Source organism: Maricaulis parjimensis (assembly GCF_016817355.1).
Classification (GTDB): domain Bacteria; phylum Pseudomonadota; class Alphaproteobacteria; order Caulobacterales; family Maricaulaceae; genus Maricaulis; species Maricaulis parjimensis.
Genome location: NZ_JADOTT010000001.1, coordinates 410893 through 467125 on the forward strand (window position 1 = coordinate 410893; position 56233 = coordinate 467125).

Annotated in this window: 58 protein-coding genes (2 of these 58 running past the window's edge); 26 read left to right on the forward strand and 32 right to left on the reverse strand. The window is 63.0% G+C overall.

What is annotated here, in order from left to right; translation table 11 throughout:
• The 8 genes from sucC to I0K07_RS01765 all read right to left on the reverse strand — a co-directional run.
• Positions 1–651, reverse strand: the 5' portion of a protein-coding gene (gene sucC, locus I0K07_RS01730; RefSeq protein WP_203290936.1) for an ADP-forming succinate--CoA ligase subunit beta. It extends 549 nt beyond the left edge of the window; only the first 651 of its 1200 coding nucleotides appear in the window; it begins with the start codon at positions 649–651; its stop codon lies beyond the left edge, outside the window.
• A 106-nt stretch (positions 652–757) separates the two neighbouring features.
• A complete protein-coding gene (locus I0K07_RS01735) occupies positions 758–2107 on the reverse strand; it encodes a hypothetical protein (RefSeq protein ID WP_203290937.1) in 1350 nt (449 codons plus the stop codon).
• A gap of 79 nt (positions 2108–2186) precedes the next feature.
• The gene (locus tag I0K07_RS01740; protein ID WP_203290938.1) at positions 2187–2615 is read right to left on the reverse strand and encodes a TQO small subunit DoxD; all 429 of its coding nucleotides are present in this window, start codon (positions 2613–2615) and stop codon (positions 2187–2189) included.
• A gap of 92 nt (positions 2616–2707) precedes the next feature.
• A complete protein-coding gene (locus I0K07_RS01745) occupies positions 2708–3571 on the reverse strand; it encodes a hypothetical protein (protein ID WP_203290939.1) in 864 nt (287 codons plus the stop codon).
• A 59-nt stretch (positions 3572–3630) separates the two neighbouring features.
• Positions 3631–4371, reverse strand: coding sequence for a DUF3108 domain-containing protein (locus tag I0K07_RS01750; protein WP_203290940.1), 741 nt, complete (start codon positions 4369–4371; stop codon positions 3631–3633).
• A 77-nt stretch (positions 4372–4448) separates the two neighbouring features.
• On the reverse strand, positions 4449–4847 hold the full coding sequence (locus tag I0K07_RS01755) for a DUF2306 domain-containing protein (protein WP_203290941.1): 399 nt from the start codon (positions 4845–4847) through the stop codon (positions 4449–4451).
• A gap of 9 nt (positions 4848–4856) precedes the next feature.
• The gene (locus I0K07_RS01760; protein ID WP_203290942.1) at positions 4857–6371 is read right to left on the reverse strand and encodes a carotenoid oxygenase family protein; all 1515 of its coding nucleotides are present in this window, start codon (positions 6369–6371) and stop codon (positions 4857–4859) included.
• 10 nt (positions 6372–6381) lie between these two features.
• Positions 6382–6804 carry a DUF2141 domain-containing protein gene (locus I0K07_RS01765; protein WP_203290943.1) on the reverse strand — a complete coding sequence of 141 codons (423 nt, stop codon included), beginning with the start codon at positions 6802–6804 and terminating at the stop codon, positions 6382–6384.
• 156 nt (positions 6805–6960) lie between these two features.
• Between I0K07_RS01765 and I0K07_RS01770 the strand changes: the two genes are divergently transcribed.
• A complete protein-coding gene (locus I0K07_RS01770; RefSeq protein WP_203290944.1) occupies positions 6961–7698 on the forward strand; it encodes a LytTR family DNA-binding domain-containing protein in 738 nt (245 codons plus the stop codon).
• A gap of 1 nt (position 7699) precedes the next feature.
• On the opposite strand, the gene I0K07_RS01775 is transcribed toward I0K07_RS01770, so the two are convergent.
• Both I0K07_RS01775 and I0K07_RS01780 read right to left on the reverse strand, forming a co-directional pair.
• On the reverse strand, positions 7700–8545 hold the full coding sequence (locus I0K07_RS01775; protein ID WP_203290945.1) for a universal stress protein: 846 nt from the start codon (positions 8543–8545) through the stop codon (positions 7700–7702).
• Between the two features lie 90 nt (positions 8546–8635).
• Positions 8636–9178 (reverse strand): GNAT family N-acetyltransferase, encoded by a 543-nt coding sequence (locus I0K07_RS01780; RefSeq protein ID WP_203290946.1) that lies wholly within the window; start codon positions 9176–9178, stop codon positions 8636–8638.
• Positions 9179–9362: 184 nt separating this feature from the next.
• On the opposite strand from I0K07_RS01780, the gene I0K07_RS01785 reads away from it, so the two are divergent.
• Positions 9363–9890, forward strand: coding sequence for a TspO/MBR family protein (locus tag I0K07_RS01785; RefSeq protein WP_203290947.1), 528 nt, complete (start codon positions 9363–9365; stop codon positions 9888–9890).
• Between the two features lie 72 nt (positions 9891–9962).
• On the opposite strand, the gene mdh is transcribed toward I0K07_RS01785, so the two are convergent.
• Entirely contained in the window at positions 9963–10925 is a 963-nt protein-coding gene (gene mdh, locus I0K07_RS01790; protein ID WP_203290948.1) for a malate dehydrogenase, read from the reverse strand.
• Positions 10926–11093: 168 nt separating this feature from the next.
• Here mdh and I0K07_RS01795 point away from each other — a divergent pair, with 168 nt between their 5' ends.
• Both I0K07_RS01795 and I0K07_RS01800 read left to right on the forward strand, forming a co-directional pair.
• Positions 11094–11591: a DUF3291 domain-containing protein gene (locus I0K07_RS01795; RefSeq protein ID WP_203290949.1), complete on the forward strand. Its 498-nt coding sequence runs from the start codon at positions 11094–11096 to the stop codon at positions 11589–11591.
• Positions 11592–11603: 12 nt separating this feature from the next.
• A complete protein-coding gene (locus I0K07_RS01800) occupies positions 11604–12050 on the forward strand; it encodes a DUF6265 family protein (protein WP_203290950.1) in 447 nt (148 codons plus the stop codon).
• Here the strand turns inward: I0K07_RS01800 and zapE are convergent.
• The 4 genes from zapE to I0K07_RS01820 form a co-directional block, all read right to left on the reverse strand.
• Positions 12047–13186 (reverse strand): cell division protein ZapE, encoded by a 1140-nt coding sequence (gene zapE, locus I0K07_RS01805; protein ID WP_203290951.1) that lies wholly within the window; start codon positions 13184–13186, stop codon positions 12047–12049. The genes I0K07_RS01800 and zapE overlap by 4 nt on opposite strands.
• 107 nt (positions 13187–13293) lie before the next feature.
• Positions 13294–14727 (reverse strand): S41 family peptidase, encoded by a 1434-nt coding sequence (locus I0K07_RS01810; protein WP_203290952.1) that lies wholly within the window; start codon positions 14725–14727, stop codon positions 13294–13296.
• Positions 14728–14938: 211 nt separating this feature from the next.
• Entirely contained in the window at positions 14939–15367 is a 429-nt protein-coding gene (locus I0K07_RS01815) for a thioesterase family protein (protein ID WP_203290953.1), read from the reverse strand.
• A complete protein-coding gene (locus I0K07_RS01820) occupies positions 15364–16506 on the reverse strand; it encodes an iron-containing alcohol dehydrogenase (protein ID WP_203290954.1) in 1143 nt (380 codons plus the stop codon). The genes I0K07_RS01815 and I0K07_RS01820 overlap by 4 nt, the downstream gene beginning before the upstream one ends.
• 260 nt (positions 16507–16766) lie before the next feature.
• On the opposite strand from I0K07_RS01820, the gene I0K07_RS01825 reads away from it, so the two are divergent.
• Positions 16767–17153 carry a hypothetical protein gene (locus tag I0K07_RS01825; protein WP_203290955.1) on the forward strand — a complete coding sequence of 129 codons (387 nt, stop codon included), beginning with the start codon at positions 16767–16769 and terminating at the stop codon, positions 17151–17153.
• 65 nt (positions 17154–17218) lie between these two features.
• Here the strand turns inward: I0K07_RS01825 and I0K07_RS01830 are convergent, their stop codons facing one another.
• Positions 17219–18718, reverse strand: coding sequence for a CoA-acylating methylmalonate-semialdehyde dehydrogenase (locus I0K07_RS01830; RefSeq protein WP_203290956.1), 1500 nt, complete (start codon positions 18716–18718; stop codon positions 17219–17221).
• Between the two features lie 297 nt (positions 18719–19015).
• Between I0K07_RS01830 and I0K07_RS01835 the strand changes: the two genes are divergently transcribed.
• A complete protein-coding gene (locus I0K07_RS01835) occupies positions 19016–19681 on the forward strand; it encodes a hypothetical protein (RefSeq protein WP_203290957.1) in 666 nt (221 codons plus the stop codon).
• Here the strand turns inward: I0K07_RS01835 and I0K07_RS01840 are convergent.
• The gene (locus I0K07_RS01840; RefSeq protein WP_203290958.1) at positions 19678–20028 is read right to left on the reverse strand and encodes an ArsR/SmtB family transcription factor; all 351 of its coding nucleotides are present in this window, start codon (positions 20026–20028) and stop codon (positions 19678–19680) included. The genes I0K07_RS01835 and I0K07_RS01840 overlap by 4 nt on opposite strands.
• Before the next feature lie 98 nt (positions 20029–20126).
• On the reverse strand, positions 20127–20792 hold the full coding sequence (locus I0K07_RS01845) for a hypothetical protein (protein ID WP_203290959.1): 666 nt from the start codon (positions 20790–20792) through the stop codon (positions 20127–20129).
• A gap of 146 nt (positions 20793–20938) precedes the next feature.
• On the opposite strand from I0K07_RS01845, the gene I0K07_RS01850 reads away from it, so the two are divergent.
• The 3 genes from I0K07_RS01850 to I0K07_RS01860 all read left to right on the forward strand — a co-directional run bounded on the left by I0K07_RS01850 (position 20939) and on the right by I0K07_RS01860 (position 23042).
• Positions 20939–21784 (forward strand): 1-acyl-sn-glycerol-3-phosphate acyltransferase, encoded by an 846-nt coding sequence (locus tag I0K07_RS01850; protein WP_203290960.1) that lies wholly within the window; start codon positions 20939–20941, stop codon positions 21782–21784.
• 93 nt (positions 21785–21877) lie between these two features.
• On the forward strand, positions 21878–22774 hold the full coding sequence (locus tag I0K07_RS01855; protein ID WP_203290961.1) for a DUF7946 domain-containing protein: 897 nt from the start codon (positions 21878–21880) through the stop codon (positions 22772–22774).
• Positions 22752–23042: a DUF885 family protein gene (locus I0K07_RS01860; RefSeq protein WP_203290962.1), complete on the forward strand. Its 291-nt coding sequence runs from the start codon at positions 22752–22754 to the stop codon at positions 23040–23042. The genes I0K07_RS01855 and I0K07_RS01860 overlap by 23 nt, the downstream gene beginning before the upstream one ends.
• Before the next feature lie 24 nt (positions 23043–23066).
• Here the strand turns inward: I0K07_RS01860 and I0K07_RS01865 are convergent, their stop codons facing one another.
• From I0K07_RS01865 to sdhC, 7 genes are all read right to left on the reverse strand, one after another.
• Positions 23067–24305 (reverse strand): amidohydrolase family protein, encoded by a 1239-nt coding sequence (locus tag I0K07_RS01865; RefSeq protein ID WP_203290963.1) that lies wholly within the window; start codon positions 24303–24305, stop codon positions 23067–23069.
• 100 nt (positions 24306–24405) lie between these two features.
• Positions 24406–25521: an FG-GAP repeat domain-containing protein gene (locus I0K07_RS01870; RefSeq protein ID WP_203290964.1), complete on the reverse strand. Its 1116-nt coding sequence runs from the start codon at positions 25519–25521 to the stop codon at positions 24406–24408.
• A gap of 113 nt (positions 25522–25634) precedes the next feature.
• Positions 25635–26414, reverse strand: a complete 780-nt coding sequence (locus I0K07_RS01875; protein ID WP_203290965.1) for a succinate dehydrogenase iron-sulfur subunit — start codon at positions 26412–26414, stop codon at positions 25635–25637.
• Positions 26415–26428: 14 nt separating this feature from the next.
• Positions 26429–26854, reverse strand: coding sequence for a DUF3052 domain-containing protein (locus I0K07_RS01880; RefSeq protein WP_203290966.1), 426 nt, complete (start codon positions 26852–26854; stop codon positions 26429–26431).
• Between the two features lie 2 nt (positions 26855–26856).
• Entirely contained in the window at positions 26857–28644 is a 1788-nt protein-coding gene (gene sdhA, locus I0K07_RS01885; RefSeq protein ID WP_203290967.1) for a succinate dehydrogenase flavoprotein subunit, read from the reverse strand.
• A 15-nt stretch (positions 28645–28659) separates the two neighbouring features.
• Entirely contained in the window at positions 28660–29037 is a 378-nt protein-coding gene (gene sdhD, locus I0K07_RS01890; protein WP_203290968.1) for a succinate dehydrogenase, hydrophobic membrane anchor protein, read from the reverse strand.
• Positions 29038–29039: 2 nt separating this feature from the next.
• On the reverse strand, positions 29040–29432 hold the full coding sequence (gene sdhC / locus I0K07_RS01895) for a succinate dehydrogenase, cytochrome b556 subunit (RefSeq protein WP_203290969.1): 393 nt from the start codon (positions 29430–29432) through the stop codon (positions 29040–29042).
• 267 nt (positions 29433–29699) lie between these two features.
• On the opposite strand from sdhC, the gene I0K07_RS01900 reads away from it, so the two are divergent.
• The 10 genes from I0K07_RS01900 to I0K07_RS01945 all read left to right on the forward strand — a co-directional run bounded on the left by I0K07_RS01900 (position 29700) and on the right by I0K07_RS01945 (position 40748).
• The gene (locus tag I0K07_RS01900; protein WP_203290970.1) at positions 29700–30569 is read left to right on the forward strand and encodes an SDR family oxidoreductase; all 870 of its coding nucleotides are present in this window, start codon (positions 29700–29702) and stop codon (positions 30567–30569) included.
• Positions 30570–30659: 90 nt separating this feature from the next.
• Positions 30660–32354: a M61 family metallopeptidase gene (locus I0K07_RS01905; protein WP_203290971.1), complete on the forward strand. Its 1695-nt coding sequence runs from the start codon at positions 30660–30662 to the stop codon at positions 32352–32354.
• Between the two features lie 97 nt (positions 32355–32451).
• Positions 32452–34323, forward strand: coding sequence for a DUF885 domain-containing protein (locus I0K07_RS01910; protein WP_203290972.1), 1872 nt, complete (start codon positions 32452–32454; stop codon positions 34321–34323).
• Between the two features lie 39 nt (positions 34324–34362).
• Positions 34363–35586, forward strand: a complete 1224-nt coding sequence (locus I0K07_RS01915; RefSeq protein WP_203290973.1) for a beta-propeller fold lactonase family protein — start codon at positions 34363–34365, stop codon at positions 35584–35586.
• Between the two features lie 3 nt (positions 35587–35589).
• Positions 35590–36222, forward strand: a complete 633-nt coding sequence (locus I0K07_RS01920; RefSeq protein WP_203290974.1) for a hypothetical protein — start codon at positions 35590–35592, stop codon at positions 36220–36222.
• 48 nt (positions 36223–36270) lie between these two features.
• On the forward strand, positions 36271–37605 hold the full coding sequence (gene mtaB, locus I0K07_RS01925) for a tRNA (N(6)-L-threonylcarbamoyladenosine(37)-C(2))-methylthiotransferase MtaB (RefSeq protein ID WP_203290975.1): 1335 nt from the start codon (positions 36271–36273) through the stop codon (positions 37603–37605).
• Positions 37602–38531, forward strand: coding sequence for a signal recognition particle-docking protein FtsY (gene ftsY, locus I0K07_RS01930; RefSeq protein ID WP_203290976.1), 930 nt, complete (start codon positions 37602–37604; stop codon positions 38529–38531). Before mtaB ends, ftsY begins: the two co-directional genes overlap by 4 nt.
• Before the next feature lie 3 nt (positions 38532–38534).
• Positions 38535–39383, forward strand: coding sequence for a DMT family transporter (locus I0K07_RS01935; RefSeq protein WP_203290977.1), 849 nt, complete (start codon positions 38535–38537; stop codon positions 39381–39383).
• A gap of 18 nt (positions 39384–39401) precedes the next feature.
• Positions 39402–40049: an inner membrane-spanning protein YciB gene (locus tag I0K07_RS01940; RefSeq protein WP_203290978.1), complete on the forward strand. Its 648-nt coding sequence runs from the start codon at positions 39402–39404 to the stop codon at positions 40047–40049.
• An 84-nt stretch (positions 40050–40133) separates the two neighbouring features.
• Positions 40134–40748, forward strand: a complete 615-nt coding sequence (locus I0K07_RS01945; RefSeq protein WP_203290979.1) for a MarR family winged helix-turn-helix transcriptional regulator — start codon at positions 40134–40136, stop codon at positions 40746–40748.
• An 18-nt stretch (positions 40749–40766) separates the two neighbouring features.
• Here I0K07_RS01945 and I0K07_RS01950 read toward each other — a convergent pair whose 3' ends face one another.
• Genes I0K07_RS01950 through ccmC form a run of 3 tightly spaced genes read right to left on the reverse strand, consistent with a single transcriptional unit; the run spans position 40767 to position 42186 of the window.
• Entirely contained in the window at positions 40767–41279 is a 513-nt protein-coding gene (locus tag I0K07_RS01950; protein ID WP_203290980.1) for a redoxin family protein, read from the reverse strand.
• Positions 41276–41431 carry a heme exporter protein CcmD gene (gene ccmD / locus I0K07_RS01955; RefSeq protein ID WP_203290981.1) on the reverse strand — a complete coding sequence of 52 codons (156 nt, stop codon included), beginning with the start codon at positions 41429–41431 and terminating at the stop codon, positions 41276–41278. The genes I0K07_RS01950 and ccmD overlap by 4 nt, the downstream gene beginning before the upstream one ends.
• A complete protein-coding gene (ccmC, locus tag I0K07_RS01960; RefSeq protein ID WP_203290982.1) occupies positions 41428–42186 on the reverse strand; it encodes a heme ABC transporter permease CcmC in 759 nt (252 codons plus the stop codon). The genes ccmD and ccmC overlap by 4 nt, the downstream gene beginning before the upstream one ends.
• Positions 42187–42291: 105 nt before the next feature.
• Between ccmC and I0K07_RS01965 the strand changes: the two genes are divergently transcribed.
• Complete coding sequence (locus I0K07_RS01965) at positions 42292–43365, forward strand: DUF5694 domain-containing protein (protein WP_203290983.1); 1074 nt, start codon at positions 42292–42294, stop codon at positions 43363–43365.
• Here the strand turns inward: I0K07_RS01965 and I0K07_RS01970 are convergent, their stop codons facing one another.
• Positions 43366–44037, reverse strand: coding sequence for a heme exporter protein CcmB (locus I0K07_RS01970; protein WP_238934380.1), 672 nt, complete (start codon positions 44035–44037; stop codon positions 43366–43368). It lies immediately after the preceding gene.
• On the reverse strand, positions 44034–44672 hold the full coding sequence (ccmA, locus tag I0K07_RS01975; RefSeq protein ID WP_203290984.1) for a heme ABC exporter ATP-binding protein CcmA: 639 nt from the start codon (positions 44670–44672) through the stop codon (positions 44034–44036). The genes I0K07_RS01970 and ccmA overlap by 4 nt, the downstream gene beginning before the upstream one ends.
• 167 nt (positions 44673–44839) lie before the next feature.
• Between ccmA and acnA the strand changes: the two genes are divergently transcribed.
• Positions 44840–47515, forward strand: a complete 2676-nt coding sequence (acnA, locus tag I0K07_RS01980; RefSeq protein ID WP_203290985.1) for an aconitate hydratase AcnA — start codon at positions 44840–44842, stop codon at positions 47513–47515.
• Between the two features lie 115 nt (positions 47516–47630).
• Positions 47631–48404, forward strand: a complete 774-nt coding sequence (locus I0K07_RS01985; protein ID WP_203290986.1) for a DUF1223 domain-containing protein — start codon at positions 47631–47633, stop codon at positions 48402–48404.
• 19 nt (positions 48405–48423) lie between these two features.
• Here I0K07_RS01985 and I0K07_RS01990 read toward each other — a convergent pair whose 3' ends face one another.
• Positions 48424–48993: an ActR/PrrA/RegA family redox response regulator transcription factor gene (locus I0K07_RS01990; RefSeq protein WP_203290987.1), complete on the reverse strand. Its 570-nt coding sequence runs from the start codon at positions 48991–48993 to the stop codon at positions 48424–48426.
• A 23-nt stretch (positions 48994–49016) separates the two neighbouring features.
• Complete coding sequence (locus I0K07_RS01995; RefSeq protein ID WP_203290988.1) at positions 49017–50339, reverse strand: ActS/PrrB/RegB family redox-sensitive histidine kinase; 1323 nt, start codon at positions 50337–50339, stop codon at positions 49017–49019.
• Between the two features lie 153 nt (positions 50340–50492).
• Here I0K07_RS01995 and I0K07_RS02000 point away from each other — a divergent pair, with 153 nt between their 5' ends.
• From I0K07_RS02000 to I0K07_RS02015, 4 genes are all read left to right on the forward strand, one after another.
• Positions 50493–51134, forward strand: a complete 642-nt coding sequence (locus tag I0K07_RS02000; RefSeq protein WP_203290989.1) for an SCO family protein — start codon at positions 50493–50495, stop codon at positions 51132–51134.
• A 50-nt stretch (positions 51135–51184) separates the two neighbouring features.
• Positions 51185–52450, forward strand: coding sequence for a polyhydroxyalkanoate depolymerase (locus I0K07_RS02005; RefSeq protein WP_203290990.1), 1266 nt, complete (start codon positions 51185–51187; stop codon positions 52448–52450).
• Between the two features lie 158 nt (positions 52451–52608).
• Positions 52609–55632: a TonB-dependent receptor plug domain-containing protein gene (locus I0K07_RS02010; RefSeq protein WP_203290991.1), complete on the forward strand. Its 3024-nt coding sequence runs from the start codon at positions 52609–52611 to the stop codon at positions 55630–55632.
• A 79-nt stretch (positions 55633–55711) separates the two neighbouring features.
• Positions 55712–56233, forward strand: the 5' portion of a protein-coding gene (locus tag I0K07_RS02015) for a hypothetical protein (RefSeq protein ID WP_203290992.1). It continues 273 nt past the right edge of the window; only the first 522 of its 795 coding nucleotides appear in the window; the start codon lies at positions 55712–55714; its stop codon lies off the right edge, out of view.

Below are 56233 nucleotides of genomic sequence, written 5' to 3' on the forward strand. Positions count from 1 at the left end.
GCCGTTTTCCATGACGATCAGCGGGTTGATCTCCAGAAGGGACATGTCCTTCTCGGTGAAGGCCCGGTAGAGGATGCCGGCGAGGCTCATCATGTCCTCGCGGGCCGTGCCCGTCAGTTCCAGCGCGTCGCAGATCTTGGCTGCGTCATCGGCGGTCACGCCCGTTTCCGGGTTGATGTCGATCGTCTGGATCTTTTCCGGCGTGTCTTCGGCGACCTGTTCGATATCCATGCCGCCTTCGGTGGAGACCACGAAGGCCACCTGACCGGTTTCACGGTTCACCAGAAGCGAGCAATAGAGCTCGGTCGCGATGTCGGCCCCGTCCTCGATATAGAGACGGTTGACCTGCTTGCCCTCAGGGCCGGTCTGGTGCGTGACGAGCGTATTGCCCAGCATTTCCTGGGCGTTCTTGACCACGTCTTCCTTGGAGAAGGCGAGGCGAACGCCGCCCTTGGCGTCGGCAGGCAGTTCCTTGAACTTGCCCTTGCCGCGACCGCCGGCATGGATTTGCGACTTCACCACCCAGAGCGGTCCGGGCAGTTTGTCGGCCGCAGCAGCAGCCTCGTCAGCGGAGAAAATGGCGACGCCTTCAGCGACAGGGGCGCCAAAGGTCTTCAGAACGGCTTTCGCCTGATGTTCATGGATATTCATAAAGGGGCCTCGCGGGAGGAAATGAAGCGAATGTATGGCCAGATGGGACTTGCCTTATAACACCCGGCAAGCCGAGCGCAACGCATTCGCCACCGTTGTCACTGAGCTAGAGGTGCAATGCATGATCACGGTGCCAGCTGTCGCGGATTTCGGACAGGGTCAGCGGCCGCGCCGGTTCGGGGAGCGGGGTTTCGGGAAGGATGACCTCGCCGGAGAAATAGCGCACGCCGACGGACAGGCCGGCTTCCAGCACGTCCAGGGTGGACGTCTGGGTGAGATAGGTCTCCGCCTTGTGGCTTTGGGCTGAGGCCACCCATTCGGACAGAGCGATGACCTGACTGTCCGCCGGACCATCCTCATTCATGCGCGCGGGGACTTCGGCGCTGAAAATGCCGACACCACAGCCCTCGAACCGTTTCAGGTCAGCGGCCCCGAAATCCAGATGCGCCAGGACATAAGCCCCGAAAGGCTTCATGGAGCGGAAGATTTCCTGCATCTGCCCCAGCGGAGCCCCCTTCGGCACACCATCCACGCGCAGGAAGAAATAGCGTCGCATGGCTTCCGGCACGGATTGCAGAATGTTGAAGTATTTCATCCGCTGGGAAAGCGTGGCGATCGTGTCGTAATGCACCGGCACAATGATCGCGCAGGCCCAGCCCTGCGAATAGGCTTTCTGGAATCCGCGCTGGGCGGCGCGCGCCACGCTCTCATCCAGCTTGCGGTGGAGCACGCGGTCATCCGACCCCATCAGCGTATCCCGGCCGTAATAGGCAAAGCCTTTCACCACCCGGCGAGCCACGCAGATATTGTGCAGGAGCGCCGAACGCCGGCTGTCCCAACAGGGTTTGAAGACGATATCGTCCCAGACCGCATTGCTTTCCTTGTAGACCGCTTCGGGACGATGCGCGTATTCCGGCTTGGGATCCGGTCTGGGCGCATCCTTCCAGTCGGTTATGGCCTTGTCGTCGCTGGCTGCCCGCTTTTCCCGCTTCCAGGGCGGCGCGGGTTCGGTATCGGCAGACGGTTTGACCGTTTTGGGCTTTTTCGCTGCGGCCGGCACTTCTGCCTGGGTGCGGGCGACGATTTCCAGCAATTCCTCAGTCGGTACGCTGCGCGCTTCGCCAAGAACTTTGAGCAGGCTGAGCTCGCGATCGCCCAGGAAGAAATGCTCCAGCTCCTCGGCAATCTCCGACACGGCGAGCGCGGCCGCTTCAGCGTCCATGGTCTCGAAAATGATCAGATAGCCGCCCTGGCAGCGGATCACGACATCGCCGGCATCCAGGCGCTTCTCGATGAAATGGTTGGAGACGTCATAGACCTTCTCGCGAAGGCGTTCCCAATCCCCACCGGCCCCCTCGCGGACCTTGTCCAGATTGAGGAACTGGAACTGGCCCATATCGACGGAAGACCGCCCGGCGAGCACTTGTTTCAGCTTTTGTTTCAACTCGGGCGGCATGGCGGGGAATTCTCGAAAACCGATCCTTTCCCGCAGTTTGCCGACCGAGGTCTTGCGATCCGGTTACGCGCGCCTGCCGCTAGCGCGTCGTTGCGACCACGGCCCCGTCAATGGAGAATCCGCCGCCGCCACGGGCGAAGAGATAGAAGCTGGATGCTGCGAACATCACCGTCAACGGCCAGGCTTCCGGCGCCACCCAGACCCCATAAATCCAGGCGGCCATCAACAGGATGAAACCGACCAGCCGGGTCAAAACACCCAGGACCAGCAGCGCTGCCGCGATCTGGCTGCCCCAGACAGCGATCTGCGCCAGGTGGGCCGGTGCAATGAAAGGGAGATTCCAGACGGAGGCGGCGTGGATGATGTCCGGCATGACATCCGGCCAGGTGCCGGCATGGGCCCGTCCCCACATCCACAGCATGGGGGCCAGGGCCAGACGGATCACACCGCCGACCAGCCAGTCGGGCAGAAACCGGGCCATTTGAGCCGGCCGATCCGTCGTTTCCATCTCTCCCCCCGGAAGATGTTGTGCACTGATACCAGTGTGCGTGTCACAGCGCCCGGCTTCAACCGGCTGCACCTGAGGCGCGAATTCCGGACCTAGCGGCCAACATAGGCGGTGTAGCGGGCCGTCCGTTCGCCAAATCCATGCATGCGGAAGCCAACAGGCGCTTCACCCTCGGCACAGGCCTCAACCTGCATGCGCCCTTCGCGGGGCTGGGCAATCGGCAGACAGAACTGGCCTTCCTGGCGTTCATGAAACCGGCCGACTTCAGCGACCATCAGCGAACGCTCCCGTGGAAAGCCGCGATAGAGATCACCGCAGGCATCCCCCTCAACCCAGTGCACGCCTTCCAGTGTGAAATTGCCGGTCCCGTCCGGTTCCAGAATGGCGACTTCCATTCCTGTTGAGGTGAGATTGCAGACTTCCAGCGTCCGGACCGGTTCGGCCATGCCCTGACTGTCAGTCGGCGCCTCCAGGCACAAATGCGCATCGGCCTCATCAAGATCACTGCACCGGATGCGCCAGCTGACACGTCCGACCGCAATGCCGCCGGCACCGCGCTGACCGGTCAGTTCGATCGGTGTGGTCCGGAAGTTCCGGGCCTGGCCCCCGGCCGTGCACGGCGGCGGCGCGGCGAGGGATGTCGAGCCGGAGGCACCGACACACCAAATCTGATCCACCGACCGGGCTGGCCAGCGCCATTCGCCGGACATCACATGAATGTCCACCGCATCCCCTGCGACCCCGTTGAGCGCGCCTTCGAGACAGGCCCCCGGTTCGATCATGAACCAGGTCCGCAAGGTCGGCTCAGCCCCGGGCCGGGTCTGATAGGCGGCAGCCGTCGCCACACGGAAGCCGGTGTCATTGCACACGTCGAGCATGACGGTGCGTTGGGCCGAAGCCGGCGCCATACAGGCCAGCCAGGCCGCACTCAAAAGTCCGAGACAAAGAAAACGCATGAACACCCCCATGCCCGCCAAGGTCGCAAAAGCCTGACCTGCGGGCAAGTGGGTCTGCGTCAGTCAGCCGGTGGCGTTTCTTCCGGCCGTGCGAGGAAGGTCATGTCCTGACCGCCAATATCGATCCGCACGACTTCCCGCGTCTCAGGGACGACAAAGATATCATTGGGTGGTTGGCCGCCGCGCTGTTCCAGGCGAATGGTCTCGACCGGGCCGGACGGCGTGTCGATCATGACCCGCTCGACCGCGCTGAGCGTGATGGGCGTCACCGAATTGGTCATCGGCGCAAACCAGTCCAGCGCAATGCTTTCGCCGACCTCAAGGGGCAGAATGGCGGCCAGCATGAAGACACTGGCGCGCAAGACAGTGCCGTCCGGTAGATCCGACTCCAGTGCCTGGCCGGATTCCGGCTGACCGGGCCGGACGATCTCGACGCGCCCCTCGGCCCTGCCGGGCTCAAAGCCATAGTCGAAACGGTAGTAATTCGGTCCCTGGTGGAAGCGGATATGGACGTCATGCGGGTCAAGCTCAGCGCCACCGATCCGCGCCTCGAAGCTTTCATAGATCTCGCGCGAGGCCCACATGGTGCGATCCCAGATGACGATCTCGTCGCCCTCGGCATACCAGCCGAAACGCATGAAACCGTCGACTTCGCCCGCATGGTGCAGATCCAGCTCAATCCCGCCGGATTCAAAAGCGGTGCTATCGATCCGGTCCATCCAGTTCTCAACCGTCTGTGCCTGTACGGCAGCGGTCAGTCCGAACCCGATGGCGGCGGCAAGGCCGAGTGTCCTGATCATGTCATGTCCCCCTTCGACAGGCCCACAGCCTCACCGGGGGGACATGACCACATCATGACACGCGGATTACGTCGCCCTCACCCGCCGAACACAACAATATGCATCAAGCGCCCGGGAACGAAGGCAAGCAGACCCGGAATGACCAATGCCGCGAAGTAAAGGCTCTGGACCCGCTTCCTGTGTGCGCCTTTGGGGGCGCCCCGCCGGACCGAGAAGACCAGGCCGACAAGCCCCGCCAGGGTCAGGGGCACGAAGATATGGATCAGCGAGAAGCCCCCGTCATTGATCTGGCGGATGAAGAAGGCTGACACGGCAGCGGCCAGCATGAGCAATGCCCAGACTATGCCCATCGCCCGGTGCGGCAGTGTGCCCTTGGGGCCGAGCAGCAGGATGGCGCCCACAACCAGAGCAGCCAGCGCCGCCAAGGCATGGATCTGGATCACCGGCGAGACACTGAAGAATATGTTCCAGTTCATCGTGCCCTCCTAAACGCCGCGCCAGCAGCCATGGAAACCCAGCGGGCAGGCATAGGGCAGGCGCCAGCTGGTCACCGGCCCGTCCTCGATATGGCGGGCATTGAAGACATGCAGTTCCGTGGCCCGTTCGCGCTTGTTCAGGGCGGTGTGGACCAGCCAGCCCTCACCTTCCTCGGCGCGATCACCATTCGGGATAAAGAGCGGTTCCTCGACCACGATATCCGTGCCGAAATCGAAACGCTGGGTGGCACCGCTGACCAGGTCGCGCTGGACCAGCTGGGTCGCTCCGCGCATATGGCCATCCGGCCATCCCACATGCCAGGTGAAGCGCCGGGCGAGGCCCGTATAGCGTGGATCCACCTGCGGGAATTCGGCACACACATCGGAGAAGACCGACTGTTCCGCCCGGCCATCGGGATGCAGGGTGATCAAACGCATCCGGCTGATGCTCTGATGCTCCAGCTGCGGTGTTCCCAGCATGACATCGCGGGCATGGCCCGTGGCAATCTCGGCATCATCCGACAGGGCGGCATCGACATGGATCGTGCCGTCGGCATCTTCCCAGGCTCCGCCAACATGGAAGAGGAAGCCGGGCGGCATGTCCCAGGTGCGGCGGCGCGACCAATCGGCCTTGTCGATGGCGACAACACGCATGCCACGACTATCATCCCAACCGAAACTGTCCAGGAAAGGCATTTGCATGCGCTGGAAGGCGAGATTGCCAATCAGGAAGACCAGCGACCGGTCGGTGACGGCAAAATCGTGGATCATGCCGCCGGGAATGTCATCGACCATCTCGGCCCGGCGCAGGGCGCCATCGGCACCGATCTGGTAGAGAACCAGAAGGTCATGCGAGGCGGCCTGACCGAAATTCCACACCGTGCCGTCCGGATCGATTTTGGGGTGGGCCGAGAAGGGCACGCCGCGCAGGCTTTCATGGAAGTCGCGCGATCCGCGGCTTTCCAGGGTTTCCGGATCCAGCCGCCAGGCCGAGCCGCCCTCCCAGAGCGCCATAAGCTCGCCATTCAGCATCATCACCGACGTGTTGGCGGCATTCATGTCGTCCGGTCCGCGCAGACCGATACTGCCAGGCGGGTTGGAGCCGAAGGTGGGCACGAGGAAACGGCCCGCGGCTTCTTCATTCTGCCATTTGCGAGTCCCGACAAAGCGGGCGGTGTGAGACACGTCACGTCCCGGCGTCAGGCGCCAGGCATGGACCATGCCGTCTCCGTCGAACCAGTGCCGGTAGCGCCATTCATTGCGGCTGAACCGGGCCGGCCCGTTGCGATGAAGCACGCCGGCCAGGCCACGGGGCAATCGACCATGCAGCCGGCGTGCAACACCGTCGAAACCTTCCGACGGTGCATCTGTGAAGCCCAGCGTCCAGGGGTCTTCCCGGCTCGCGGCTTCGAAGGCGGCGTAGACCGGATCAACCGGCTGGTTGGCGAGCGCCAGTCCCGGCAGGGCGGCGGCACCACTTCCGGCCGCCATCAGGGACAGAAGATGTCTGCGGTTCAGTGCCATCACGCCCTCCCTATTGCAGGTCCAGCGCGTGGGCATTGCCGCCCGGCGACACGGTGAACACGGCATCCGCCCAGGAGGCCGGGCCAAAATTGCCGCGCGCATTGTTGGAGAAGGCGAAAGGCTCGCTGGGAATGCCCATCAGATTGGTGTCCAACTCGCCATCCCCGTCGACGTCGTGGAACATGCGGATGGCATAGTCCCCCGCAGGCAGGGACGCGAATTCGACGGTAGCGGTCAGTCCCTGCACGACCACGCGGCGGCCCTCCACGGCATCACCGCCATTCCAGCTGGCTTCGTCGGCATAGAGGGCCATCATCACGGCCCCTTCCGGCGTCTGCAGGCCCTCGACCGTCACGGTCAGGCTGGCATCGCTGTCGGCACCCAGGCTCAGCAGGGCCGTCATCAGGGCGGCGGTCATCATTGAGGTCATCATCGATCAACTCCTGTCTTGTCCCGGTCCCGTGACCGGCGTTGAAGACAGGCATGACCAACCCCGCCGCGCGGCGAAACGCAGATTGCGCAAATGGGCTGTCTGGGTTCGCGAATTGCGCTAGGTGTTCATTCGCGCTTCGCGAATGACAGGGCTTCAATGATCGACCGGCTCAAATCCCTGGCCCCCAAGATCGCCGCCATTCTGGCGGTGGGCACATTCCTGACTGTTCTGGCCCCTTATAATACATCGGCCCTGGGTCTGCCCTGGCTGTGGATCTACTGGACCGGGCTGATCGCATTCGGGTTCGGCTGCGGGGAAATCTGCACCTGGACGCTGGAGCGGACCGTGCCGGACTGGCCGCGCTTTGCCCGGGGTCTTGCAGCCTCTTTCATGGTCTCAATTCCGGTCACCGCGGCCGTGGCCTTGATCCAGTTCGTCATGGGCGGCGCATTCCCGCTCTACGTCCTGCCCATGATCTATTTCTTTGTCTGGGTGATTTCTGCGGCGGTGACCGTCGTCACGCTTCTGGTCGAGCAAAGGCAGGATCTGGAAGTCGCGGGCGATGCACAGCCGGGCGCATTGCCGGCGCTGACCGAAAAAATGCCGCACAAACTGCGCCACGCTGCCATTCTCGCCCTGTCGGCGGAAGATCATTATCTGCGAGTGCACACCGAATCCGGCGACTGCCTCATCCTGATGCGCTTGAGTGATGCCATCACCGCCGTGGACGCCCTGGACGGCGCGCGCACACACCGGTCATGGTGGGTGGCCAAGGATGCGGTGGAGCGGGTCAGCCGCGGTGACGGCCGGGCTACGCTTTCGCTTAAAAACGGCATCGAGGCCCCGGTCAGCCGAACCTATGCGCCGAAGCTGCGAGAAGCGGGCTGGTACTGACCTAGTTGGCGATCAAGAGTGCGAGAGGCGCCGACCGCAGGACTTGGGTCGTCTCGTCACGGCTCAGCACGCGTTGCCAGACCGGAGCCCCGAAACTGCCCATCACGAGAAGACCGGCTCCGGCTTCACTTGCCGCGTCGATCAGGCTTTTGGCGATGCTGCGGCCATCGGGCGTCACCATTTGCGTGACCGTATCCACGCCATGCAGGGAGAGGTAATGCGCCAGCGCTGACAGGCTCTTGCTGACCTCCACTCCGTCTTCGCCGGCATGAATGATCCGCACGGTGTCGGCCGCCTGGAGGATTGCCAGGCTTTCCAGAACGGCGCGTGAGGCCTCGAGGGATTCATCCCAGGCGATGGTCACGGTGCTGAAATCGGGCAGACCATCCAGCTCGGCCGGCAGGACCAGGACAGGCCGCCCGGATTCACGCGCCGCAGCTTCGATGACCAGAAGCTGGTTGTAGGCGTCCGGATCAGCCTCGGGCCGGGCTAGGACCAGAAGGTCGCAAAGCCGGCCTTCGACAGCCATCGCTTCGGCGGGGAGCCCGACAAATTCGATGAAGCGGCCTACCACGCCAGATGTGGCCTCATCCGCCAGGGCTTCGAAAGCCTTGTGGGCATTCACACTGGCGGCCGAAGCGGCATCATCCAGCGCCTCTAGCACAGCTTCCATCCCATAGGTCGAAAAAGCCGTGCCCATGAAGTCCGCGCCGCTTGTCGCATTGCGCCGGATGAAGAGGCCGTCAATGGACGCCTTCCAGGCCTTTGCCAGGGGAAGTGTACGCGCCAGGAGATCCTGGTCCGTGTCACCGCCCGTGAGAACCACCACTATCCGCCGGATGCTCATCGAAATCTCCCCGTGACCCGCGCAACAACGCTTGGATCAAGTGTCGGACGATGGACCTGAAATGTCGACCGATAGCTTGTCGCACCCTGATCAGATGAGCGCTTTGCGGTTCTCTTTCCAATCTGCGGCCGTCTGACCCCAGACATCGACCATGATGCCGAAACCCGCCGCTTCGACTTCCTTGCCGGAATTCCGCGATCCCAGCTTGCGGGCCACGCCCTGGCTGGGCGTGTTGTCAGCATGAATGAGATGGATCGTATCGGCCCAGCCCAGCGTGTCGAAGGCCCAGTCCATGGTCGCGCAGGCCGCTTCGACCGCATATCCCTTGCGCCAGCTGGCGCGGTTCAGCGACCAGCCGACTTCCGGCTGCGGCCAGCCATGCGGATACCAGGGTCCGATCCGGCCCAGCCAGATGCCGCTGGATTTCTCGATCACGCTGAAGAAGCCATAGCCGCGCAATTGCCAGTGACCGACAATGCCGCACAGGCTGCGCCAGACCAGGGGCGGCGTCTGGATACCGCCAATGAAGCGCGTGGTTTCCTCATCCGCCATCATTTCGCAAAGCGGTTCAAAATCCGACATGTTGGGCTGGCGCAAAATGAGACGATCCGTCTCCAGCGTGACAGGAAGCATGGTTGAAATCCGGGGTTGGAAGCACTGCAATCGCCCCCATGCTTACACGCATTCTTTATGACTGCCCATGCCGCACGCCCATCCCGGGAGTGGGCTAGGGTGACGCGCCGGACTGATGCCGTGTTCATGGCGTTGGACTTGCAAGGCGAGCGGGTGAAGTGCCGCCTGGAGTGAGTGGATTAAGATGGCCGACAAGCATCACGGCCCCGGAATTGTAACCCTGCTGGTCTATCTGATCGGCGCCGCCAGCCTGACCGGCGGACTGTCCGGCTGGGTGCATGCGAGCGGGGCCTATGCCTGGTTGACCGAACTCAACACGCCCAATTGGGCGCCGGCCTATTCCCTGATCAATATTGTCGGCCTTTTCATGCCGGCCTTCGGCGTGATCGCCCTTTGGATCGTCCAACATTCAGGACGGGATGGCAGCCGGACCTGGGCCAGCCTTCTGGTCCTGCTATTGCTGGCCGGCATGACCAGCCAGATCATCATCTTCTTCAGCCTGCGCGATGTTTCGACCGGATTCGTGATCGCACTCGGCCTTTGGGTCTATGCCCTTCTGGCCAGCCATTTGGTAAGCCGCAGCTCCCGCGCCGCCGGCGTCCTGCTCTGGATGCCACTGGCCTGGCACACCTTCCTGGTGGTCCTGGGCTTCGAACTCATGCGCCTGAACAATGGCAGCGGCCTGGGCCCAGGCTTTACCGGCACTTTCTGAACACTCTCCCAGACACAGAAAAACCGCCAACCCGGAGGCTGGCGGTTTCCTGTTTCAGTATCCGCTTGCGGATCAGGCGAGGGACGGATCCAGGCCCTTGCAGGCCTCGACCAGGCCTTTCACGGCATCGACAGAATTGTCGAACATGGCCTGCTCGTCAGCATTGAGCTCGATCTCGACAACCTTCTCGACACCACCGGCGCCGATGACGACGGGCACGCCGACATAGAGATCGTCTTGGCCGAACTGGCCGGTCAGATGAGCGGCGCACGGCAGGATGCGCTTCTTGTCACGCAGATAGGAAACCGCCATCTCGATGGCACTTTCCGCCGGGGCGTAATAGGCCGAGCCCGTGCCCAGCAGGGCCACGATCTCGCCACCGCCCTTGCGGGTACGGTCGACAATCGCGTCCATCTTCTCATCCGTGGACCAGCCCATTTTGACCATGTCCGGAACCGGGATGCCGGCGATGGTGGAATAGCGCAGCAGCGGCACCATCGTGTCGCCATGGCCGCCCATCACGAAGGCGGTGACGTCTTGGACGGACACGTCGAACTCATCAGCCAGGAAGTGGCGGAAACGGGCCGAGTCCAGCACGCCAGCCATGCCGACGACCTTGTTGTGCGGCAGGCCGGAGAATTGGCGCAGCGCCCAGACCATGGCGTCGAGCGGGTTGGTGATGCAGATCACGAAAGCATTCGGAGCGAACTTGGCGATGCCTTCACCCACGGCCTTCATGACTTTCAGATTGATGCCCAGAAGGTCATCCCGGCTCATGCCCGGCTTGCGCGGCACGCCGGCCGTCACGATGCAGACATCGGCGCCTTCGATCGCGGCATAATCATCGGCACCGGCCAGCTTGCTGTCCTTGCCGAAAACCGGGCTCGCTTCGGCGATGTCCAGGGCCTTGCCCTTGGCGACGCCTTCGGCAATGTCGAACAGGACGACATCGCCCAGTTCTTCGCGCGCCGCGATGTGAGCCAGGGTGCCACCGATCATACCGGAACCGATGAGCGCAATCTTGTTTCGAGCCATGGGAGGAACTCCTTTGGAGACGATGAAAATCTTGCGCGCCGGTCTAGCGCTGCTTCCGCCATTCGGCAAGGCAGTGAAAACGCCGCAGGGCGGGTCTCCGGCTAATTTTGCGGATCAGGCTTGTGTCTCCCGGCTGCGCCCCCAAATGGGGACGGAAGGGAAATCACCATGAGCCAGGCCGACTATCAGCTCGCCGAGATCAATATCGCCCATGCGCGCTATGATATTGACGATCCCCGTTTCCAGCCCTTTGTCGACCTGCTCGACCCTGTGAATGCGATGGCAGAGCGCATGCCGGGCTTCATCTGGCGCAATGCGGAACCAGAGCCTCCCGGGGTGCTGGAAGCCGCCGGCCTGGGCGATCCACGCCTCCTGGTGAATATGAGTGTCTGGCAAGACATCGACAGCCTTGCCCTGTTCGTCTTCAAGACCGCGCATCTCAAAGTCATGAACCGGCGGGCCGAATGGTTCCGGTCGGTCGACACGCCCACCATGGCTCTGTGGTGGGTGAAGGCGGGGCATGTCCCCACGCCCGGCGAAGCGGCGGACAAGCTGGACGCCCTCGCCCGGACCGGCCCAAGCCCGGACGCTTTCACGTTCAAATCCTTGTTCCTGCCTGATAGAAGTGTGGTGGAACTGGATCGCAGCCGGTTCACGCTGGCCTGAACCGGAGGTCGAATGAAAACCTGGATCATTACCCTGTTCGCGGCCCTTGCCGCTTCGTCCGAAGGACAGGCGCAATCGCTGGACCTGGACTGGATGGCTGGTCACTGGCGAAGTTCGGGGTCCGGCCCCATTGTCGAGGAAAGCTGGAGCACGGGCGAGGGCGGGCTGATGCTGGGCTTCAACCGCACTGTCCGGGACGGACGCGCGATAGCGTTCGAATACATGCGGATCGAGACAGCCGCGGATGGCACACGCTATTGCGCCCAGCCGGGCGGCGGCGCGCCCACCTGTTTCAGCCGGGTCAGCCAGGACTGGCAGGAAGTGCGTTTCGAGAATCCCGACCATGATTTCCCGCAAGTGATCGAGTACTGGCGCTCAGGAGATGTCCTGACCGCGCGCATTGCCGATCTGTCCGGAGAGACGGACATGATCTTTCTTTGGCACCGTATCGAGGACTAGGCTTTCGCCGCCCGCTCCGGGCGCTCGGCCGCCAGGTATTCATGCGTGCGCATTTCCATCAGGCGTGAGGCTGTACGCTCGAACTCGAAAGCCCCGTCACCGGCCGGATAAAGATCATCCGGTTCGGCATCGGCACTCATCACCAGCTTGGTGCGGGCCTCGTAGAGGGCATCAATCAGGGTGACAAAACGCTTGGCTTCATTGCGCTTGTCCGGAGACAGGCGCGGCACACGGTCCAGCAGCACGGTGTGAAAACGTTCGGCCACCGCAAGATAGTCTGCCGCCCCCAACGCCCGGGCACAGAGTTCCGGGAAGGTGAAGCGGGCGACGCCCGCCACTTCGCGTTCCACCACCCATTCGCGGCCATTGACCTCGAGCGTGCAGGACTGCGGGGCAGCACCCGACGTCAGACGCTCCCAGGCCTTGTCCATGGCCAGCTCGGCATCGGCATCCAGCGGGCAGTAATAGACCGGGGCCGCCTCCAGCTGGCGCAGGCGGTGGTCGACGCCGCCATCCAGTTCGAACATGTCGAGCCGCGCCTTGAGCAGGTCGATGAAGGGCAGGAAGAGCTGGCGGTTGATGCCATCCTTGTAGAGCGTGTCCGGATAGCGGTTGGACGTGGCCACGACGACAACGCCCTCAGCAAACAGGTGTTCGAACAGGCGGCCCAGGATCATGGCATCGGCAATGTCGGTAACCTGGAATTCGTCAAAAGCCAGAAGGCGCGCCTCGCTGGCCAGGCCCCGCGCGACGGGCGGGATCGGATCATCGCCGGCACCTTTGACATAATTGGGCTGGCGGCGGCGTTCCGACTTGCTGAGATGACGCCAGCGATTGATGCGGGCATGGGCGTCCTGCATGAATTCGTGGAAATGCGCCCTGCGGCGCTCGCGCACGGGCGCGGTCTCGATGAAGAGATCCATCAGCATGGATTTTCCACGCCCGACCCCGCCCCAGAGATAGAGGCCCTTGGGCGCCGGTTTCGGCTTGCCGAACAGGCTCTTCGCACCGGGTTTCCAGCCCTGCAGGCGTTCCGACAGATCCGTCAGCGCCTGTGCCGCCCGCTCCTGGTCCGGATCGGGGTTCAGGCTGCCCGCGTCCACGCGCTGGCGCCAGAGTTCAAGCGGCGTTGTCATGGTGCCAAGGCTTGGATGTTGCGCCCGCGAAGGTCAATGCCCGTCTGCGCACGGGAACACACGGGATCGCGATCGGGGCGGCCTGCAAGACACGCCGCCCCGGCCCGCTAGTGAACCGCCTCGAGCGTTTCCACCCAGGCCTCGATCGCTTCAGTCGACAGATCCCGGCCGCTATAGGCGATGTCCGGTACATAGGTCTCGCCCGAGGCACGCGGCCGGCCGCGATAGACCTTGATGGGCAAGCCCAGGCGGGCGTGACCGGACGGCAGATCTAGCTGGCGCAGCTCCATATAGGCACTGTCGGCATAGGTCTCACCGCCAATATGCGTCACGCCTTCCAGGTTGAGCATGCGGTCCGCGAAGTCCAGACAGGCACTGCCGCAACTGCCATTGGTCAGAAAGAACACGTCAGCCGAAACCGGATTGTCAGCTTCCGGTGCCGGATCCTCCGCATCCCTGACCTCATGGTAGAAATCCTGTCCGGCTTCCCGCGCCGCCAGCATGCCGGCGAGGACCTCACGGAAATAGGTTTCAGCATCCGGCATGTTCTGGTCGATGGTGAGCTGGATGATGTATTCGGCATGGGCGATGTTTTCGTCGGAAATGCGATAATCGACACCGCTGGACGCTGCCGGGCGCCGGTATTGGGCATAGGCCTCACCCCAAACGGCGGCAACCATTTGGTCGCCCCAGTCACTGCTGCCGCCATTATTGCCGCGCACATCGAAGACGAGGCGGTCGGCCTGGCGCAATTCCGGGGCTCGCTCGGCCAGCTCGGCGATCATGGACTGCATGCGCTCGAGGTCATCACCGCGCGGCCCGAAGGTGGGCGCTCCGATCCAGAACCCGTTTTCGCCAAAGGGCCGGATGCCGAACTCGGCGGTATCGCCGCGGCGCAAGGGCCGGGCCATGTCATACCAGGCATCCCCATCGATCGGCGTCCATTCCAGCGAAATCTGCTGGCGCGCGCCGTCGAGGTCGAGCTCGCAAGTCTCCGGACGTTCGACGAAGGGATTGCCGCGATCGATGAACGTCTGGGGTGCCCGGTTCTGCCAATCGGCATTGAGGGCCGGCTGGGCAAAGAAGTCGAACACGCGGTGCCACATCCATTCGTCAGGCGTACGACCGTCACAGGACAGGATGTCGGCCCCGTCCACATTCTGCAAAGCGTCAGTGCGGGCATTGAGACGCCACTGACCTGCCGTGCGCGTGGCAATGAAGCCGGGCCATTCCATGCCGGAGGCGCCCCGGTCGACCTGGACCCCGTAATGCCCGTCGCGATAGGCGGAAGCATAGGCATAAAGCGCGTGCGCAAACCCGGCCTGGTCTTCGACCCGAGCAGCCAGGTCAAGTCCGCGCTCGAGCGCGGCCTGGCCATTGATCGCAAAGTCCGGATTTTCCGCATCAACCGGACCGGGATGGTGGGCCTGTGTGGCCGCATGCATGGCGCGGATATCCGCTTCGGCCAGCGCAGACCAATCGGGTTGTTCGGATTGCACGGCCACCAGCGTCGCGGCGGCCATGGTCAGGATCGACATCATGTCTTCAAGTCCCCACTTGAATGCGTCCCCCAACGCGCGCGCATGTGAGCACAGCCTCGCCGCCCGGTCACCCGGCAAGATGAAGGTTTAAGCTTTTGACAATCTGGCCGTAGGCTTGCGTCAGCCGGCCGGCCAATGCTGGGCGAGCACACCGGTCAGGCCCGCAAGCACGCAGAGGCCCGCGATGACCAACAGGCCGGGACGCCGGACGTCACGCATGCACGGCCTCCAGCGCCGCACGCATCCCGTCGGGCAAGGAAACCGGTCGGCGGGTGTCCCGGTCGACATAGACGTGGACGAAATGCCCCTGCGCCGCCGGCTCCTCCTCACCCTCTTTGAAAAGGCCGATCTCATAGCGCACCGAGGAATTGCCGATCCGCGAGACACGCACACCGGCCTGAACCAGTTCCGGATAGGCCAGCGCCGCAAAGTAATTGCAGCCGGTTTCCACAACGAGGCCGATCACACCGCCCGCGTGGATATCCAGACCCGCCTCCTCGATCAGGAAGCAGTTCACCGCCGTGTCGAAGAAGCCGTAATAGGCGGCATTATTGACGTGACCATAGATGTCATTGTCGGCCCAGCGCGTCGGCAGATCCCGAAAACGCGGATAGTCGGATCGCAGGCGTTTCTCGATCACAGCACGGCCTCGTAGCAGGCCTTGGCGGCATCCAGCGTCATCTCGCGCGGATTATTGACGAGCAGGCGCTGCACCTTCATCGCATCTTCGGCCAGGCGCGGCAGGTCATTATGGCTGACGCCCACCTGGGTGAGGCGGGTCTCGATCTTCACGGCGTCAGCGATCCGCTCCATCTCCGCGATCAGGGCATCGGCACAGGGCGAGGCCAGTCCGATATGCGCGGCCAGTTCGGTGTAGAGGGGCTCTGCGACCTGGGCGTTGTAGCGCAGGACCGGCGGCAGCATGAGGGAATTGGAAAGTCCGTGCGGCACGTGGAATATCCCGCCGAGCGGATAAGCCAGCGCATGCACGGCACCGACCGGCGCATTGGCAAAGGCCTGTCCCGTCAGCAGGGCGCCCAGCAGCATGTCCTCACGTGCTTCGACATCCTTGCCATTCGTGCAGGCCCGCTCGATCGCACCATGCAGCTTCTTCAGACCGGCCAGGGCCAGCGCGTCGGACACCGGGTTCTTGTGGATTTTCGAGGTATAGGCCTCAATGCCGTGGACCATGGCGTCAATCCCGGTCGCCGCCGTGACATGACGCGGCAGACCCAGCGTCAGTTCAGCGTCCAGCACGGCCATGTCGCCATAAAGGACCGGGTCATTGACCCCCATCTTGGACGTCTCACCTACAGTGACGACAGAAATCGGCGTGACCTCGGACCCCGTTCCGGCCGTGGTGGGGATCAGGATGAGCGGCAGGCGTTCTCCCTTCACCTGGTCCACGCCATACATGTCCGCCAGCTTCTGGTCCGTGCCGAGCAAAAGCGCCACCAGCTTGGCCGTATCCATGGACGAACCGCCGCCGAAACCGATCACCAGCTGCGCCCCGAATTCACGGGCTTCCTCGACGGCCGCAAGCACCATGTCTTCCGGCGGGTCCGCGACCACGCTGTCATTGATGGCGACGGTGAGCCCGGCCGCTTCCAGCCCGGCGACAGCGCCATCGAGAAGACCAAAGGAACGAACACCCTTGTCCGTCACGATCAGGATCCGGTCCTTGTCGCCGATCAGCGGCGCTGCGATGCGCGCCAAGTGCGCGGCCGAGCCGGCGCCGGCATGAATATGAGGAACGGTGCGGAAGTCGAAGGTCGCCATTGGGCAAGCCCCAAATTACAGTTAACGGTATGGTCACCAAGACTCATCGTCTTCCTGCAGCGGCCAGTTGGCAACCGGTTTGGCAGGAAAAAACTCATACGTCATTGATTCAAAACATGCGGCGAATTTTCATAGAAGACAGGGTTTGTGGTTAACCCCAAAGCCGCCAACTGCTCATTTACAAATACTGGCGAACGCCGTTCGCAAAAATTATTCTGCTCTGAGTAATAGCAATAATTGAAGTGTATGGGTGTTTGAGTATGGCGGTACGGGTAGACCTGACCGCCGATGGCCGGATCGTCGAGATCGTGGCCAACGGCAGTGTCACACGACGCGAAACGGGCTGGGCAGTGGAACGGGCCCGCGAGGTCGCGAAAGAGAAGGGTCTTCGCTGCCTTCTGGCTGATTGCATCCAGGTCGAACCGCAGGTCTCACCGACCCTGACCAGCGAAATGCTGGAGAATTCCGTCTTTGCCTTCGACCCGAGCATTCGTGTGGCCTACGTCTATTCTGGACGCTGGCCTGACGATTATCGCGACACCGTTCTGGACAGTCTTGTCGACGTTTTGCCGGTCAATATCCGCACGTTCGACAAGCGGGACGACGCTCTGGAATGGCTGGGGGATTATTGCGGCAGCGCGGCCTGACCCCCTCTCAGGCCCATCGCAAGAGAAACCCCCGGGTCGCTTTCGGCCCGGGGGTTTTTTCTGCGCTATTGCATGGTGGGGATGACGAAGGCCTGATCCCCGATATCACCGGTGGGCCAGCGCTGGGTCACCGTCTTGATCTTGGTGAAGAAGCGGATCCCGTCCGTGCCGTACTGGTTGGTGTCGGTGAAGGCCGACCGCTTCCAGCCCCCGAAGGAGTGATAGGCCACCGGCACCGGGATCGGCACATTGATACCGACCATGCCAACCTGGACCTTTTTGGCAAACTCACGCGCCGCCAGACCGTTGCGGGTGAAGATCGCAACGCCATTGCCATACTGGTGCTCGGACGGCAGATGGGCCGCCTCGTCCAGGCTATCCGCACGCACGACCTGCAGGACCGGGCCGAAAATCTCTTCCTGGTAGGAGGACATGGAAGGCTTCACATTGTCGAACAGGCTCGGCCCGATGAAATACCCGCCTTCATGGCCCTGCAGCTGGAAGCCGCGGCCATCGAGCAGAAGGTCCGCGCCTTCATCGACGCCTTTCTGGATCCAGTTTTCAATCGAGGCCTTGTGGGCCGCGGACACGACCGGGCCGTAATGCGCCTCACCATCGGTGGAGATGCCGACATTCAGCTTGGCAGCCTCTTCCTTCATGCGGGCAACGAATTCGTCCGCCGTGTCCTTGCCGACCGGTACGGCCACCGGCAGGGCCATGCAGCGTTCGCCGGCCGAACCATAGGCGGCGCCGAGGAAGTCGGTGACGACCTGGTCCATGTCCGCATCCGGCATGATGATGCCGTGGTTCTTGGCACCGCCCATGGCCTGGAAACGCTTGCCCTGCTGGGCGCAGGTCTGGGCGATGTAGTGGGCGATATTGGAGGAACCGACGAAGGAAACGGCCTTGATATCGTCATTGTGCAGCAGGGCGTCGACCGCACTCTTGTCGCCATGAACGACCTGGAGAATGCCTTCGGGCAGGCCGGCTTCAATCATCAGCTCGGCCAGACGCACCGGGACGGACGGGTCCTTTTCCGACGGTTTCAGGATCATGGCATTGCCGGTGGCCAGCGCCATGCCCATGAACCACATCGGGATCATGGCCGGGAAGTTGAAGGGCGAGATGCCGGCGACCACGCCCAGCGGCTGACGCATGGAATAGACATCAATGCCCGGGCCGGCGCTCTCGGTATATTCACCCTTCATCAGGTGCGGCACGCCGCAGGCAAACTCGATCACTTCCAGGCCGCGAATGAGATCACCCTTGGCGTCGGCAATGACCTTGCCGTGCTCGGAGGAGAGGAGATGGGCCAGCTCGTCCATCTCGGCTTCCACGAGGTTCTTGTAGGTCATCAGGATGCGGGCCCGGCGCTGCGGGTTCATCGCAGCCCATGCGGGTTGGGCAGCCTTGGCAGAAGCTACGGCACGCGCCACTTCGTCATCCGTCGCGAACGCGACCCGGGCCTGAACCTCACCCGTATTCGGGTTGAACACGTCGCCGAAACGCTCAGACGTGCCGGGCTGGGCCTTGCCGTCGATGAAATGATGGATGTCACGCGTCATGTCTTGTCACTCCCGGTGGAAATCTTGGAACGGTCTTGCGCCGATTGCCTCGCGGCTGACTTAGTATGTGCAGCCCGGCCTGTCGAGGCGTGAGAAACGCTGTCCGCAGACCCGTGAAATTCACCGGCTGCACTTTTTTCGCATTCTCTCCGGCGGAATGCCGGACACAGCCCGTTTAGAGAAGGTCGCCCGCACCGGCACAAGAGGAGTTTTGACCGGATGCTTCGCCTTGGATCCCTTACCCCTCTAGTTCTCATTCCGCTGATTGCCTGCGCGTCTCCTCCCAGAGATGGTGGAATGAGAGGGCAAGGCCCCGGCCAAGGTCCTGGTGGTGGTGCGGGCGGCGGTTTTACCGGTGCGGCCCGTCTGGTCGATGCCGGCCGCTATGGTGAAGCCCTTCCCGCGCTGCGCTGTCATGCAGCGCGGGGCGAGGGTTTTGAAATCGCCCAATACCTAGCCGGTTACAGCGCCCTCAAACAGGCGGACGCCGAAGAAACCCCGGACATTCTACGGGACGAATTGCGGGTGGAAGGCTTTGACCGCCTGACCCTGGCCGCCCAGGCCGGCTGGCCGGCGGCACAGGCCGAACTGGCCGAGGCCCTGGCCTTGGTTGATACGCCCACAGCACGGGAAGACGCCGCCTATTGGGCCGAAGTCTATCGGCACAACCGGCGCGAACAGGCCTACGGGCTGGACCGTCTGGATGATGGGGTGGAAGCGCAGATCGCAGCCACTATCGATGCCGACACCACCCAAGCTGTAACGGCGCGGGCAGCCGCGTTCACAACGACGCCTCTGGAGCGCCAAGACGCCACGCCCGAATGTGCCCCCTACCTGCGCGAAGAGCGTCGCGGCGGTCCTGGTGGACCGGGCGATGGCGGTCGTGGCCGTCCTCCCGGTGGCGGGCGCGGTGGCCCCGGCGGCGGACCGGGCGGTGGCCCGAATGGCGGTATCGGCGGTTAGGACGCCTGCATCAGGGCGTCGGCCTGGGCCTCAGCCTCTTCATCCGTGCCGACGAGTTCCGGGCGCAGATGGCAGCAATCATCCAGCAGGAAACGGACGATCCGGCGCGTGCCCTCGCTGTTGAGCGAGTAGAGCATGAAGCGTGACCGGCGCTCCGCCTTGATCAGGCCGGCGCGTTCCAGCGTCTGGAGATGCCCCGTCATGGTCGAGGGCGGGATATCAAACCCCTGGGCCAGCTCACCCGCAGAGGCCCGTTCCGGTGCCTGGTCGCACAGGGTGCGGAACAGGGCGAGGCGAACGGGGTGCGACAGGGCGGCAAATCCGGAAACGGCGTCTCTTGCAGTCATGAGACCGGGTTAATGCCGCACCATGACTCCTGATTACCGTTTCAGTGAAAGTTTTGCGACAGACCGCAGGATGCCGGGGAAGGCCGGGGCGCCCGGGATTAGTTGGCCGTGCGCAGCCGGTCTTCCGGCTTGCCCGGGAAGAAGCGGTTGATCAGGCTGGCGATCGGACCCTGACGCACACCGCGCGGACGCCGGCCCGGGCGGCTGGCCGCCGTCAGGCTTTCCATCGTGCGACCCGGCTGCACGGCGCGGGCCTTGCGGAAGACGGCCGCGTCACCACAAGCACGCTCCTGCAGAACCCAGGCCGGATCCATCATCAGCGCATCGGCGAGGCGTGCAGAGGAACCATGATCGGCTCCAACCAGGATGAGCAGCCCGTCCTGGCGCATGGCTGCCGCGACATGACGCCAGTTTCCGGCCATGACCGGAAAGCCCACTTCCGGGCCGATGATGGCCAGATCGATCGGCGTCGCGTCCTCATCCTTGCGCAGGGCCGGGCCGCCACGCAGGGCGTTGGTCGGAATTTGGCGGCGATCACAATCGGATTGCAGGGCCTCGATCGCGGCGATCGGGGCGATAATCTCGTGACGGGCGCCGCGCTTGAGGCAGACAGAGCCCAGATCAGACCCGCCAATCTGCACCGTACGCATGCCCGGCTTCACGACCAGAGCGAGGTAATCCGCGGTGAACTCGTCCTGCCGGCGCACGCGGCGCTGGGCGATTTTGCGGATGCGGCCGGCAGTCTGGGTCGTGATGGCGGTCATGGCGTGTCCCGATCGTGAACAAGGTGTTAATGCCTGTCCAGGACCTCGCAATCGGCGGGCCAATTCATAAACAATCCAGTAACCATAAGCGCTTGCGCGGCGTTTTCCGATTGCACCTCGCGCCGTTTCCGCGTTTCCCTGACGCCATGAACACGCAAGAGGATCCGGCACAAGCCGTCCCGGCCCATATTGTCGACCGGCTGATCGAGGAGCGGGCTCCGAAACTGATCGGGACGCCGCTTTGGCCGCTCATCCGCACGATCGGTTATCCCATGCTGGGTTATCGCCGGGCCGTGGACATGGCCGATGCGATCTCACCGCTGAACGGCACAGAATGCCTGGATTGGGCATCCGATTATCTTCGCTTGTCCAAGGATGTTTCCGGTCTCGACCACATCCCGGAAAGCGGCGCCTGCGTGGTCGTGGCCAATCATCCCGGCGGGATTGCAGACGGGATCGCGGTCTGGGACGCGCTGAAAGCCCGCCGTCCCGACATGCTCTATTTTGCCAATGCGGATGCCCTGCGGGTCTGTCCGGGCCTGGAGGAAAGGGTCATCCCGGTGGAATGGCGCGACCACCAGCGCTCGCGCAATCACAGTCGCGACCTGCTGCGCCGCGCCATGACGGCCTTCAAGGAGGAGCGTTGCTTGGTGATCTTCCCGTCCGGCCGCATGTCGGAATGGAGCTGGAAGCACTGGCAATTGCGTGAAAAGCCCTGGCATCCGACTGCAATCAGCCTGGCCCGCAAGGCCGGTGCGCCGATCATCCCGCTGGCCGTTCGTCAACGCATGCCCTTCCTCTATTATGCCCTCGCCCAGGTGAATGAGGAGCTCAAGGACATGACCATTTTCCATGGTTTGATGGGCAAGGCCGGGGCGCGCTACTCCCTGGAATTCGGCCGCGCCCTGACCATGAACAAGGATGATGGCAGCGACGCACAGGTCACGGAGATGTTCCGGAACATGTGTGAAACCCAGGCCTGGGGTCCATGATAAAATGTTGTTGTGGTTGTAAAGGCAATCAAAGTTCGCTCAACTAGAGATTATACATCCTCGAACAACGCAACGAGGACTAGGGGGGCGAAATTGAAAAATGCATTCGAACTTGAGTTGTCTCTGTCCTTTCTCGGTCAGTCCGCCGCTGGCAATCAAATCGATTTTTATGACGCAGCGCAGGCGCTGGTTGGCTTTCAAAGATCGCTTGCGCTTACGACACATCTTATTCTGAACAACGAAATCATTACACAGGCACCCTCTCTAGCGGGCGCTACAATCATTGCTCTCCCCTCCGAGGAAGGGAGCTGGAAACAACGAGCCGTTGTCGTCGGGACTTGGGCCATGATTGCTGGCGGAGCGTACAAGTTGGGCACTGCGCCCACCGATACTCCTCTTGGCCATCTGGTTAGCTCAGCCTACGATTATGTAATATCGGAAACTCTCGGTTTTCATGTCGACTACGATCAAACGCTAGGACAACAGATTGAATCTGTTCAGCAGAACCTAGCCGCCGACAAAAAGCTAACGCAGAATCGCTTTGATAGCGTGATCGAAAAGTGTGAAACAGCAATCGAGTCAATGCACCGGCCAATCGTAGCAAGCAACTCGGCTGAAAGAGCGATCATATCCCGAAAAACAGGTGGCAAAGAAAAGGCGTTCAAATTTGAGCTCTCCGAAGCTTCTTTTGAGCATGTAAAATATTCTCGCGAGCGCCCCAAGAAACACAGATTTGTAGGATCAATTTCGAGCTACAATATCAACACCTTTAAGGGACGCATCTACATCGAAGAACTTGGAAGGCCTGTACCTTTTGAATTGGACTCATCCGCCAAGTCTCCCAAGCAAATTCAAACAATTGTATCAAGCCTGAGCAGGAACTCATCCTTCAGGACCAAAACTAACGCACTCATAGAGATTGAAGCAGTTGTGATCGAGAGCCGGACAGGGCGCATCAAGAAACTCTATGTTCAAATGGTCACTGACTAGCCGTTGCGCCCGGCCACCAAACCCAGGCAATGATGGCGACCTGTCCGCAGCCGCTCCGGTCCTGGACTGGCTGGCCATGATGCCGGGCCAGATCATCAGCTATGAAATCGGCGCGGATTTCTTCTATCGCCAGCGCGACCGCGCCCGCGAAGCGCTGGGAACCGATTTCGACTATCCGACCTTCCATCGCCTCGTCTTGGAAGAAGGCTCCGTCCCGCTCTGGCGGATCGAAGACAAGATCGATGCCTGGATCGCCGGTGCCGACTAAAAGGAAGCGCTGAAAGGGCCCTGCCTATTCAGGCCCACCGCCCTGGATCCGAACCCCTTCGCGCCAGGCTTCCCGAATGGCCCGCGTTTGCTCGAAATCCGCCAGAGGATCGCCCTCCAAAACCAGGAAACTGGCTTCGTGGCCGGGCTGCAAATGCCCGATCTGGCGGTCCGGAAAAACGGCCTGCGTGCAGTTTGACGTCCACATGGTCAGCAAGTGCGCCGGCTCCAACACATCCAGTCCGGAAAGATACGCGACTTCATCGACCGACGTGTCGGAATAGTCATCGCTGCCCACGACCAGGGTCACGCCCGCTTCCACGAGCCGGGCCAGATTGGCCTGCTGCAAGTCCCGCGTCGCCGCATAGCGTTCCGGATTGCGGCTCTCCAGGCCTGCGGCAAACGACAGTGTTGTGTGAACCACCACGCCCGCTGCAGCCGCAGCCTCGGCATCCTCATCGGTCAGGGCGCGGTCATAGGGACCGACACTGGGACCATTATAGCCTGGCATGTGGGCAATCTCGTCGACACCGGCGGCGATGGCATTGCGGAAGTCCGCGGCCGTTTCCACATGGGCGAGGACCGGAATTCCGGCCGCATGAGCCCGCGCCACGATCTCCGGCAGCAGGGCCGGGTCCAGCCCCCGCTGCCCCACGGTTTGCGGATGATCGCGCCGGGCCTCGAAGGCCTCGGAATAGAGAAGATGGACTTTGATGGCGGCGGGCTGAGTGGCCAGTATGCCCGGCCAGGCGCGCTCAAAACTGTCTTGGTCCGGCAGCTGGTGGAAGGCTGTTCCGTCCATCTCCTCCCAAACCAGCTCTCCGAACAGGCCGGCATATTGCTGAAGGCGCTGATAGACTTCCACCGGGTGCCCACCCGGCGCGGTCAGGGGTGCACCTGTAAAGGCCAGATCCGGCGCCGAGGCCGCAGCCAGCCGGGCATCCAGCTCGGCCCGATAAGGCGGGAAATTCCCGATTTCGCGGACATAGAAGACACCCTCTGCCAGATATTGGCCCGTGATCTCCGGCAGTTGCGGTGAACGTCCGATACTGTGCGCGTGCGCATCGCAATAGGGCGGAACGACATAGGCTCCATCCAGATCGACGCGCTCTTGCGGTTCACGATTATCAGGTTCGACGAAATGGCTTCCCTCGACATGAACCGTCCGGGGTTCGAAGGATTCCCCCGTCCACCAGAGCCCGTTTTCAAAAACCGTGACCGGTGCAGACAGGCCCAAAGCCAGACTTGCGATCTGAGACAGCATTTTCCCCTCCTGTATCCCTGGCGGGTATTAGGGAGAGGGCGACGTAATGCCGTGCTTGCAGTGATGTTACGGATTGGTAAGCGCTGACAGGCGCTCCGGATCACTCCGCCAGATGCTCGAACCGGTTGATCACAGCATAATTGGAGCCTTCGGAAACGGCATAAACGATGTCCGGCCAGCCATCGGCGTTCAGATCGCCCACGCTGAGATTATAAGCATTCACCGGATCAGCCGCGATCTCGACGCGATCGAACCCGCTTTCCCGATTGAGATAGACCCGATTTTCCACGCCGGCATTGGCGATGGCGATATCCAGCCGGCCATCCTGGTCGAAATCCCCGGTATCAATCCCGAAGACCACATCATCATCGGATCCAAAGCGCACCGGTTCGCCAAAGCGTCCACTGCCATCATTCACGAAAAGAAGGCTTTGCGCTTCCATGCCACCGGCCAGGATGTCGGCATGCCCGTCGCCCGTGATATCGGCCACGGCGATCGCGCGGATTTCCATCTCGAATTCGGCGCCCAGCATGACCGGGCCGGAGAAACCGCCGCCAGCCAAGCCCTGATAAAGCGGCAGCCCCTGCCCGCCCCGGTTGGAGAAGACCAGGTCCTGCAATCCGTCTCCGTCCAGGTCAGCAATCGCGACCTGGATGGTCTGGTAGTCGCCGGGAAGCTCCACGGCTGGCTCGAATGTGCCGTCACCCCGGTTCAGGAAATAATTATTGGCCTCGCCACGCTGGACGAGGACGAGATCGGCATCGCCATCCCCGTCAAAATCCCCGGCGGCGATACTGCGCGCCTGGGCGATCGGCCCGGTTTCCCGGGCCTCGTCGAAATTGCCTGCGCCATCATTGAACAGCAGCAGGACGGGCAGGAGGTCGCGGGCAATGGCGGCATCCAGATCGCCATCCCCGTCCAGGTCGGCCAAAGCCGCCTCATAGCCTGTGCCCCGGTCCGGACCGGCATCGCGGGCCGACCGGAAAAAGCCGAGACCATTGTTGAAATAGACCTCGTCCTGCTGGACCCAGTGACGGCCATTAACGGCGAACCCGTCCAGATCCCCATCCCCATCCAGATCACCCAGATTGACCGAGGCCGTCAGCGCGTCTTCCGCGCCAAAGGCATTATAGGGGTGAACCCAGAATTCCTGCTGGGAGAAAGCCGGCGCAGACAGCGCTGCGACCAGGCCAAGACTCAGACAAAATTGACGCATTTCGACCCTCGAGAATTTTTGGGCAGACTAGCGGATCGCACGCGCGGGCCAAGAAAAAACCCCGCCGGCAGGACCAGCGGGGCTGTTTTCGCGATGAGCGTTGGCGGGACGGACTAGCCGTCGCGCTCGGCCATCATCTGCTTGATTTCACCGATCGCCTCGGCCGGGTTCAGACCCTTCGGGCAGACCTGGGCACAGTTCATGATCGTGTGGCAGCGATAGAGTTTGAACGGATCATTGAGATCGTCCAGACGCTCGCCCTTGGCTTCGTCGCGGCTGTCGGCCAGCCAGCGATAGGCCTGCAGCAGGGCTGCCGGGCCCATGTATTTGTCGCCATTCCACCAATAGGAGGGGCAGGCCGTGGAGCAGGAGGCGCACATGATGCACTCGTAGAGACCATCGAGCTTTTCGCGGTCTTCCGGGCTCTGCTTCCACTCCTTCTCCGGCGCCGGCGTATCGGTCTTCAGATACGGTTTCACGGCGGCGTGTTGGGCATAGAACTGGGTGAGGTCGGGGATCAGATCCTTGACCACCGGCTGGTGCGGCAGCGGGGAGATCGTGATCGTGCCCTTGTACTCGTCAATGCCGGAGGTACAGGCAATCGTGTTGCGGCCGCCGATATTCATCGAGCAGGAGCCGCACACACCTTCACGGCAGGACCGGCGGAAGGCCAGCGAGGCGTCGACATTGTTCTTGATCCACAGAAGGGCGTCGAGAACCATCGGGCCGCAATCATCCAGATCGACCTTGTACGTATCCCAGGTCGGGCCTTCGCCGCTTTCCGGGTTGTAGCGGTAGATCCGGAAAGTGCGGGTATTCTTGGCCCCGTCCGGAGACGCATGGGTCTTGCCCTTCTTGGGCTGGGAACCGCGGGGAAGTGTCAGCTGAACCATAAAAGGGTCCTCACTCAGTTCACGGCGCGCTTGTCGCGCGGAATCATCAGTTTCAGTCCGGACCAGACCTCGTCCACGGCGCAGACCTTCACATCGACCAGGTCGATGGGCAGGGCGACTTCGCGGATCACGTCCTCGGTCATGTCGGTTTCCACCTTGGAGGCCTTTTTGGGCCAGGAGACCCAGATCATCCCCGCCGGCTGGATGGCCGAGCGCAGACGCGGCAGATCGGTTTCGAATTCCGACCGGACCTTGGTGAAATAGTGCACATAGTCGAGCGCATCGCCCGGCTCGGCCGAGGATTTCTCCTCGGCAAACAGGGCGGCAGAGCGCAGATCGTCATGCTCGGCCGGAAGACCGAGAAACGCCACCTTGAGCCCGTCCTTGAGGCCGAGCTTCTTGGGCAGGGGTGTCCCCGAATATCCGGCCGTGGCCGCCATGATCAGTACACCCGCGCCTTCGGCTCGATATACGCGATGTCATTGGACATCGTGTAGGTGTGCACCGGACGATAGTCGATCTTCACATTGCCGGCCTCATCGCACCAGGCGAGCGTGTGCTTCATCCACTCCTCGTCATTGCGATCCGGGAAGTCTTCGCGGGCATGGGCGCCGCGGCTTTCTTCACGGTTGGCCGCGCCATTCACCGTCACGGCGGCCTGGGAGAGGAGATTGTCCAGCTCCAGGGTTTCCATGAGGTCGGTATTCCAGATCATGGTGCGGTCGGTGACGCCGATATCCGGCATGCCGGAATAGACGCCCTTGATCGCCTCGACGCCTTCCTTGAGGACGTCGCCGGTGCGGAAGACGGCGCAATTATTCTGCATGGCCTTCTGCATTTCCAGGCGGATCTTGGCCGTCGGCGTGCCGCCGGAAGCGTTGCGGTACTTGTCCAGGCGATCCAGCGTGTTCTGGCCGTCAGCCGCGGTCAGCTCTTTCTGGGTGGCCCCGGCTTTCACCGTTTCGCCGACGCGCAGACCGGCGGCGCGGCCGAACACGACGAGGTCGATCAGCGAGTTGGAGCCCAGACGGTTGGCACCATGGACCGACACGCAGGCGGCTTCGCCCACAGCCATCAGGCCCGGCACGACCGCATCGGGATCATCGCCCACCTTGGTGAGGACTTCGCCGTGATAATTGGTCGGGATGCCGCCCATATTGTAGTGGACCGTCGGCAGAACCGGGATCGGTTCCTTGGTGACGTCGACACCGGCAAACACGCGGGCGCTTTCGGAAATGCCCGGCAGGCGTTCCGCCAGAATGTCCGGATCGAGGTGATCGAGGTGCAGGTGGATATGGTCCTTGCCGGCGCCGACACCACGGCCTTCGCGGATTTCCATCGTCATCGAGCGCGAGACGACGTCGCGGGAGGCCAGATCCTTGGCGGAGGGTGCATAGCGTTCCATGAAACGCTCGCCCTCGGAGTTAGTCAGATAACCGCCTTCACCGCGGGCCCCCTCGGTGATGAGGCAGCCGGCGCCATAAATGCCGGTCGGGTGGAATTGCACGAATTCCATGTCCTGCAGCGGCAGGCCAGCGCGCAGCACCATGGCATTACCATCACCCGTACAGGTGTGGGCCGAGGTCGCGGAGAAATAGGCGCGGCCATAGCCACCGGTCGCCAGAATCACGGTCTGGGCGCGGAAACGGTGCAGCGTGCCATCATCCAGCTTCCAGGCGGTGATGCCGCGGCAGGCGCCATCATCATCCATGATCAGGTCGAGCGCGAAATACTCGATGAAGAATTCGGTCTCATTGCGGACCGATTGGCCGTAAAGCGTGTGCAGGATGGCGTGACCGGTCCGGTCGGCGGCGGCGCAGGTGCGCTGCACCGGGCCTTCGCCGTAATTGCGGGTCATGCCGCCGAAGGCACGCTGGTAGATCTTGCCTTCCTCGGTGCGCGAGAAGGGCACGCCCCAGTGTTCCAGCTCGTAAACCGCTTCCGGGGCATTGCGGCACAGATATTCGATACTGTCCTGGTCACCCAGCCAGTCCGACCCTTTGACGGTGTCGTACATGTGCCAGCGCCAGTCATCCTCGCCCATATTGCCCAGCGAGGCGGAGATACCGCCCTGGGCAGCCACCGTATGAGAGCGGGTCGGGAAAACCTTGGTGATACAGGCGGTTTTCAGACCGGCCTGCGAAGCGCCCAGAGCCGCGCGGAGGCCCGAGCCGCCCGCGCCGACGACGACCACGTCATAGGTGTGATCGATCCAGTTGTATTCGGCCATCGTGTTTCGTGTCCGTTACAGAGCGAGTTTGAGAAGGGCGAAGGCGGTTACCAGCCAGAGCCCGATCGTGAAAAAGCTGTTCGCCAGGACCAGAACGGTCTTGGTGAAGGGCTTGTGGATATAGTCCTCGATCACTTCCAGCATGCCCGAGCGCATGTGGGCGAGGCCCGCGGTCAGGGTCAGCAGGGTGATGATCGCGCCCATCGGCGAGGCGAAGAAGGCGCGGGCTGCGGCCGGGTCCGGCGCGCCGGACATGGCGAGCATGTAGACGAAGACCGGGGCGAGGAAGAAGAGCGCAATCGCGGTGACGCGATGGGAGATCCAGTGCTTGGAGGCATGGCCGGAAGCGCCGAGACCGCGGACTTTGGCCGCCGGTGTACGATAATCCGTCATCATCAGGCTCCCAGGTTCAGCCAGAGCAGGGCGGTCGGGATGACCGCGCCGATCATGATCAGGATGGAGCGCAGATTGGAGCCCTTCGGGTCGTAGCCCTTGCCGAAATCCCAGACCAGATGGCGCAGCCCGTTCAGCCAGTGATAGCTGATCGCATAGGTCAGGCCGATGAGCGCGAAACGCGTCACCCAGGCCATCGGACCCTCGAACAGGAAGGCGATCGAGCCCTCGGCACCAAAAGCCAGAAGGATCACCCAGATGGCAATCGCGGCGGCGCCGAAATAATTGGCGATGCCGGTTGCGCGGTGAAGGATGGAGGACGCCATGGTCGCGTGCCAGCGCCACACCTGGAGGTGAGGCGACATCGGACGCGGATCAGACCAGTCGGAAGCCATGTGGCAGCCTTTCAGTAGTGATGCGGCAATGTGTATCCGGATGGACCGCGCACGAGCCCCGTCGGCGCGGCATGACAATGTCGATGCGGCACAATAGGCCGCAAAGTGTCAGGGTCAACGCGATCAAAGCGCACCGCTGACATCTTCCAGACATTTAAGGGGGTTAGTTCGGAATGGTTCTCAATGTTACCGGTCAAAACACGGAAAACCGATAGCTTTCGGCGAGCCGGGCCCTAGATTGTCGAACACGTCACCCGGAGACCCACCATGTCCACGCCCCGCCCAACCGCTGTCATCACCGGTGCCTCCACCGGAATTGGTTATGCCTGTGCCACCCGCCTTGTCGCTGAGGGCTGGCAGGTGTTTGCCGGCGTTCGCAAACAGGCCGACGCAGACCGCTTGCGTGAAGAGCTGGGCGAGAGCGTCACGCCGCTGATCATGGATGTGACGGATGCGGAGAGCCTCAAGACAGCCGCCGCTGCCGTGCGCGAAGCTCTGGACGGGCAGACTCTGAAAGGCCTGGTCAACAATGCCGGGATCGCGGTGGCCGGCCCGATGCTCGACCTGCCGGTCGAGGAGTTCCAGAAGCAGATGGATGTGAATGTCACCGGTGTGGTGCGCGCCACCCAGGCTTTCGGCCCGCTTCTGGGTGTCGATGAAAGCCTGCAGGGCGGGCCGGGGCGGATCGTGATGATGTCTTCGGTCGCCGGTGAAATGGGCGCGCCCTTCCTGGGCCCCTATGCCGCCTCCAAGCACGCCGTGGAGGGGATTTCCAAGGCGCTGCGCCGGGAGCTGATGCTGTACGGGATCGAGGTCGTCGTGATCGGACCGGGCGCGGTCGCCACACCGATCTGGGACAAGGCGGAGGATATCGATCCGGAACCCTATCGCCAGACCCGCTTCTATGACGCCATGATCCGTATCCGCGACTGGATGACGGTGAACGGGCCCGCCGGTTTCCCGCCCTCGAAGATCGCTGATCGCGTCTTCAAGGCCCTGACCCAGGACAAGCCGCGCTTCCGCTATGCCATTGTCCCCCAGCGCCTGACGAACTGGTCACTGCAGAAAATGCTGCCGGGCCGGATGGTCAACAACATGGTCGCCAAGCGGGTGGGGCTTGAACGGGAATACCGCTGACCCGGTCCCACATGATGGTATTGTAATTTCGCGCTAATTTTCCCGCCACACACTGAATGCCCATCTGCGGGTTCTTGTTCGGAGGGGATGATGAGCACGATTTTGGCCAGCCTGGCCGGTGCCCTGTTGATGCAGGGCGCAGGCGGCGTCGACTATACGATCACGATTGATGAAACCGCGGATGGCGCAAGCGTCACCATGCGCCTGGAGTTCGCGGGCGAGGCCGACGGCGAGACCGTGCTTCACCTGCCCAATGAATGGGGCGGACAGGGCGAATTGTGGAACGGCGTGCAGAACCTTGAAGTCAGCGGTGGCGAAGCCCACGCCGGAGACACGCCGGACCTTGTCATCCTGGAACATGCGCCGGACGCGCAGCTCTCTGTCACCTATTCCATCGTGCAGGACCGACCGGGCGATCCTGGCGCCGAGTCCGGCGACTACTACCGCCCCTTTGTCCAGCCGGACTATGTCCACCTGATCGGCAATACCGTCTTTGCCTTTCCCGAACGCGAGGCCGACACGGCGGTGTCCGTCAGCATCAGCGCGCCCGACGGCTGGGCCCTTGCGTCCGACCTCGAACACGGCCCGGTTCTGCGTGATGATTTGATGACCAGCGTGCTGGTGGCCGGGGATTTCCGGATCACCGAAATGGAAATTGATGGGGCCCCGCTCCGCCTCGCCATGCGCGGCGATATCGGCGTCGAGGACGAGGCCCTGATGGCCTCCCTTCAGGCCGTGATCACGGCCAATCACGCCTATTGGGCGACTGAAACCGAACCCTATCTCGTGACCGTCCTTCCCCTGACGGCACCGGAAGGCTGGATGAGTGTCGGTGGCACCAATCTGGGCGATTCCTTTGCCTTTTTCTCCACCAGCAATGCCACGCCGGACGTTCTGACCCGGATCCTGATGCATGAATATGTGCACTCATGGAATCCGCGCCTGCTGGGCGGCGGGCTGGAAGGCGAGCGCGAGCCGACCGGCTATTGGTTCTCTGAAGGCTTCACCGATTTCGTGACCCAGCGCGCCGCTGTGCGGGCCGGGGTCTGGCCGGCGGAACAGGCCATCGAAGCCTGGAACGGGACCTTCGTGGAGTATCGCGACAATCCGGTGCGCGACGCCGCCAATGACGCGATCATCGAAGGCTTTTGGATCGACGGGAATTTCCAGCGCCTGCCCTATCTGCGCGGCATGATGTTCGCCGCCCTCGTCGACAACCGGATCCGCAACGCCACCTCCGGTGCGTTTGATGTGGATGATGTCCTGCTGGCCATGCGCTCGCGCACACCGGACAATCCGGCCTCCGAGGCGTTTGCCGGTACGGTCCAGCGCGTCACCGGGCTGGACATTTCCGATCTCATCGCCCGCCATATCGAAGCGGGGGAGCCGATTGTGCTCGACGCCAATACGTTTGGCGCCTGTGGTCCCGTCGCAGCCGTGGAAGAACCCGTCTTCGTCTATGGCATGGAAGGCGCACGAAATGAGGAGGGGCGGTTTGTCATTCAGACGGTGGATCCGAATGGGCCCGCCGCCCCGGCCGGGTTCGAACCGGGCATGATCATCCTGCAGCGCACAGGTGGTGCGGTGGGTGATGCCAGTGTGGAATCCGTGCTCCGCGTGAGCACGCCGGACGGAGACATCCGCGAACTCAGCTACTGGCCGACCGACGGTTCGACACAGACTGTCACCCGGATCGAACCCGACGCAGCGGGCTTTGATGCCACCGCCTGCACGGCGCGGATGGCCGGGACAGATGCCGGGGCGCCGGCCTACCCGATGCCCTGATTTCCCGTTTTGCGGGCAGGCCTTGTCCGGAGCGCCGGGCAAGGCCATTCTCCCCCGCATCTGACGCCCGGCAACGGGTGAAACGGGGAGAATTGCAATGAAATACCGCCTGGCTTCCACCGCACTGAGCGGTGCCTGCGTCCTGCTTCTGGCTGCCTGCACTCCGAATGCCGGAGAGGCAGATCAGGGTTCAACGCCGGCCATGGCGGAAAGCGCTGCTCAGCCTGCCGCGCCGGCAGAAGCCGCAGAAACGGTCACGGACAGCGAAGCCAGCACCGCCTTCGCCAGCCTCGTCGAAGAGTATGAAGCCTGGCAGATGGAGCAGAGCCTGCAGCGCCGCGCCCAGGCCGGCGATGTCGAGGCGATGAGCGAATGGCCGGATATTTCCCGGGAAACGCTCGATGAGAGCACCCAGGCCGAGATCGCCTTCCTGGAACGCCTTGAAGCGATCGATCCGGAAGGCCTCAGCCGCAATGACCGCACCTCCTATGATGTGCTGGACTATCTGCTGCGCTACAGCGTGGAACTGGCCCCCTATTACGGGTCACGCATGCCCTTCTCCAATGATAGCGGCTTCTTCAGCTGGCCGGCCTATGCCGCCAGTTCGACCCGTCCGCGCAATGTGGAACAGGCCGAGGCCTGGATTGCGCGCGTGCGCGGCCTGCCCGGCTATTTCGAGGCCAATATCGCCTGGATGAATGAAGGCCTGGCCGATGGCTTCACCCAGCCGCGCCTGATCGCGGAACTCGCCGAGAGCCAGATCGCGGCACTGAGCGATCTGGATACGCTGAGCGGCATTCTGATGGCGCCGATGGAGCAATTGCCGGCCGGAATGGATGAGGCAGAGAAGGAACGCCTGCGCGCGGAAACCCGTGCGGCCATCGAAGAGGCGGCCCTGCCGGCCTTCGAGAATTTGCTGGCCTATTTCCGTGACACCTACATTCCGCAGACCCGCACGAGTATCGGCATTTCCGAAGTGCCGGGCGGACGCGAATACTATCAGACCCTGGTGCGCTATCACACGACGCTGGATACCTCGCCGGAGGAGGTCCACCAGCGCGGCCTCAATGAGGTGGCCCGCATCCGCGCCGAGATGGATGAGGTGATCGAGCGCTCCGGATTCGAAGGCACATTTGCCGAATTCCTGAACTTCCTGCGCACCGATCCGCAATTCTATGCCGAGACGCCGGAAGAGCTGCTGATGTACGCCTCCTGGATCGCCAAGCGGGCGGATGACCAGATGCCGCGCTTCTTCGGGCATCTGCCGCGCCTGTCCTATGGCGTGCGGCCTGTGCCGGACACGATGGCACCCACCTATACGACGGGCCGCTACTGGCCGGGCAATCTGGAGAATGGTGTGGCTGGCGGCTATATGGTCAACACCTACAACCTCACCCAGCGCCCGCTCTACACCCTGCCGGCCCTGACGGTGCACGAGGCGGTCCCGGGCCACCACCACCAGATCTCCATTGCCCAGGAATTGGAAGACGTGCCGGACTTCCGCCGCGACAGCTATATCACCGCCTTTGGTGAGGGCTGGGGCCTCTATACCGAATTCCTCGCCATCGATATGGGCCTCTATACGACACCCTATGAGGAGTTCGGACGCCTGACCTATGAGATGTGGCGCGCCTGCCGCCTCGTGGTGGATACCGGCATGCATTACATGGGCTGGACCCGCGAACAGGCCGAGGCCTGCCTGCTGGAGAATTCCGCCCTGGCCCCGCACAATGTGCGCACCGAGGTGGAGCGCTACATCTCCTGGCCGGGCCAGGCCCTGGCCTACAAGTCCGGCGAGCTCCTGATGCGCGATCTGCGTGCCCAGGCGGAAGAGCGCCTGGGTGCCGGTTTCGACATCCGTGCCTTCCACGACACGCTGCTGCAGGATGGCGCCATGCCGCTCTCGGCGCTGGAGGCCAAGATGCTCGACTGGATTGCCGATCAGGAAGCCGAACTGGCCGACGAGTAAAACCGCCCTTTATTGCCCCCCAGAGACTGGAGGACAGACATGTTTGCACGCACCTTGATCGACGCTCGCCACACCCTGGCAGGCGCCATCGCCCTGATGGTGCCGGGCTTTGAAGCCCTGGCCCAGGACGGCGGGTCTGCGGAACCGGCCCTGGTCCCGCTTCACGTTGAAATCATCGATCCGGACGCCGAATTCCCGCGCTTCATGGTGGATGCGGCTTGGCCGGACATGCCGTCCGACATGATCCTAGGTCAGGTCCCCGGCATCACGGTGGACCGTCATGACCGGATCTGGGCCGTACATCGTCCGCACACGCTGACCGGGACCGATACCGGCCTGGTGCAGGACCCGCCCATTGCCGTGTGCTGCCAGCCGGCGCCGACAATTGTCAGCTTTGACACGGAAGGCCGCTATCTGGGCGGATTCGGCGGACCGGAGACCGGCCCGGTGATCGAGGGTGAAAACCAGTGGCCCAATAATATTCACGGCATCTATGTCGACGGGGATGACACGATCTGGGTGGCCGGCAATGGCGATGGCGATCATGTCGTCCTGAACTTCACCGAGGATGGCGAATTCATCCGCTCCATCGGCCGGCATGGCGAAACCGGCGGCAATCTGGACGAAGCCCATCTGGGCAATCCTGCCGATATTTACGTGGAAGACGGCGAAGTCTTCATCGCCGACGGCTATATCAACAAGCGCATCATCCGCTTCACCGGCGAAGCGGGCGAGTTCGGCGGATTGTGGGGCGCCTATGGCAATGAGCCGGGCAGTGGCACGCGCGACGGCCAGTTCGATCAGAGCCAGGCCACCAGCACGGCCGATGGCGGTGCCGACCCTGCCAACCCGGAATTCGGCGACATCCTTCACTGCATCACCGGAAATGATGATGGGCTGATCTTCGTCTGCGACCGCCGCAACAACCGCGCCCAGGTCTTTCAGCGCACCGAGAACGGCGATCTGGAATTCGTCCGCGATATCGTCGTTTCGCCGAACTCGGGCGGAACGCGCTCGGTCACGGATATCGCCTTCTCGCCAGACGGGCGTTTCGTCTACATCGCGGAAATGATGAATAGCCGGATCTGGATCTACAATCGCGAAACCCTCGAACCGATCGCCGTGATGGGCCGGATCGGGCGGCAGCCGGGCCAGTTCACCTGGCTGCACAGTGTCGAAGTGGACAGTGAGGGTAATCTCTATACCAGCGAAGTCGGCACGGGCCGGCGCATCCAGAAACTCGTCCTGACGGGAATCCTCTAGACCATGCTGTTCGCACTGACCGATTTTCTCGTCGTCATCGGGGCCGGGATTGGCCTCTGGCGGCTTTGGCCCTATCGCAAGGATGGCCGGGTCCGGATGGTCCGGCTCGGCCTCATCGCCCTGGCGCTGGCGGCCCTGATCGGCACGGTGCGGTTTGCCGCCGGACTGGATACCGAACTGGCGCCCTGGCACAGCCTCGCCAGCGATTTCGCCGCTTCGGCCGGCTTCCTCCTGATCGCCCTGGGTGCCGCCCTGGCCTTGCTGAAGAAACCGCTGCCGCCAGCCGGGACACGCTATTTGCGCGTCGGCATTCCGGTCGTCATCGCCTTCTTTCTGGTCTTTCCCGGACTGGGCGCTGTCGCGGACCTGATCCCGCCGCTGGCGCTCCTGCTGGGCCTGGCGACGGGCGGCGCACTTCTGACCCGCAAGGACTGGATTCCTGGCGTTCTATGGCTGGCGAGTTTTGGTCTCGTCGGCGTTGTCTCCCTGGCCTTGGGCGGCTCGCGTGAGATCGCCACGCTGGGCATCGCCAATTGGCATGTCTATCACGCGGTGCTGGGCCTGTGCGCGGCCGGGATGGGCGAGGCCACGCGCCGGCTCTACAGCCACACGCGGACGCGCGCCGCTCATAATTGACAGCTGTGCTTGACGGACAGGCCCCGCTCAACCACTTATCCGCCCTCCATGAGCGCGCAAGACAGCAATCCTGCCGCCTCCGGTGCCGACACCCCGCCGACGCGGGAGGCGGAACAGGAGTCCGGGCTTGATATCCTGACATTCGGCTGCCGGCTGAATGCCTGGGAAAGCGAAGTCATGCGCAAGCATGCCCGCGAGCAGGGCCTGACCAATACGATCCTGGTCAATACCTGCGCCGTGACCAATGAGGCCGTGCGCCAGGCACGCCAGCACATCCGCCGCGCCCGCCGGGACAATCCGGACGCCCAGATCATCGTCACCGGCTGTGCCGCCCAGGTCGACCCGGACATGTTCGGGAAAATGCCCGAAGTGAACCGGGTGATCGGCAATGATGACAAGCTGAAAGCGGAAACCTTCAAACCGGCCGACCTGCTGGGCGGAACGGAGAAGGTGCGCGTCAATGACATCATGAGCGTGCGCGAGACCGCCGGGCACCTGGTCGAGGGCATGGAGGGCCGCGCCCGCGCCTATGTCCAGGTCCAGAATGGCTGCGACCATCGCTGCACCTTCTGCATCATTCCCTTCGGTCGCGGTAATTCACGCTCGGTGGCCGCCGGTGAAGTGGTCGACCAGATCAAGACGCTGACCGATGCCGGTCATTCCGAAGTCGTGCTGACCGGGGTCGACCTGACCTCCTGGGGTGAGGACCTTCCGGGAACGCCGAAACTGGGCCGTCTGGTCCAGGCCATCCTGAAACATGTGCCGGACCTGCCGCGCCTGCGCCTGTCCTCAATCGACGCGATCGAGATCGATGACGCCCTGTTCGAGGCCGTGACCGGCGAAGCGCGCGTGGCGCCCTATCTCCATCTCTCCCTGCAGGCCGGCGATGACATGATCCTCAAGCGCATGAAGCGCCGCCATTTGCGCGATGACGCGATTGCGCTGTGCTCGCGCCTGAAGGCCGCGCGGCCGGAGATCGCCTTTGGTGCCGACATGATCGCCGGCTTTCCGACCGAGACCGAGGCGATGTTCGAGAATTCGGTGAGACTGGTGGACGAGTGCCAGCTGGCCTATCTCCATGTCTTCCCCTTCTCGCCGCGTCCCGGCACGCCGGCCGCGCGCATGCCGCAGCTTGATCGGGCCGTTGTGAAAGACCGGGCCAACCGTCTTCGCGGCGTGGCGGATGCCGCACTGGCCCGCCATCTCGACCGCATGATCGGTCTGGAACGCGCCGCCCTGGTGGAGAAGCCGGGCTTTGCCCGTGCCGCGAATTTCGCCAGCATCCGCATTCCTGAAGCGGACGTGCCGCGACCCGGCGCCCTTGTCGATATCGAGATCACCGGGCATGACGGGAAAGAACTTCAAGGGGTTATTGCCGGATGAGCGAGAAAAAACCGGGCTTCTTCTCCCGCCTGGCGCAGGGGCTGGCACGCTCGTCCAACAAGCTGGGCGAAAGCGTCACGGCGATCTTCACCAAGCGCAAGCTGGATTCAGCCGCGCTGGAAGAGCTGGAAGACGCCCTGATCGCCGCCGATCTGGGTGCCCAGACCGCCATGCGCGTCACCGACCGGCTCGCCAAGGACCGTTTCGACAAGGAAGTCACGGATGAAGAAGTCCGCGAAGCCCTGGCAGACGTGGTCGCGGAAAGCCTGACCCCGCTGGAAAAGCCGCTGGAGCTGAGCGGTGAGCGCCCGCAGGTCGTGGTCTTTGTCGGCGTCAACGGGTCCGGCAAGACGACCACGCTGGGCAAGATTGCCGTCAAGCTGAAGCGCGAGGGCCGCAATCCGATCCTCGCCGCGGGCGACACCTTCCGCGCAGCCGCCATCGAACAGGTCTCGGTCTGGGGTGAGCGGGCCGGTGCGCCGGTCATCAAACGGGAAATCGGCGCCGATGCGGCGGGCCTGGCTTTTGACGCCATCGAACAGGCCCAGCGCGACGGGCATGACATGGTGCTGATCGACACGGCCGGCCGGCTGCAGAACAAGGCCGAGCTGATGGACGAGCTGCGCAAGGTCATTCGCGTCATCAAGAAGAAAATGCCCGACGCCCCACACCATGTGATCCTGGTTCTGGATGGCACGGTCGGTTCGAATGCGGTCTCCCAGGCCGAAGCCTTCCTGGAAGCCTCCGACGTCACCGGCGTGGTGATGACCAAGCTGGACGGCACGGCCAAGGGCGGCGCCCTGGTCCAGGTGGCCGAGAAATTCCAGCTGCCCATCCATTATATCGGGATCGGCGAAGGTGAGGCGGATCTTCAGCCTTTCTCCGCGCGTGATTTTTCCCGCGCCCTGGCCGGGCTGGACAGCTAGTCCATGGAGGCGGTCCCGCCCTGGGCCGTCCTGGCCATGCTGGGCTCGGCCCTCACCCATTCCGGCATGACGCTGCTGACCAAGCGGGCCAAGGACAAACTCGTCTTTCGTGGTCTGACCCTGGGCTTTGTCGGCCTGGCCTTCCTGCCCTGGCTGCTGACCCAACCCCTGCCGAGCTGGGAGGTGTGGCGTTTCCTGATCGCCGGGGCAGTGGTGATCTGGGCCTTCAACATGCTGCTGATCGCCGCCTTCACCGAGGGCGAGATGAATCTGGCCTATCCAGTGATGCGCGGCAGCGCCCCGGCCCTCGCTGCCATCGTGGCCTTCATCTTCTTGGGCGAAACCATCTCCACCGGGCAGATGCTGGGACTGGCCATCGCGACCACCGCCCTGATCGGCTTCGCCTGGCCGGAAAAGGACGGGAAACCCAAGCTGAAGCTCATTGTGCTGGCCCTGTCCGCGGCTTGCATGACGGCCGCCTACAGCGTGATCGATGCGGCCGGCGTGCGCGAGAGCGGCCGCGTGCTGGTCTATCTGGGCTGGTTCTTTGTCCTGTCCGTCGTGACAATCCTGCCCACGGCGATGATCCGGAGGGGCAAGGACTTCTGGGCCGCCGCCCGGCAGGAGGCTCGGCCGGCCCTGTTCTCGACCGTGTTCAACACCTCAACCTATGGCCTGGCCCTGCTGGCCTACGCCCATGCCCCGGTTGCGCCAATGGCGGCTTTGCGTGAGACCTCCATCGTTTTCGGGGCCATTCTGGCTGCCCTGGTCCTGAAAGAGAGTTTCGGCCTACGGCGCATCGCCCTTGCAATCTGCCTCGCAGGCGGGCTCGTATTGCTACAAGTCATGTAGGCGTTCAGGAGACAAGATTTGGCCCAGACCCAGAAAACCAGCGAGCAGTCTTCGCGCCTGCTCATTGATGCCGGGCCGATCGGCGTCTGGATCATCGTCTACAATGTGATGCGCCGCATTGCCGAGGATGATGCGATCTATTGGGGAACCGGCGCCTACATGATCGCGGCCGTGATCGCCCTTGTCCTGTCGATCCGGCAGGAAAACCGCATACCGCCCATGCTGGTCTTCACGACCGTGATCGTACTCGGCTTCGGCGGGATCGGCATTTGGCTGCAGGATCCGATTTTCATCTACATCAAGCCAACCATCATCAATCTCTTCCTGTCCTACATGATCCTGGTCGGACTGGCCTTCGGCGCCAATGTCTGGAAAGTCTTCTTCAGCCATATCTTCGAACTGACGGACCGCGCCTGGACGCTTCTGGCCATTCGCTGGGCCATCTGGTTCCAGGTCCTCGCCGGGCTCAACGAGGTGATGTGGCGGCACATCACAGACAGTGTCGTGCCGGAAAGCGCGCGCTGGTTTGCGGGGCTGAACCTGTCTGAAGCCTTCTGGTCCAACGCCAAGCTGGGCGTCATGGTGTTGAGTGTCCTGTTCGCGGCTTCGCAAATGCCGCTCATCCTCAAAAACCAGCCCAAAAAGGACGAAACGGCAGGTGTTTGAAGGCGACATTCCGTGCTCGGACAAATGTCATTTTGGCGTTATAAATCCGCACTAGGATGATGTTGTGATCAGCCGGAGCCCGCCATGTCTCAGGATCAGAGAAAAGCTGAAACCTTCGAGCTGACCGACTCGCCCGGCCACCTGCTTCACCGGGCCCAGCAGTTTGCGGCCGAACGTTTCACCAAGGCCATGTCCTCTGCCAAGCTGACCCAGCGTCAGTTCGCCGTCCTGCATGCCACGGGCGCTCAGGAGGGCCTGACCCAGACCGAGCTGGTCAAGGCCACGGGCATCGACCGCTCCACCTTGGCCGAGCTGGTTGCCCGCATGGTGCGCAATGGCCTGCTGGAACGGGAAAAGCTTCCTGATGATGCCCGCGCCAATGCGGTCCGCCTGACCGATGACGGCCGCGCCCTGCTCGAAGCGGCCACTCAAGGCGCCCAGGAAGCGGACAAGCTGATCCTCTCTGCCCTGCCGAAGAACAAGCGGGCGAGCTTCCTGGAAACCCTGCGCCGGATCGCCGACACGCTGGAAAAGGGCGAGGAAGACGCCAAGAAAGCCAAGCTGAAGGCCAAGGAAAAGAAGAAAAAGGCCAAGAAGAAGGCCAAGGAAAAAGCCAAGGCCAAGGCCAAGAAAGCTGAGAAGAAAGCCAAGAAGGCGAAAAAGGCCGAACGCGCCACCGCCTCCCAAGCCGCGGAGTAGGCTCAGCCTCAATTGCGCTCAGCCCCGGCGCGCCTCGCGCTCCAACGCCGGATAGATCCGGTTTCTCAACACATCCGCCGTGATCGGCCCCGGCCAACGCACCAGGATGTCGCCATCGCGCGAGATCACCAGGGTTTCCGGTGCGCCTGAAATCTGCAGGGCCAGGGCCGCATGCCCGTCCGGGTCCTGCATGATGCCGGCATAGGGATTGCCCAGCTCAGCCAGGAAAGCATTGGCCGCCTCCGGCTCGTCCCGCCAATTGATCCCGTAGACCGGAATGCCCTCGGCCCGCAATGCCAGCAGGACCGGATGCTCAATCCGGCAGGGCGCACACCAAGACCCCCAGACATTGAGCAGATAGGCGCCCTCGACCTCGGCCAGGTCAAATCCGGCCTGACCCTCCAGAGGCTCCAGAACGAGTTCCGGCAGGGGTTCGCGCGGCGCTTGGTAGGTCTGATACCAATTCCAGGCGAGCACGCCGGAAAGTCCGGCGATCGCCAGAATGGCCAGGATGCGCAGGACGCGCATCATGCCTCGTCTTCTTCCAGACGGCGCAGACGCTCAACCGCAGCCCGGCGCTCGGCGAGCGCGAAAATCACCAGTCCGGACAGGGCCAGGACTGAGAGGCCCCAGGCCGGCCAGATGAAGGCGGCATAGCCGCCCATGGTCCAGAATTCGCTCATGCCAGCTCTCCCGGTTCAGCCTGGGACTGGCGGGCTTCCCGCAATTTGCGGCGTTCCAGCTGGCGCGCCTTCTGGATCAGGGTGCGCGAACGGAGCCGGTAAAACACCAGGAAAGCGGCCAGCATCGTATAGGCCAATGCCATGATGCCCAGTGGCCAGAGCTGGCTGGAATGGATGGTCGGACCATCCAGGCGGATCACCGAGGCCGGCTGGTGCAGGGAGGACCACCAGTCCACCGAGAATTTCACAATGACCAGATTGACGATCCCGGCCATCGCCAGCACGGCCGCCGCCCGCGCGGCCTGCTGGGCGTCTTCCAGCGCGCTGCGCAGCGCCATATAGCCCAGATAGACCAGGAGCAGGACCAGGACGGATGTCATCCGCGCATCCCATTCCCACCATGTTCCCCACATCGGCTTGCCCCAGAGCGAGCCCGTGATGAGGGCAAGAATGGTGAAAACCGCCCCGATCGGCGCCATGACTTCCGCCGCGGCATCCGCCAGCGAGTGGCGCCAGACGAAATAGACGAAACTGGCAATCGCCATCGCCAGATAAAGCGCCATCGCCATATAGGCGGCCGGCACATGGACATACATGATCCGGATGGTTTCACCCTGCTGGTAGTCCGGCGGGGAGCCGAAGAAGGCCAGCCAGATGCCCGCCGCCAGCAGGAGCAGGGTCAGCACGCCCAGGACCGGGATCACCCGGCGGGCCAGACCGTCAAAACGCTGCGGATTGGAAAAGTAGGACAACATGCTTGGCTGATTACTTCCAGACGCGCCGATGGGCAACTGCGACGGATATACGCTGCATCCAAAACCCTCCTTCCGGGCATCCCAAAGCGAAAAGGGGGATGTTCCATGCTGCGATTGATCACACTCGGTCTGGCCCTGGGCCTGGCGCAACCGGCTACGGCGCAGGAGTTTGAGCCCATGGCACCGCGCGACCAGGTCTGGGGCGTGGATGGCGAGCCGACACAAATCGCCGTGCTGGGCACGATGCATTTGCGCAATCTGGACCCGTTCGACCCGGACTGGGCCGGACCCGTGGTTGACCGGCTGGCTGAGTGGGAGCCGGACCTCATCCTGATCGAGCAATTGCCGGCCGGCGAGCTGGCCATGATGCAGGCCGACCCGGCCTATGCGGACACGCTGGCCAGTTTCGGCGAACGCGCCATTACCCTGTCCGAAGCCGCCCAGGCCTCGCTGGGCATCAGCCGGCCGGAGGCCCGGGATCAGCTGGCAACGGATTATGACCCGGGCACTGGAGCCGCAGGCCGCCGCCAGCGCGCCGCCCTTCACCTGGCCGACATGGATCCGGTCTCGGCCCTGGTTCAATGGCTTTACCTGTCCGAAGCCGGGCAGATCGCCGCTGACGGTTTGACGGCGGAACTCGTCGAGGCCCTCGAGCGCGAGGCCGCACGCCAGAATGAAACGACCTTGTTTGCCGCCGACCTGGCCCATCGTCGGGGTCTGGATCGCGCCTTTCCCTTTGACAGCCACGCCGACAAGGCAGGCTTCCTCGCTGATATCGAAACCATCATGACGGCCTTCTCGCAAAGCCAGGTGATGACCGAGACCATGTCCGGTGAGGCGATGGCACAAATGCAGGCCCCCACGCAGGGGATCGATAGCGCTGATGCGCTGCTGGAAGCCTTGCGCACAATCAACAGCTCCGAACATGCCGCGCTGGATGTCCAGGTCCAGTGGTCCTCTTTCACGGGTGCCGACATGAATGGTCTGGGCCGTTCACGCGTGGCCTATTGGGAGGCCCGCAATCTGCGCATGGCTGCCCATGCCCGCGAGATCATGGCGCGTTATCCCGGTTCACGCGTGCTGATAATTGTCGGCTCATCCCACAAGGCCTTCCTGGACGATATTCTGGCCCGGTCCATGGATGTCGAAATCGTGGACAGCCAGAGCCTGCTGGACTGATCAGCCGAGCCGCGAGCGGATCGCGCCGGCAATGCCGAACGGGGCCAGGGCGATCGTCCCCAGCGAGATGGCCGCCGTCAGGCCCAGATTGGCCAGCGCCCGCTCATCGCCCTCAAATCCGGCCCGTCCGGCACCGGCGGCGAAGATCAGCACGGGCACCATGAGCGGCGTGGCGATCAGGGCGATCAGCAGACCACTGCGACGCACACCGGCCGCCAGAGCACCGGCAAACCCGGCCAGCAGGACCAGGGCGGGGATGGCGGCGGCCAGCGCGGCCGCCAGCATCAGGCTGGAGGCCAGTGGCACGCCATACATCAACCCGCCCAGCAGCGCGATGAAGGGCAGGGGCCAGAGCGTGGCGATACCCTGCCCCAGCGTCTTGGCCAGGCTGAGCAAGGGCAACCCCACTGGCAGGAGGGCGTAGAGGTCGAGCGTGCCATCCACGAAATCATCGCCATAGAGGCGCTCGGCTGATTGCAGAACAGAGAGCAGGGCGGCAAATCCCATGAGACCGGGACCCGCTGATGACAGAAGGTCAGGATCCGGCCCGATGGCCAGGGGCGCCAGGGTGATGGCCGCCAGGAAAAAGGCCGCGGGACCTGCCGGTCCGCCACCGCCCGCCCAGGCCAGGCGCGCCTCGCGCCCGAATATCGCCAGCAATCCCCCCATCATGATGCCGCCTTGAGGGCCAGATGCTGCACATCCGGCCAGTCCAGGGCCTGGTGGGTCGCGGCCAGTACAATACCGCCACGCGCGCGATGCCAGGCCACCAATTGCGCCAGTCGTTCTCGTCCCGCCCCGTCCAGCGGTCCGGCCGGCTCATCAAGCAGCCAGAGCGGGCGGTTGGCCAGCGCCATCCGGACAAGCCCGGCCCGGCGCTGCTGGCCGCGCGACAATTGTCCCGCGGGCCGGTCGATCAGGGGTTCGATATCCATCCGCCGCATCAGCGGGAGGATGGTTTTGCGCGAGGTACCGTGAATATCCGCCCAGAATCGCAGTGCTGCGCGCAGGCTTTCGCCAGGCTTGAGCCCGTCGGAATGGCCCAGCCAGGCAATAGCGTCCTCGACGGGTTCTTCGCAGGCGATCTGGCCGGTATCGGGCCGTACCAGACCCGCCAAAGCACGCATCAGCGTGGTCTTCCCGGTCCCGTTTGCGCCTGTCAGCAAAAGCGCTTCGCCCGGTTTCAGGGCAAAGCTGATCGCCTCCACCAGCCGCAATCCGCCGCGTGACAGGGCCAACCCGTGAACACTCAGGGAGACCGCCGGGAAAGGCGTCATGGCGGGAAAATCGGTCGGACGATCGAGCATGCCAGCATGTCGCCCGACACTGCCCATCTCGTCAACGCACGGAACGCCGCATTGCAGCGGGCGCGGACACCGGCTAAAACCCCGCCAAAACATACGGCCAACTTGAATTCGGCCCCCTCCCACCCGGGCAAATTCCTGCCCCAACCTGCCAAATGAGGACGACGCATATGGCCTCTCTCGACAGCTTTTCCTGTAAGCGCACCCTCACCGCTGCTGGTGAGACCTACACGTATTACGACCTGAAGGTCGCCGAAGAAAACGGCCTGGCCGGCGTATCCCGCCTGCCCGCCTCACTGAAGGTGCTGCTGGAAAACCTGCTGCGCTTTGAAGACGGCAAGACCGTTACCAAGGCGGATATCGAGGCGATGGCCGAATGGCTGACGACCCGCAAGTCGACCCACGAGATTGCCTATCGTCCGGCCCGCGTGGTCATGCAGGACTTCACCGGTGTTCCCGCCGTGGTCGACCTGGCCGCCATGCGCGATGCCGCCGGCAAGCTGGGCGCCGACCCGCAGCGCATCAACCCGCAAGTCCCCGTCGATCTGGTCATCGACCACTCGGTCATGGTGGATAATTTCGGCCAGGCCGACAGCTTCGCGAAAAACGTCGAGCGCGAATACGAGCGTAATGGCGAGCGCTACAAGTTCCTGAAATGGGGCGCCAAGGCGTTTGACAATTTCCGCGTGGTCCCGCCGGGCACGGGCATCATCCACCAGGTGAACCTGGAAAACCTGGCCCAGGCCGTCTGGACCAAGGACGAAGACGGCGAGACCGTCGCCTATCCGGATACCTGCGTCGGCACCGACAGCCACACCACCATGATCAACGGCATGGCCGTTCTGGGCTGGGGTGTCGGCGGTATCGAAGCCGAAGCGGCCATGCTGGGCCAGCCGGTCTCCATGCTGATCCCGGAAGTCATCGGTTTCGAACTGACCGGCAAAATGCCGGAAGGCGCGACGGCCACGGACCTGGTCCTGAAAGTCGTGGAAATGCTCCGCAAAAAGGGCGTGGTCGGCAAATTCGTCGAATTCTACGGCGAAGGCCTGGATCACCTCTCGCTGGAAGACGAAGCCACGATCGCCAACATGGCGCCGGAATACGGCGCGACCTGCGGCTTCTTCCCGGTCGACAATGAGACCCTGGCCTTCCTGCGCGCCACCGGCCGTGACGACAAGCGCGTCGCCCTGGTCGAAGCCTATTCCAAGGCTCAGGGCATGTTCCGCCCGGACTACACCGAAGCCCCGGTCTTCACCGACACGCTCCACCTGGACATGGCGACGATCGAACCGGCCGTGTCCGGTCCCAAGCGTCCGCAGGACTGGATCGAACTGTCCAAGGCCGCCGAAGGCTTTGCCAAGACGATGGCCGACGAATACGGCAAGGGTGACGAGCTCGACAAATCCGCGCCGGTCGCCGGTGAAGACTACGACTTCACCAATGGCAATGTCGCGATCGCTGCGATCACCTCGTGCACCAACACGTCCAACCCGTCCGTGATGCTGGGCGCCGGCCTGGTGGCCCGCAATGCCCGCGCCAAGGGCCTGACCACCAAGCCGTGGGTGAAAACCTCCCTGGCCCCGGGCTCCCAGGTTGTCACCGACTATCTGGAGAAAGCCGGTCTGCAGGACGATCTCGATGCGATGGGCTTTGACCTGGTCGGTTATGGCTGCACCACCTGTATCGGTAATTCCGGTCCGCTGCCGCCCGCGATCTCCAAAACGATCAATGACAATGACCTGGTCGCGACCTCCGTCCTGTCGGGCAACCGCAATTTCGAAGGCCGGATTTCGCCGGACGTTCGGGCCAACTATCTGGCCTCGCCGCCGCTCGTTGTGGCCTATGCCATTGCCGGTTCGCTGAAGGTCAATTTGACAACCGACCCGCTCGGCCAGGACCAGGACGGCAATGACGTCTATCTGAAAGACATCTGGCCGACCTCGGCGGAAGTCGCTGATGTGGTGCGCTCTGCCGTCACGCCGGACATGTTCGCCAAACGCTATGCCGACGTGTTCAAGGGCGATGAAGCCTGGCGCGACATCGAGGTCTCCGGTGGTCTGACCTATGCCTGGGATCACACCTCCACCTATGTCCAGAACCCGCCCTATTTCGAAGGCATGACGATGGATCCGGAAAGCCCGGGCGACATTGTCGGCGCCAAGATCATGGGCCTGTTCGGCGACTCGATCACGACCGACCACATTTCCCCGGCCGGTTCGATCAAGGCCGACAGCCCGGCAGGCCGTTACCTGCAGGAGCGCCAGGTTCCGGTGCTGGAATTCAACTCCTACGGTTCGCGCCGCGGCAATCACGAAGTCATGATGCGCGGCACGTTTGCCAATATCCGCATCAAGAACAAGATGCTGGACGGTGTCGAAGGCGGTTACACGCTGAAGAATGGCGAGCAGGTCGACATTTATGACGCCTGCATGGCCTACCAGGCCGAAGGCACGCCGCTGGTCGTGTTCGGCGGCAAGGAATACGGCACGGGCTCCTCGCGTGACTGGGCCGCCAAGGGCACCCGTCTGCTGGGTGTGAAGGCCGTCATCGCTGAGAGCTTTGAGCGGATCCACCGCTCCAACCTGATCGGCATGGGCGTCCTGCCGCTGCAATTCGCCGAAGGCGAGAGCTGGGAAGCCCTGGGCATGACCGGTGATGAAATGGTCACGATCAAGGGCGTGGAAAGCCTGACGCCGCGTCAGACCATGACGGTCGAAATCGGCTTTGCCGACGGTACGATCAAAACCGCCAACGTCATCGCCCGCATCGATACGGAGAACGAGCTGGAATACTTCCGCAATGGCGGCATCCTGCACTACGTTCTGCGCAATCTGGCCCGCGACTAGGCGCGCCCGACACGGATTTCCGCCTCCCTCGCACCGGGGGAGGCGGAGGCCCGTCATCCGCCTGTCACAGCCAAGTGATTGGCACGGACCGCATTGGCTGGTTATCTAGTCCGCCATGCGATCTGTTTTGTTCCTGTTCCTGAGCCTTTTCCTGGTTGGCCCGGCCTTCGCCGGTCCGCCCCTCGAGGCGTCGGCAGGACTCGATACATCTGAAGACTGCTGGTCCGAACGTCCTGTTCTTGTGGAGCTGTTCACCAGCCAGGGCTGCCCGCTCTGCCCCCAGGCCAACCGCTACCTCGGCCAGCTGGACCGGCATGAGAATGTCTTCACTCTCGCCTTCGCCGTGTCCTACTGGGACATGTATGGCTGGACCGACACCTATGCCCGCCCGGAATATGTCCAGCGCCAGCGGATGTATCTGCCCAATCTGGGTGTCGCCCGTCTCTACACGCCGCAATTCGTGGTCGATGGTGTCCAGGACGCCCCCGGCTGGAATGAGGAGATGGTGTCGGACGCGGTGGAAGACCGCCTGTGCGGCATGCCGGAAAGCCCGATCATCACGATCGAGGACGGCCCGTTTGGCGCCTACACCATCACGCTGAATGGCGAGGCCCCCGAGGAAGAGCTGGATATCTGGCTGGTCGCCTATGCGCCCGGCTGGGCCATGGTGGAAGTTGGGGCCGGCGAGAATGAAGGCCTCGACATGCCCCATTACAACATGGTCAAAAGCCTGACCTATCTGGGCTCATGGTCAGGCGGTGAGACGGTCTTCATGGGCGAGAGCTATCGCCGCTATGGCACCGTTGCGATCGCCCAGGGCGCCGGCGGCGGCCCGATCTACGGTTTCGCCTATGCCGAACCGGAAGACATGGACGAGCGGCAGCACTAGGCGGCCGCACACAACGCCCCTAGCGCGGTGCGCGCTTGGCCAGGATCCGCTGCAGCGTCCGCCGGTGCATGTTCAGACGGCGGGCGGTTTCCGAGACATTGTGGTCACACAGTTCGAAGACGCGCTGGATATGTTCCCAGCGGACACGATCGGCAGACATCGGATTGTCTGGCGGTTCCGGCTTGTCTTCGGGATGGGCGAGCAGCGCCTTGACGATGTCATCGGCATCCGCCGGCTTGGACAGATAATCGACGGCACCCGCTTTCACGGCAGCCACGGCGGTCGCGATATTGCCATAACCGGTCAGCATGACGACGCGGCAATCGGCGCGGGCGGCGTGCAGCGCCTTGACCACTTCCAGACCATCCCCGTCCTGCAGGCGCAGATCCAGCACGGCAAAGGCCGGCGGGTTGGCCTTGGCGACTTCCTTGGCCTCATCCACCGACCCCACGGCCGACACGATGAAACCACGGCCGGTCATGGCACGGCCCAGCCGCGTCCGGAACGGGGCGTCATCGTCCAGGATGAGCAGGGATTTATCTTCGGGAAGCTCGTATTCGATCTCGCTCACGCCGGTTTCCTCATGCATGCAATCGTCTGTCTTATCCGTATCTAGCCCAAGGCCGGGCCTGCCTCCACCTGTTTGCGCGGCCAGCGCAGGGTGACCACAGCACCCCCGCCCTGACCGGCATTGGAGAAACGCACCACGCCGCCGGAATTCTCGATCATGGTCTTGGCGATGAATACGCCCAGACCCAGCCCGCCCTGCCCCGGCGTGCCCGAACGGGTGGTGACATAGGGCTCGCCGATCTTGGCGAGGATGTCCGGTGAGAATCCTGGCCCGTCATCGCTGACGCGGATATAGACATGACCCGGATCCCAGCGCCCCTCAATGGTGACGCGGGTCTCCGCGAAATCGACCGCATTCTCGATGAAATTGCCGATCCCGTAGATCATTTCCGGCATGCGGCGCAGGACGGGGGCGGCCTCACGGTCTTCATCGGCCAGTTTCACATCGATCTGGGGGCCCAGACCGCGCAGCGGAGCGGCCGCCTCTTCCAGGGCTGCCATCAGCTCAACCCGGTCATGCCGCAAATCCGTGACCGACTGGACATCGCCCAGGCGTTTGAGAATGTCCCGGCAGCGGCGCGCCTGTGTCACCATCAGCTCGGCATCCTCGCGCAGAAGCTCATTATCCTTGAGGTCGCGCTGCATTTCCTTGGCGGTCAGCTGGATGGTCGCCAGGGGCGTGCCCAGCTCGTGGGCGGCAGCCGCAGCCAGTGTGCCCATGGCCGACAGGCGCTGCTCGCGCGACAGCACGCTCTGGGTCGCGGCAAGGGCCGTGGCCATGCGCTTGCCCTCCTGGCTGACCCGGCGCGAATAGACGGCGGTGAAGGCGACAGCAACGATGATGGCGACCCACAAACCCAGTACATAGACGATGGGCAGTTCAAGCGGCTGACCCTCGAACCAGGGCAGGGGCAGGCTCCACAGCCACATGGCCCCGGTTCCGGCCATCCCGATCAGCCCGACCCCCAGCGACCAGCGCGGCGGCAAGGCGGCCACGGCGATCGTTACGGGCGCAGCCAGCATCACCACGAAGGGGTTCTGGAGCCCGCCCGTCAGCATGAGCAGGGCGCAAAGCTGGGCAACATCGAAAGCCAGCTGGGCCGCCGCCTCCCAATCGCTGGCAAAGCGCTGCGGCGAGATCGCCAGGGTCAACCAGGCATTGATCCAGGCCGAGGTCAGGATGATGCCGAGACAGAAGCCCAGCGGGAGTTCGAAGCCGACAACATAGTGGACGGCCAGCACGGTCAACGTCTGTCCGGCCACAGCCAGCCAGCGCAACATGACCAGGGTCCGGACGCGCAATCGCCCGAACACCGGGGTCAGTTGGGCATCACCGCCATAGGGGTCCCAGTCCGCATCCCGCATTCGCCTCTCCCTCTCGCCCCAATCCTGCACAGCGCCCCGGCATGGACAGAACGGCTCTGCAGGCCTAGTTTCGCACCCGCAGCATGGACTGCCCGGATCCGATGAGCGGCAATTGGCAAAGCCGTCCGGACCCGGATGTTCGATGGAGACCTTATGCCGCGTTGGCTCATCTGGCTTCTGATTGTCGCACCTTCCGTGATGATCATCACTTTCCTGACCCTCATGCTGAGTGATCAGGGCGGTCAGACGGTCGAGCGCCGGGCCGCTGTGCGGACCAGTGGCGAGGCCGCCATCGGAGGCCCTTTCACCCTGGTCGACCAGACCGGTGCCACCGTCACGGACGAGACCTATCGCGGCAAGGCCATGCTGATCTATTTCGGCTACACCTATTGCCCGGATGTCTGCCCCTTCTCGCTGCAGATCATGGCCGCCGCGCTGGACCAGATGAGCGAAGAGGAACGGGCTCAGATCCAGCCCATCCTGATCACGGTCGACCCGGAGCGCGATACGCCGGAACACCTGGCCCAATATGTGGCCTCCCCGGCCTTTCCCGACGGTTTGATCGGTCTCACCGGCACGCCGGAACAGATCGCAGCGGTCGCCCGGGAATACCGGATTGTCTATCAGCGCGCCGAAACCGAGACGGCGAGCGATTATCTGATGGACCATTCGTCCATCGTCTATCTGATGGATTCACAAGGCGAATTCGTCGACATCTTCACGCACGGCACGGATCCGCAAGCCATGGCGGGCCGGCTGCAAGACTTCCTTGAGGAAAACAGCGCACCCTCGTGAACCCAACTGGGCCAGGCCGCGCGTTCTGCGACCGGTCCCTAGGAGACGTCATGCTGTACTCCATTTATGAGTTTAATCGCATCGCGATGACCCCCTGGCGGGCCGCCGCCAATGCCACGCGCTCATCCCTGCGCGCGCCCTGGAATCCGATGGGCGATACGGTCGCCGGACGCACCATGGCCGCTGCCGCCGAATTGTTCGAAAGCGTCACCCGCCGCTATGCCAAGCCGGACTGGATGCTGGAGCATACCGAGATCAACGGGAAATGCGTCGGCGTCACCGACACGATCGTCTGGTCAAAGCCCTGGTGCAATCTGATCCATTTCGAGCGCGATCACGACGCGCTGCTGGCTGCCCGCAAATCCAAGAAGGCGGATCCCAAAGTCCTCTTCGTCGCGCCCATGTCCGGCCACTATGCCACCCTGCTGCGCGGCACGGTCGAGGCCTTCCTGCCGGATCACGAAGTCTACATCACCGACTGGGCCGATGCGCGCATGGTACCGATCCATGAAGGCCGGTTCGACCTGGATGATTACGCCGCCTATGTGCGCGAAATGATCACGCTGCTTGGCCCGGACGTACATGTCGTGGCGGTCTGCCAGCCGGGACCGCCCACTCTGGGCGCCATCGCGCTGATGGCCGAGGACAAGGACCCGGCCCGCCCGGCATCCATGACTTTCATGGGCTCGCCGATCGATACCCGCCTGTCCCCGACCGTGCCGAACAAGCTGTCCGAGGAAAAACCCTTCGACTGGTTTGCCAATAATCTCATCCACACGGTTCCAGGCCCCAATCCGGGCGCCTTCCGCCGCGTCTATCCGGGCTTCCTGCAACTGGCCGGCTTCATGAACATGAATCTGGACCGGCACGTGGATGCCCACTGGAATTTCTTCAACCACCTCGTCGAGGGCGATGGTGACAGTGCTGAAAAGCACCGCACCTTCTATGACGAATACCTCGCGGTGATGGACCTGTCCGAGGAATTCTACCTGCAGACCATCACCGACGTGTTCCAGGAGCACAAGCTGGCGCGCGGTGAGCAGGAACATCACGGCCGCAAGGTCGACCCGTCTGCCATCGAGGACATCGCCCTGCTCACTGTTGAAGGCGAGAATGACGATATCTCCGGCATCGGCCAGACCCAGGCGGCCCACACGCTGTGTGCCAACCTGCCGGACAGCCTGCAGCAGGACTGGATTCAGCCGGAGGTCGGCCATTACGGCGTCTTCAACGGCCGCCGTTTCAACGAGCACATCGCGCCCATGATGAAAACTTTCATGCGCGAGAAAGGTGCGGCGGCGCTGAAAGCCCGCTGATCGCGCCTTCCGTCCAGGCCATTCGACCCGGATTTCCGGGCATTCACCGCTTTTGAAGCCGTTCGGCGCGATGTCTCAACGGCTCATCTCTGGCGCGTAGAATCCACCATTACAATCCCATTACCGTTGTCCTTTTGGTAGGTTAATGGGAGGGGGCTTTGGACGCACCCATTGAAAAAGGGCGCCTGTTGCGCTCGACAATCCTGGCTGGTCTGACGGTTGTCAGCCTGTCAGGCGCACCGGTGTTTGCTCAGGACGCGGTACAGATTCCCGAGCAGGCCGAAGAGGAAGATGACGAGGACACGCGGGACCGGATCACGGTCACCGGTTCGCGCATTCGCCGCGACGGGTTCAACAGCGAAATCCCGCTGGACGTCTTCACAGCCGATGATGCTGCGCTTCAGGGGACGGTCGATATTGCAGACTTCCTGCAATCGGCCACCGTGGCATCGGGTTCGCCGCAGGTGACTTCGGCCACCTCGTCGCAATTTGTCCAGAATGGGGGATCCGGCGTGGAAACGCTCTCCCTGCGGGGTCTGGGCGCCAACCGGACGCTGGTCCTTCTGAATGGCCGCCGGGCCGGTCCGGCCGGCGTGCGCGGTGGGGTCTCGTCGTTCGACCTGAACGTCATTCCGCTGGCCGCTATCGAGCGTGTGGAAGTGCTGAAGGACGGCGCCTCCTCGATCTACGGGTCGGACGCTGTGGCCGGTGTGGTCAACATCATCACGCGTGAAGAGACCGGCGGTACGATCGACGGTTTCATGTCCTTCCCGGAAGACGGCGCAGCGGAACAATTCCGCCTCAGCGCGTCCCATGGCTGGGAGTTCGAACGCGGCGGGTTCCGCGTCACGCTGGACGCCTTCCAGCAACGCGAACTGGCCCAGGGCGATCGCGACTATTTCAGCTGCGGTGAACCCTATGTCTTCAATGATGACGGATCCCGCGCCGACCTGATCGACCCGCGCACGGGCTCTTTCGCCTGTGAAGACCTGCTTTGGGGCCATGTCTGGGTCTATGACTATGCGCGCTTCTTCGGCGATGGCACGACCAATCTGCCGATCCAGCGTCCGCGCCTGATCCAGTACGACTATGATGGCTCACTGGCCGCCAATGGTCTGACACCGATCGGCACCAGCCAGCCTAATCCGCTCTGGTTCTCGGCACCGACCGATGACTGGTTCCTGATCAATCCGCGCGTCGCCGAAGACCGCGCCCTGGCCAATTTCGACCACCCCTTCCAGGACCAGTCGACCATGGTGCCGGAGACGGAGCGCTACACCCTGTTCGCCAATGGTCATTACGACATCACGGACAGTATTGAACTGTATGGCGAGGCCCTACTGAACCGGCGGGAAACCTATGTGAACGCCTACCGCCAGTACTGGATCTACATGTACAACGGCGAGGACCTCTGGGGCGCCTATCCGGACCCGTTCGCGGCCGGCTGGGGCGGCATGAACGAGCTGTCCCCGACCCCGATCACGGACCATGCCGACAGTTCGGTCAGCGTCGACTACCAGCGCTTCGTCATCGGCCTGCAGGGCGACACCCTGTTCGGCCTCGACACCTGGAGCTGGGACATGGCCCTGCAATCCTCGCGCTCGGAAGGTGAGTACTGGAACCAGCGCATCTATGCCGATGCCATCTATGACCAGTACTACCGCTCGGCCTCCTGTGTCGGCTCCTTCACCTCGATCCGCGGCGCACCCTGTGTCGATGTCGACTGGCTCGACCCGGAACTCCTGCGCGGCAATGTTTCGGATGAAGTCGCCGAATACGCCTTTGGCGAAGAAACCGGTCTGACGGTCTATGAACAACTCTCCTTCGAGGCCGTCGCCAATGGTGAGCTGTTCGATCTGCCGGCCGGCCCGGTCGCCATGGCGTTGGGCATTCACTACCGTGAAGATTCCATCGATGACACGCCGGGTGAACTCACCCTGTCAGGCAATGTCTGGAACTCGTCGGTCGCCGGCATCACCGAGGGTTCGGACACGACCCAGGCCATGTTCGGGGAATTGAGCATTCCGGTGCTCAGCGGTTCGCGTTTTGCGGAATCCCTGGAGCTGACGGTTTCCGGCCGCTACACGGATGTTGACAGTTACGGATCTGGCGAGACCTACAAGGTCGGCCTGAACTGGGCGCTCAATGATGTCGTCCGCTTCCGGGCCACGCATGGCACGTCCTTCCGGACCCCGGCCCTGTTCGAGCTCTACCTGTCCAACCAGACCAGCTTCCAGTCCCAGCGTGCGGTCGACCCGTGCGTCAACTGGGCGGGCAATCTGGCCGCCAACCTGATCTCTCAGCGTGTCGCCGACAACTGCGCTGCAGACGGGATTCCGGACAATCTGAGTGGGGCCGGTGCCAGCGCGACGATCATCACCGGGGGTGGCCTGGGCGTGCTGGAGGCTGAAACCTCCGACGCGACCAATATCGGCATCGTTCTGACCCCGCGGAACATCAATTTCCGCCTGTCGATCGACTATTACGAGATCGAGGTGAATGACGAAGTGTCCCGCCTGGGTGCACAGGGCATTGTCGGCGGCTGCTACAGCTCGGACGACTTTGCCAATGAGCCCCTGTGTGACCTGTTCACACGGAACTCGCCGACAGACCCGGGACCGTACCTGGTCAGCACGGTCCGCGACAGCTTCATCAACATCAACAGCCAGCGCAATACCGGCATCGATATCAATGCCGATTACCTGCACTCGTTCGATTTTGGTGACTTGTCCGTCAATCTGAGTGCCGCCTACCAGCTGGAAGACACGACCGACCTGCTGGGCGGTGTCATCCAGGACTTCAATGGTGAAGGCGGGGAGCCGAAACTGGTCGGCGACCTCAACTTCACCTTCACGCGCAATGACTGGACCGCCTTCTGGGGCATGCGTTACGTCGACCGGACCTCGAACCGCGACTCCTATGGCAATGCGGCCCAGCTCTATGTCGGTGAGAACGTGAACTACAAGCTGTGGACGGAGAGCGTGGTCTACCACAATGTCTCCGTTCAGCGTGAGTTCGGCGCCTGGTCGGCCCGCTTCGGCGTGTCGAACCTGTTCGACGAGCATCCGCCGGCTGTCACCGGTATTTCTGGTGAATACAGCACGGTCGGCCGGTCGGCCTTCTACAGCCAGTATGACTGGTTCGGCCGTCGCTTCTTCGCCAACATCGTGCGGGAGTTCTAACCGCCCGAACACGCCATATTGTGGGGCGGCGGCCTGTGGCTGCCGCCCTGCTCTCATCCGAGACACGTAAGGGATACACATGCCGCGGATACAGATGCACGCTGACAGTTTGGACGAACGCAATGCCGATTTCGCCCAACACCCGCTGAAACAGCCCGTTTTCCTGAACTCCGTGCCGAAATCCGGCACCCACCTTCTGCGCAATATCATGCGCATGTTCGCACCGGTCGATCAGCACTACACGACCGCCTTCATCCAGCACGCCATCCTGGCCCAGCACCGCCACGCCTTTGAGGCGAAAGCGCCGAAACTCAGCTGGGGTCATCTGCTGTTTTCCGACCAGTCCGCCATCGCGCTGAAGGGTGTGCGCCACCTCCTCCTGGTGCGCGACCCCTATGACTGGGTCATCGCCCGGGCCCGCTTCTTCCTGTCCGACACCTTCCAGGGCAATATGGAGCACCTCAAGAACGGGGCTGTCAGCGTGGAGGACATGCTCAACATGATGATTTTCGGCATTCCGGGCAAAGCCCCGACCATGCTGGAAATTTTCACCCACAATGCCGCGTCGTGGCTGGGAACGTCCGCCCATCTGGTGCGTTAT

Coding starts and splice junctions, on each gene's coding strand:
- ccmC (WP_203290982.1), bottom strand. CDS start 42,186: ATGTTGTCCTACTTTTCCAATCCGCAGCGTTTTGACGGTCTGGCCCGC.
- I0K07_RS01860 (WP_203290962.1), top strand. CDS start 22,752: ATGTTCAAATGGTCACTGACTAGCCGTTGCGCCCGGCCACCAAACCCA.
- I0K07_RS01910 (WP_203290972.1), top strand. CDS start 32,452: ATGAAATACCGCCTGGCTTCCACCGCACTGAGCGGTGCCTGCGTCCTG.
- I0K07_RS02000 (WP_203290989.1), top strand. CDS start 50,493: ATGCCGCGTTGGCTCATCTGGCTTCTGATTGTCGCACCTTCCGTGATG.
- ccmA (WP_203290984.1), bottom strand. CDS start 44,672: ATGCTCGATCGTCCGACCGATTTTCCCGCCATGACGCCTTTCCCGGCG.
- I0K07_RS01745 (WP_203290939.1), bottom strand. CDS start 3,571: ATGCGTTTTCTTTGTCTCGGACTTTTGAGTGCGGCCTGGCTGGCCTGT.
- I0K07_RS01825 (WP_203290955.1), top strand. CDS start 16,767: ATGGCGGTACGGGTAGACCTGACCGCCGATGGCCGGATCGTCGAGATC.
- I0K07_RS01830 (WP_203290956.1), bottom strand. CDS start 18,718: ATGACGCGTGACATCCATCATTTCATCGACGGCAAGGCCCAGCCCGGC.
- I0K07_RS01915 (WP_203290973.1), top strand. CDS start 34,363: ATGTTTGCACGCACCTTGATCGACGCTCGCCACACCCTGGCAGGCGCC.
- I0K07_RS01935 (WP_203290977.1), top strand. CDS start 38,535: ATGGAGGCGGTCCCGCCCTGGGCCGTCCTGGCCATGCTGGGCTCGGCC.
- I0K07_RS01990 (WP_203290987.1), bottom strand. CDS start 48,993: ATGCATGAGGAAACCGGCGTGAGCGAGATCGAATACGAGCTTCCCGAA.
- mtaB (WP_203290975.1), top strand. CDS start 36,271: ATGAGCGCGCAAGACAGCAATCCTGCCGCCTCCGGTGCCGACACCCCG.
- I0K07_RS01985 (WP_203290986.1), top strand. CDS start 47,631: ATGCGATCTGTTTTGTTCCTGTTCCTGAGCCTTTTCCTGGTTGGCCCG.
- I0K07_RS01875 (WP_203290965.1), bottom strand. CDS start 26,414: ATGGTTCAGCTGACACTTCCCCGCGGTTCCCAGCCCAAGAAGGGCAAG.
- I0K07_RS01870 (WP_203290964.1), bottom strand. CDS start 25,521: ATGCGTCAATTTTGTCTGAGTCTTGGCCTGGTCGCAGCGCTGTCTGCG.
- I0K07_RS01740 (WP_203290938.1), bottom strand. CDS start 2,615: ATGGAAACGACGGATCGGCCGGCTCAAATGGCCCGGTTTCTGCCCGAC.
- I0K07_RS01880 (WP_203290966.1), bottom strand. CDS start 26,854: ATGGCGGCCACGGCCGGATATTCGGGGACACCCCTGCCCAAGAAGCTC.
- I0K07_RS01920 (WP_203290974.1), top strand. CDS start 35,590: ATGCTGTTCGCACTGACCGATTTTCTCGTCGTCATCGGGGCCGGGATT.
- I0K07_RS01905 (WP_203290971.1), top strand. CDS start 30,660: ATGAGCACGATTTTGGCCAGCCTGGCCGGTGCCCTGTTGATGCAGGGC.
- I0K07_RS01785 (WP_203290947.1), top strand. CDS start 9,363: ATGGCCGACAAGCATCACGGCCCCGGAATTGTAACCCTGCTGGTCTAT.
- I0K07_RS01735 (WP_203290937.1), bottom strand. CDS start 2,107: ATGCCGCCCGAGTTGAAACAAAAGCTGAAACAAGTGCTCGCCGGGCGG.
- I0K07_RS01810 (WP_203290952.1), bottom strand. CDS start 14,727: ATGATGTCGATCCTGACCATGGCCGCCGCGACGCTGGTGGCCGTGCAA.
- I0K07_RS01795 (WP_203290949.1), top strand. CDS start 11,094: ATGAGCCAGGCCGACTATCAGCTCGCCGAGATCAATATCGCCCATGCG.
- I0K07_RS01775 (WP_203290945.1), bottom strand. CDS start 8,545: ATGAGCATCCGGCGGATAGTGGTGGTTCTCACGGGCGGTGACACGGAC.
- I0K07_RS01760 (WP_203290942.1), bottom strand. CDS start 6,371: ATGGCACTGAACCGCAGACATCTTCTGTCCCTGATGGCGGCCGGAAGT.
- I0K07_RS02005 (WP_203290990.1), top strand. CDS start 51,185: ATGCTGTACTCCATTTATGAGTTTAATCGCATCGCGATGACCCCCTGG.
- I0K07_RS01780 (WP_203290946.1), bottom strand. CDS start 9,178: ATGCTTCCTGTCACGCTGGAGACGGATCGTCTCATTTTGCGCCAGCCC.
- I0K07_RS01820 (WP_203290954.1), bottom strand. CDS start 16,506: ATGGCGACCTTCGACTTCCGCACCGTTCCTCATATTCATGCCGGCGCC.
- I0K07_RS01970 (WP_238934380.1), bottom strand. CDS start 44,037: ATGATGGGGGGATTGCTGGCGATATTCGGGCGCGAGGCGCGCCTGGCC.
- I0K07_RS01850 (WP_203290960.1), top strand. CDS start 20,939: ATGAACACGCAAGAGGATCCGGCACAAGCCGTCCCGGCCCATATTGTC.
- I0K07_RS01835 (WP_203290957.1), top strand. CDS start 19,016: ATGAGAGGGCAAGGCCCCGGCCAAGGTCCTGGTGGTGGTGCGGGCGGC.
- I0K07_RS01995 (WP_203290988.1), bottom strand. CDS start 50,339: ATGCGGGATGCGGACTGGGACCCCTATGGCGGTGATGCCCAACTGACC.
- I0K07_RS01840 (WP_203290958.1), bottom strand. CDS start 20,028: ATGACTGCAAGAGACGCCGTTTCCGGATTTGCCGCCCTGTCGCACCCC.
- I0K07_RS01900 (WP_203290970.1), top strand. CDS start 29,700: ATGTCCACGCCCCGCCCAACCGCTGTCATCACCGGTGCCTCCACCGGA.
- sdhC (WP_203290969.1), bottom strand. CDS start 29,432: ATGGCTTCCGACTGGTCTGATCCGCGTCCGATGTCGCCTCACCTCCAG.
- I0K07_RS01770 (WP_203290944.1), top strand. CDS start 6,961: ATGATCGACCGGCTCAAATCCCTGGCCCCCAAGATCGCCGCCATTCTG.
- I0K07_RS01800 (WP_203290950.1), top strand. CDS start 11,604: ATGAAAACCTGGATCATTACCCTGTTCGCGGCCCTTGCCGCTTCGTCC.
- I0K07_RS01750 (WP_203290940.1), bottom strand. CDS start 4,371: ATGATCAGGACACTCGGCCTTGCCGCCGCCATCGGGTTCGGACTGACC.
- I0K07_RS01765 (WP_203290943.1), bottom strand. CDS start 6,804: ATGATGACCTCAATGATGACCGCCGCCCTGATGACGGCCCTGCTGAGC.
- I0K07_RS01865 (WP_203290963.1), bottom strand. CDS start 24,305: ATGCTGTCTCAGATCGCAAGTCTGGCTTTGGGCCTGTCTGCACCGGTC.
- I0K07_RS01950 (WP_203290980.1), bottom strand. CDS start 41,279: ATGATGCGCGTCCTGCGCATCCTGGCCATTCTGGCGATCGCCGGACTT.
- I0K07_RS01965 (WP_203290983.1), top strand. CDS start 42,292: ATGCTGCGATTGATCACACTCGGTCTGGCCCTGGGCCTGGCGCAACCG.
- I0K07_RS01755 (WP_203290941.1), bottom strand. CDS start 4,847: ATGAACTGGAACATATTCTTCAGTGTCTCGCCGGTGATCCAGATCCAT.
- ftsY (WP_203290976.1), top strand. CDS start 37,602: ATGAGCGAGAAAAAACCGGGCTTCTTCTCCCGCCTGGCGCAGGGGCTG.
- I0K07_RS01945 (WP_203290979.1), top strand. CDS start 40,134: ATGTCTCAGGATCAGAGAAAAGCTGAAACCTTCGAGCTGACCGACTCG.
- zapE (WP_203290951.1), bottom strand. CDS start 13,186: ATGACAACGCCGCTTGAACTCTGGCGCCAGCGCGTGGACGCGGGCAGC.
- I0K07_RS01845 (WP_203290959.1), bottom strand. CDS start 20,792: ATGACCGCCATCACGACCCAGACTGCCGGCCGCATCCGCAAAATCGCC.
- mdh (WP_203290948.1), bottom strand. CDS start 10,925: ATGGCTCGAAACAAGATTGCGCTCATCGGTTCCGGTATGATCGGTGGC.
- sdhD (WP_203290968.1), bottom strand. CDS start 29,037: ATGACGGATTATCGTACACCGGCGGCCAAAGTCCGCGGTCTCGGCGCT.
- sdhA (WP_203290967.1), bottom strand. CDS start 28,644: ATGGCCGAATACAACTGGATCGATCACACCTATGACGTGGTCGTCGTC.
- ccmD (WP_203290981.1), bottom strand. CDS start 41,431: ATGAGCGAATTCTGGACCATGGGCGGCTATGCCGCCTTCATCTGGCCG.
- acnA (WP_203290985.1), top strand. CDS start 44,840: ATGGCCTCTCTCGACAGCTTTTCCTGTAAGCGCACCCTCACCGCTGCT.